This window comes from Marinobacter daepoensis DSM 16072 (genome assembly GCF_000421165.1).
GTDB classification, from domain to species: domain Bacteria; phylum Pseudomonadota; class Gammaproteobacteria; order Pseudomonadales; family Oleiphilaceae; genus Marinobacter; species Marinobacter daepoensis.
Genome location: NZ_ATWI01000008.1, coordinates 623,024 through 680,694 on the forward strand (window position 1 = coordinate 623,024; position 57,671 = coordinate 680,694).

The following is a 57,671-nucleotide window of genomic DNA, read 5'->3' on the forward strand; positions in this document are numbered from 1 at the left end:
CCATGCTGAAACACTGCGCCAATCGTCGTATTGCTCCGGGACTGGCCCAGCGTGGCGAAAAATCGCCAAATAAGCGACAATACCGCGCCGATTTTTACTCCACTAAACTATCCAGGAAGCCTGATGACTGCTGCCACATCCTCCGAAACCGTTGCGAACCAGACCCCTTGGGCGCGTTACCAAAAGGATCTCGAGCGCCCGGACTTTCATAAGGATCCGGCGCAGGAAGACGCTGTGCAACGGCTACAGGCACTGTACGACAAATTGGTTGCGGCTGAAAATGAACGTGACCGGGGGTTGACCAAACTGCGCCGCAGACTCAGAAAAGGGCGGGAAGAGCCGGTAACCGGGTTGTATTTCTGGGGCGGTGTTGGCCGGGGGAAAACCTACCTGATGGATACGTTTTTTGAATCCCTGCCTTTTGAACGAAAAATGCGAGTGCACTTTCATCGCTTCATGCAGCGAGTTCACCACGAGCTGAAAGCGTTGAAAGGCGAAAAAAATCCGCTTGAGACGGTGGCAAAAAAGTTTGCCGATGAAACCCGGGTCATCTGTTTTGATGAGTTTTTTGTCTCCGATATCGGAGATGCCATGATTCTCGCCACACTGATGGACGGCTTGTTCAGCCGGGGCGTGACTCTGGTATGTACGTCGAATATTGTTCCCGATGGTCTTTACAAAGACGGCCTGCAGCGTGCGCGCTTCCTCCCCGCGATTGAGCTGGTTAAGAAGTACACCGATGTTGTTAATGTCGATGGTGGGGTGGATTACCGGCTGCGCACCCTGGAGCAGGCTGAACTGTACCATTGTCCGCTGGACCACGAGGCGGACGTCAGTCTGCGCAATAGTTTTGATGCCCTGGCGCTGGAAGCAGCCAAACACAGCAAAACCATGGAAATCAATGGCAGAAAGATTCCTGCCCAGGCTCATGCCGATGACGTGGTCTGGTTTGATTTCAAGGATGTCTGCGACGGGCCACGCAGCCAGAATGACTACATTGAAATGGCAAGGCAGTTCCATGCCATCATCGTCAGCAATGTGCCTGTTCTGGGCGGTGACAAAGATGATCAGGCCCGGCGTTTCATCAACATGATTGATGAATTCTACGATCGCAATGTCAAAGTTATCATTTCCGCAGCGGCCCCCATCACCGAACTCTATTCCGGTGGGCGCCTGAGTTTTGAATTCGAGCGTACCGAGTCCCGACTGCTGGAAATGCAGTCCCGGGAATATCTTGAAGCACCCCACAAACCATAAGCAAAACCATAAAGAACCAACAGAGAGGTCACAGCATGAGTCAGGACAACGTAGTCATTGTAAGTGGTGTTCGCACTCCCATGGGCGGGTTCATGGGTAGTCTGGCTCCGGTTTCCGCGCCAGAACTTGGCGCGATTGCCATCGCTGAAGCGGTAAAGCGTGCAGGCTTGCAGCCAGCGGATATTCAGGAAGTGATCATGGGTAACGTACTGCCGGCTGGTCTGAAGCAGGGGCCTGCTCGTCAGGCCATGCGCAAGGCAGGTTTGCCGGACAGCACGGGCGCGACCACCATCAACAAGCTCTGTGGTTCCGGAATGAAAGCCACGATGTTTGCCCATGACCTGATCAAGGCGGGTTCCAATGATGTGATGGTTGCTGGTGGCATGGAAAGTATGTCGAACGCGCCGCATGTCCTTCTTGGTGCCCGTCAGGGGTATCGTATGGGGCCCGGTCAGGCGCCTCAGGATCATATGTTTCTGGATGGGCTCGAAGATGCCGAAACCGGTCGCCTGATGGGCTCTTTTGCTCAGGAAATGGCCGATCAGAAAGGGTATACCCGGGAAGAAATGGATGAGTATGCGATTTCCTCCCTGAATCGGGCCAAGAGGGCGATTGAGGATGGGCTCCTGAAAGAGGAAATCATCCCCGTAACAGTAAAAACCCGAAAGGGTGAGGTGGTCGTTGCCGATGATGAGCAGCCTCACAATGCCAATATTGAAAAAATTCCGACTCTGCGCCCAGCCTTCGCCAAAGACGGTACCGTGACAGCGGCTAACGCGTCCTCTATTTCCGATGGGTCTTCCGCACTGGTCCTGATGCGTGAGTCAGAAGCGGAAAAGCGTGGCCTTAAGCCGCTCGCCCGGATCGTTGCGCACAGCACCCAGTCCCAGCATCCCAGCGAGTTCACCTGTGCGCCAGTAGGGGCTATCCAGACGCTGTTCGAGAAAACCGGGTGGACGAAAGACGATGTTGACCTGTACGAGATCAACGAAGCTTTTGCCATGGTTGCCATGATGCCGATTAAAGAACTGGGCCTCGACCCGGAAAAGGTGAACATTCATGGTGGTGCCTGTGCTCAGGGGCACCCGGTTGGTTCAACGGGCTCACGACTGCTCGTAACGCTGATGCATTCACTGAAGCGCTACGGCAAGAAAAAAGGCGTTGCCGCGCTGTGTATTGGTGGTGGTGAGGCAACAGCCATGGCTATTGAAATGCTGTAATTGTCCAGGTGGTTGCACTCCTGAATCTTGTCTATAGTGAGGGAGTGCGAGCGCCGGCTGAGCGCAGAGTGACCGTAAAATCATACTTTTGACTGATCAAAGCCCGCAAAGGGCTTAGCTATAGTGCAAGCATCACGGCACTGTGCACCAAGCCGTCAGGATACCTAACTACCAGAACAACAGAGCAGCGACTCAGAACAACAACGGAGTAGCCTTCCAATGACAAGAAAAACTCAACCTTGGCAGCGTTGGACCAAGTTACCGCTTGCCGTAGCTATAGCCGCCGGCGTGTCCGGTCAGGCATCTGCATACTCGTTCTACATGGGTGACGTTGAGGCCCAGTTCAATACCACATTATCGGCCGGTGCTTCCTGGCGGGTAGAAGATGCTGACAAGCGTCTCCTGGCTCCTCACGATGGCCGTGGCACGGCATCCACCAACAACTACGATGATGGTAACCGCAACTTCGATAAAGGCGATACCATCTCGAAAATCGTCAAAGGTAACAGTGAGCTGTTCCTCGATTACGCGGTTGATAACCCCTACCTGACACGGGTAGGTGGTTTTGTCCGCGGCCGTTACTGGTATGACTTCGAACTCAAGGACGAGAGCCGCCGTTACGTTGAGCTGAACGAAGAGGCCAAGAAGAACGCATCCGGGGGTGAAATTCTTGATGCCTACGTGTTCTCAGACTGGTATTTCGGCAATGTTCCGGTGAGCATGCGCTACGGTAAGCAGGTTGTGAGCTGGGGTGAGAGTACATTTATCCAGGGCGGTATTAACACCATCAACCCGGTAGATGTGCAGGCGTTCCGGGCTCCAGGTTCGGAGTTAAAGGACGCTTTGCTGCCGGTTGAAATGTTCTACGTGTCGGCAGGCATTACGGAGAATGTGTCCGTTGAGGCCTTCGTGCAGGCCAAATGGGAGCCGGTTCGTCCGGACGATTGCGGTACCTTCTTCTCGACCATCGATTTCGTATCGGATGGTTGTGGCCCGATCTGGCCATCGGGTGAAGTCAGCGAAGCGCAAAGCCAGCTGCTGGACGCAACAGATGCGTTAGGGCTTGGTGGCTATGCGATCAATCGCCAGGCGGATGTCGAAGCAGACTCCAAAGACCAGTTTGGGGTGGCGGTACGTTGGTATGTGCCTGCTCTGAACGATTCTGAACTGGGCTTTTACTACATCAAGTACAATAGTCGCTTGCCGTACGTAAGTGGCGTGCTTAATGATGGCCCTGCCCCTGGTCCGGGGTACTTCCCCGACTACTTCATGGAGTATCCGGAGAACATCGACCTGTACGGCATCAGCATCAACACCACCACGCCCGGCGGCTGGTCTCTGGGCGCTGAATACAGCTTCCGTGAAGGGGTTCCCTTGCAGTGGAACGCCTTTGAGCTGATCTATGCCGGGTTGCAGCTTCCCGGGCCCGATGGTACCCCGGTCAGTCTGTTGCAGCAGCAGCGGCAGGAAGAGCTGGGCACTACTGATATCAACGGGTTGAGAGCGTCGGGTAACGACCGCTTCAACGTGTCCCAGTTCCAGTTCACCCTGATTAAATTCTTCGATCAGGTTATGGGCGCCAGCCGTTTGTCTCTGATCAACGAAGTGGGGATGACCTGGGTGCACGATCTGCCAGGGTACGATGAAGCCCGCTATGGCCGTTCCGGTACCTTTGGGATCGGGCCGGTTCCAACGGCGGTTGGTGATATCTGTCCCCAGCTCAACCTGAACTCCGATTATTGTGAGAATGAGGGTTTCACCACAGACTTTTCCTGGGGTTACCGTACTCGTCTGGTCTGGGAGTACCCGAACGCTTTTGCGGGTGTGAACCTTTCGCCACAACTGGCCTGGAGTCATGACGTTGAAGGATACTCACCGCAGCCCGGTGGAGCGTTCAACGAAGGAAGCAAAGCCGTTGGCCTGTCTGTTCAGGCGGTGTATCAGAACAAGATCACCGGCAACATTGGCTACACAAACTTTTTCGGTGGCAAGCCGTATAACGAGTTGACCGACCGTGATTTCGTGAGTGCGAGTGTTTCCTACTCATTCTGAACCGGACCGAATTCGTTTAACGAGGTAATTTAGATGAAACTGAACAAGAAACTACTGGCTACAGGTGTATTGGCTGCAAGTCTCTTTACCGGTCAGGCCTGGGGTGCGGTTTCTGCAGAGGAAGCGGCCAAGCTGGGAGACACCCTGACGCCAATGGGTGCGGAAAAAGCCGGTAATGGAGGCGTCATTCCTGCCTGGACCGGAGGAATGGACAGTGCGCCTGCTGGCTATAAGGGCGATGGCATTTACATTAATCCGTTCCCTGACGAGCAGCCTGAGTTCGTTATCGATCAAAACAACGTTGGCCAGTATGCCGATAACCTGTCTCCCGGGCAGGTTGCGATGATCCGCCAGTACCCGAATTACAAGATTCCGGTGTATCCGACCCATCGTACCGCGGTTTATCCAAAAGACATCATGGATGAAACGGTCAAAAATGCGACTCAGTCGGAATTGGTGCAGGGCGGAAACGGTATCGGGAATTACCAGAACGCAACCCCTTTCCCCATTCCCCAGAACGGACTGGAAGTGATCTGGAACCATATCACCCGCTATCGGGGTGGTTCGGTTCAGCGTAATGTGGGGCAGGCGACTCCGACAGCCAACGGCGCATTCTCTGTAGTCAAATTTCAGGATGAATTGAGCTGGAACTCCTATCTGGCGGACTATGAGCCGGGCAAGGATGATAACGTTCTGTTTTATTTCAAGCAGGCCATTACGGCACCGGCTCGTCTGGCGGGTAACGTTCTTCTGGTTCATGAAACTCTGGACCAGGTGAAAGAGCCTCGCCGTGCATGGATTTACAACGCGGGCCAGCGTCGTGTTCGCCGTGCCCCACAGGTGGCATACGATGGTCCCGGTACGGCGGCCGACGGTATGCGCACCTCTGACAACTTCGACATGTTTAACGGCGCGCCAGATCGTTATAACTGGGAGTTGCTGGGTAAAAAAGAGATGTATATTCCATACAACTCCTACAAACTGGTTGATCGTGACCTGAGCTACGATGAAATCATCAAGGCCGGACACATCAATCAGGACCTGACCCGCTATGAGCTGCACCGTGTCTGGCATGTCCGGGCGACTCTGAAAGATGGCGAGCGCCACGTCTACGCCCAGCGTGATTTCTATATTGATGAGGACTCCTGGCAGGCAGCGATCATTGATCATTACGATGGTCGTGGTGAGCTCTGGCGTGTGGCTGAAGCACACGGCATGCAGTTCTACGATCAGGATGTGCCCTGGTATGCGATTGAGGTTCTCTACGACCTGTTGTCCGGCCGCTATCTGGCTCTCGGGTTGACCAACGAAGAAAACAACCCGTACAGCTTTGGAGTGGAGCGCCAGTCCCGGGATTACACACCAGCGGCCTTGCGTCGTGCGGGTACCCGATAAGCGCTGATAAACGGCGATTGTAAAAAACGGCGAGCCCCTCAGGGCTCGCCGTTTTTTTATGGGTAACAAGCTGTATCGAAAGTGTTAAAAATTTGCCTCCAACCCCTTTTAACCCCGTCAAATTTTTGCAGGTAGCACCTGCTTTGGTTTAACCTCTCCCAAAAGACTCATACTAAAGGCGTACCCGATGTAGGGCGCCACGCCGTGTTCGGCCAAAGCAAGACTCTTATTTTCCGGCCCGGATTCTGATTCTGCCGGTTTCAAATGGGGCAATGCGTGAAATCCTTTAAAGACGGTTGTGCAGCCAACGACGAGTTTCAGACCGCCAACACTCCACTGCAGAGTGGAGAGCTGGTTCGGGATCTGATGGAACACCGGCTAAGAATTCCGGCGGTGCCAGAGGATCTCCTTGAAAGGCCTGAGCTGGACAGGGCCATCCTTCAGGCTCTGGAGCCCGGACATGTGCTACAGATAGAAGCGCCGGGAGGGTACGGAAAAACTCACGCTTTGGTCAGTGCTTTGGCCTCAGTCTCTGAGGCTGAGATTCGCTGGATCTCGATAAACGCGGGGGATAATGCGCCATCGCGCTTTCTCTCCATTCTGGCAATGGCTCTGGGGCTGGGCGATGTCCTGACCCCAAACGGTGGTACGTTTGAAGACCATTTGGCCATGTTGCTGGTGGCCAGAGCGCGTCAGAACCGGCAGACGAAAGATATCCTGGTGCTGGATAACGTTCATTACCTGACAAACCCGGCGGTCAGCGGGTTACTGCATCAGTTAGTGACCCATTTGCCGGACGGGCTTTCCATTGCTTTGGCGTCACGGAGTTCACTTCCCTTTGAGAGCCACACGCTGGAACTGAATGGCCATTACACCCGCCTGTGTTCGGATGTGCTGGAGTTCTCCCGTTCTGAAACCTTCGATTTTTTTGCTCAGGCACGTTCCTCCAGCCTGATTACCAGTGTGGCCATTGACCACCTTTTTGGTCTGACAGAAGGGTGGCCTACGCCGTTGGCGCTTTACCGGAGGGAGCTCGTACAAGGGGGGGAGCGTCGGGCGCTGCATGAAACGCCCTCTGTTGAGCGGTTTCTGAAGGACAGCGTCATCGCAGCCCTTTCCCCAGCGCAAGTTAAATCGCTGCGGGCGATGTCTGAGCTGGATGGCTGTTCGGACGAACTGCTGCTCGCGATCGAGCCTTCGGTATCGGAATCCGGGATGTTGCCGTCCGAAGCCGCAGATCGGGGGTTACCCCTGAAGTCGGTTCCGGGGCGTGGGCGCTGGTATCGGTTGAATCCCCTGCTCCAGGTGTGGCTTCAGACTCCGGTTGTGGGGGGCTATTTTACCCGGATGCTAATGGCCAGCCGCTGGTTTGAGCGAAGCCGCCAGTTTCCTGAAGCGTTAAAGTATGCGGTGTTGGCCGGCGACAGTGACGAGGTTGTTCGTATAGCCTCGGAAAGCACCGAAGCGCTTTTGCTGGGGCAGGATACCGCTTCTTTGCTGTCGCTTAGGAAAAATCTGCCGTCGGGCCTGCTCGAGCGTAGCGTAAGGTTAAGAATTGTCTACGGATGGGTGCACGCCATTGGCGGTCAATTTCGTCAGGCCAGGCAGCTTCTGGAAGGTTTTTCTGAACACGCGCTTCAGGAGCATGAGGCCCGTATTCATGCCCTGAAAGCTTTTATTCTGAGGGGGGAAGGGTTTGTTCAGCCCGCTTTGATGATGGCCGACAAAGCGCTTTCGTCGGGGCCCATGTCAACCCAGGCACAGCTTGTTACCCAGATTGTGCGCTCCAGCTCTTTGTGCGCTGCGGGGTGCTTTTCGGAAGCCCGCGAAGCGAACCGGGTTGCGTCCAAACTTGCCCGGGAAGCGGGGGATTCCGGCTCTGAGGCTTTGGCTGTCTATGCTCATGCCCGTATTGAGCTGGGTAAGGGGGCGCTCCGTCACGCGGAGCAGCTCCTCCGAACCGGTCTGGATACGACAATGCAGGAACTTAGCCGCCCGGCCAGAATTGGCGAGACGCGTTTGCAGCTCAACCTTGTTCTGGTGCTCTGGCATCAGGGGCGTTGGACGGAAGCAGATCGTTTGCTGGTGAGTTGCGCCCGGCATGCTGAGCAAACCCGGGATCTGGGACTTTTGCTGGCGATGGCATTGCGGGTGCTGATGTGCCGGGCTCAAGGGCGGCTGGACGATGCATTTGTCTGGGTTGGGCGGGCTGAGCGCACCATGCACTCCTGGCAAGTGGACGAAAGCTTGTATGTACCGGTGCTTGAAGCACTGAAGGCGAGTTGCTGGCTGGCGCAGGGGCAGCATGAAAGCGCCATGCAGGCGATTGCAAGGCTGGAGCCATATCGCAAGGTGGGGTGCGTGCCGGAGCTGTTTCCCATGATGCCGGGGCTGCTTGACTGTCTCCAGGTAAGGGCGGACATGGCAAATGGTGACCTGGTGCGGGCCCGGGAAAACCTTAATGCAATATCAGAAACCTTTGAAGGGACCACGCCCTGGGGATTGCAGCTGCACGCAGGTCTGCTCGACGCTGTGTTACAGGATACTGAAAAGGGCGTCTCGGCGGCTCGGAAAAAGCTGGAAACGGTGGTGGCCGAGGCGGCCCGGGAGCACTTCATCAGCCCGTTTGCAGAGCTGATGACAGAAGTGGGCCCCCTGATGGAAAAGTGTTATCGCCATCTGGATCGTAACGAATTTACCGAGGCCCTGGGAGCGCTGTTTGGTTGCGACACGGCAAGTATTGGCGGGGATTGTCTGGCTGAGCCCATCAGTGACCGGGAACACGGCGTTCTCAACCTGATTGCACAGGGGATGTCGAATCAGGAGATTGCGGACAAACTGCACATCTCTTTGCACACCGTCAAAACGCACGCCCGGCGCATTAACGCCAAACTGGACGTAAAATCCCGCACCCAGGCCATCGTTCGGGCCCGTGAGCTGGGGCTGCTCTGAACAGATCAGCCCCGGTTCTTGTCAGGAAGCCTCAGTTGTTGTTCTTGAGGATGGTCTCGATACGGGTGTCTTTCTCTGCCCAGAGTTCACTGACCCAACGTTGAAAATCGATTCTGACGTCGCGATTGTTTTCATAGTCCATGCCGAGGAATCGCTCCGGCACTTCACGGGTGCGAATATCGATAACGATTCTGCGCACCCGCCCGCATAAGTAATCCCAGATACCGGGGCGGCCACCAGGATAGACAATGGTAACGTCGAGCATGGTGTGGATCATTTCGCCCATGGCCCCAAATACAAAGGCGGTGCCACCGGCCCGGGGCTTCAGCAGGTGCTTGTAGGGTGAATTCTGGCGCTGATGCTTTTCGGGGGTGAAGCGCGTACCTTCCATAAAATTGAAAATCGTCACGGGTGTATAACGGAATTTTTCGCAGGCCGCCTGTGTCGCTGCTATATCTTTACCTTTCAGTTCCGGTCGTTTGGCGATTTGCTCTTTGGTGTGCCGGTGCATAAAAGGGAAGTCCAGAGCCCACCAGGCCACTCCCAGTAACGGCACCCAGATCAGCTGTTTCTTCAGGAAGAATTTCAGGAGTGGAATACGGCTGTTCAGCACATACTGGATGGCCGGGATGTCTGCCCAGCTCTGGTGGTTACAGGTTACGAAGTACCAGTGCTTTTTGCTGAGCGTTTCGGCCCCCCGGATGTCCCATTCGAGCCGGTGAAGGAGCTTCATCAGGGTGTTGTTGAAGCCGACCCAGTACCACGCGATGGTATTGAGCACCACGGTACAGGCTTTGCGAAAGGCCAGTACTGGAATGAGCAGTTTCAACAGGGCCACCAGGAGCAGCAATGGAAGGAACAGCAGGGTGTTCACCAGTATCAGCAGGACCGCCAGGAAGCCTTTTAGCGGCGCGGGCAAAAAATCTAACATGGAAACAATCTCGTTCTGTGAGGTTCGGGGTTTAGCCTTCAAACGGGCTGGTACGGCCGCTGGAGCCACCAGGCAGCAGCGCGGTGTCTGGTTTAGCGGAAGCGAGGCGCTCGAACTGGGCAGGGGTTCGGTCTCCTAACAATGTCCGGAATTCCTGATCATAGAAATCCAGGTTGTTGTATCGAATCATGGCCCGGATTTCTCTGATGTAGTCCTGGCCCCGCTCAGAATAACCCAGCAAGCCTTCTGCGAGCTCCCAGCCAGACAGAGGCTTATGGGCTTTCCGGTCAGCCAGCCGGATGTCCCGGACTGCCTGATAGGTTGGGTGCCGGTTCAGGTTCTGAATGTAAGAGCGAACGGAAAAGTAAGGTGACCTGAACTTTGCAACTTCGTGGTTGGCTCCCTCCAGCCGGCTTTGGGGAACCAGGCCGCAGCCTTTCGAAAAACACCACTGGCCAAACAGATTGTTGCCTTCGGTTGCGAACCGGGAGGTGCCCCAGGCGGATTCGTTGGCCGCCTGAGCAAGAATCAGTGAAGGGGGAATCACGTCCAGCCGTTTGTTGAGCAACGCAAATTGCTGCTGACTGCCGGGGCGGGCTTCAATGCGAAGTCTGTCCCCCTGACGCGCTAGCCAGTCCAGCTCGTCACTTGTCAGCTCCGCTTTGTCTGCCAGCGAGGCCAGATATTCCCGTTCGAGCAGGATACGGGAATTGGCCAGTACAATTCTGGGGTACAGGTAGGAAAAAAAAGACACTTTCTTTTCCGTTGAATCCTGATAAGCAGTGAAGTCAGGAAGCCCATTGTAGGCCCATTCGGGGAGGGGGGGGAGCGAGGACAGGGTAACTTCTCCCTGTCCCTCTCCTGGCAAATGGTTCTGACTGGCAGGCGGCGTGTACATGGCACCGGCTAAAGCAAATGCGAACAGCGGAACACACAACATGAGCGCCCGGTTAACTGCAGTCATAAACCCCTCATTTCTATCGATATGGACCTAATTATAACAGGTTATACGAGGGGGTTCGGTCTACAGGTTTGTACTCAGTCTTTTGGTAAACGCGTTGCCATCAGCAAACCGGTGCGCAATTCGGTGCCACTATCCTGTTGGATGGTCAGAAATAGCTGGTCACCGTTGTTCGAGTAAATGCCATTGATATCGGGCCCGCCGCCATCGTTGTCTTCGATCAGGCCAGAGGAAGCTGTGAAGGAGAACGAAATATTCCATAGGGTGTTTTCTGGTGTATTGACGGTGTTGTCCATAATTCGGTGTTGCACGGCAAATACCGAGCCGTCGTTCTCTGTTGGGGTACCCGCCATCAACGTTGCGGTGCCGTTTGAGATGGTGAGTGTGCCGTTGTCGATCTGATAGAGCGTATTCGCAGGGCCGGATAGCCCTGTGACCAGGCCTTGCACCCGATACCTTGCGTCCTGAGGCAGATCGTTACTGGTCTTGCGTGTGGCGATGGCGATACCGGTACCGAAAGAAGCGGTGTCTAGGTTGAATGCCAGCAGGGAGCTGTCCGGAGTTGATGCGCCAACCCCGAGATCGGGTTGGCCATACGCAGGCCCCTCATTTGACTGGAACAGGTTCAGCCGTCCGATATAGTCTGTGCCATAACTGAGGTTCGAACGCCGGTTGCTGAGCTGCCAGACGCCGGGTGCAGGGCCTGGGGTCAGGGTGGGCTGAAGGCTGTTGTCTCTGCTCAGGGCCCAGTTTTCGAGCGCGGGGGCGTTGCCGGTCGTCCAGCTTCCGAACCCGGCGCCAAACGTGGGTGCGGCGTCACTATTGAGCTTTGCAGAGAAGTACGCCAGGTTGTATTCGCCGTTTTCAATCGCAGAGGAGTCAAACGCTTTGCTGCGTTGCAGATGCAACTCAAAAGCACTCAGATAGTGATCCTCCAGCGTTTTCTGTCGCTTCAGTTTTCCTCCTTCATCCGCCAGCGCGATGGACTTGCCGGCCGTGAAATAGTTGCTCAGTACGCGGTCTGGCCCGCTTTGCTCATCAGCAGGCTCCGACGTGAATGCGTTGAGGTAATAGGGGTTCCTGGTCCAGCCATTGATCTCATTGTTGTTTCGATTGGTGATACTTTGATAAAACGCTCGTCCTGCCATCAGACGGGCTGGAGGGGCGGTTGTCAGTGTGGCGGCACCTGGAGCGCTGGAGTGACTGTTTCGCTCCCAGTGTTCTGCTCCACGGCTGTAAAAGGCCTGCTCAGGGACGCCGGAACCAGACGTGTCATGAAAGCCGTGGATGAGCGTTTCGCGATCATAGGGAATGTCTGTCGCCAAAGAGGTAATGTTGAGGCCAAAGGCGTCGAAGGAAGTCAGGGTCAGGGCAGGGTAGAGAAAGGCTGAATTGTCTGAGGTCAGTTTTTCCTCCCGGGCGATGCGTGTGCCCCATTGCCCGGCCCCGGCGATTCGGGATTCCCGGAAGGTTTGCCCCAGCTCCAGAGCAAAGAAAACGGAGTTGTAGTCTGCGGCACTGGCCCTGATCCGGTCTGACGAGGCCTGTCCCAGCAGGGCATAGTTCGCCATGTTTTCAACGTACCTGGCGAAATCCGCCCTGGTGGCAAGGGTTCCGGTTGCCTGGTCGATGCTGGCGTTCTCCGGGATGTCTATTTCGAAGTCATGAACCTGATCAGCCAGGGTTCCCCAGACATATTTGTTTATACAGGTGGGGTTATCCACGCAGGCCAAAACCGTCTGATAGTCGGTTTTGGAGTAGTAGCGCCAGAGGATTTCTGTCACCAGATAATGGGAAAACGGGTTCACCTTGATATCGCGATCCGCATCGGCGGCCAGCGCTGTCATGATATGGTTTCCGTAACGCGCTTCAATGACCACGTCCGGCCCTACAGGTATTCCGTCATCGAAAGTCAGGATGAAGTGGCCATCGGCCCCTTTTTCGGTGGAATAGCTGACATCTTCGAACTTCTGTTGGCTGGAATTGGTGTGATAAACACGGAGCTCATCCGGGATGACAATCCTCAGGTTTCGACGTGTGGCTTCGCCTTCTGGAGCCAGGAGGCCGGGAAGCTCCATGGTAAGTCGTGCCTGATTGGGTTTGAGCCCTCTGGCATTGCTGGAATCCCCGGTGCTGCCGGAGCTGAAGTCATCCAGAGCATTCTGTGTGCTTCCAAACCGATTGGGAATGTCCCTGACACTGTCGATCGCGCTATCACCACTGCCACAGGCGGTGAGGAGTAAAGAGGTGGTCAGGAGGGATGGGAGTGTCAGTCTCATGCAGCGCAGTCCGGTTGCGAGTGTTCGGACAGCCTAGCAATAAAAAACGGGGGAGGGCGTGAAGGGCAGCACGCTTCGGTTACCCGGCTTGTCGCCGGGTAACCGGGGAATGGCGATCAGAAGAAAATTTTGATACCGGCCATGACCCCTTCATCCAGATTCACATCGGGTGAACCAGCGAAGTCCAGCTCGGTGTTCAGGTAACGATAACCGGCAAAAACCTCAGCATTGCGGATAACCCGATAGCTACCACGTAATTCCAGGCTTGTCATGTCGTCTGAATCGCCGAATGACAGAATGCTGGGTGCGTAGTGGAGGCTGCCGCCAAAGGATAATCCCGGGACATCCGGAATGTTGATGGTGGCAAAGCCGCCAAGACCGATGGCGCCGCCGTCAACGTCGTCGTCTTCCCAGCCAATGCCCCGCATACCGATACCAGCGGTGGTTGGCAGGTTACCCAGTGCGGTCCGGCCCTGAGCGTGGAAGTCCGCGTTGATAATGTGCCGGCTGCCTTCGTGGTAGGTGTATCCGGCACCCAGTTGCAGCTCATCCTGGCTGCCGAAGAAGTTGACCTGTCCCTTCACCGAATCGTTGGTCAGGCTCAGATCCAGATCGCTGGCGAGGACCGGTGTGGCGGCGAGAGAGAGTGCCAGTGCAGAGATGCGGGTAATCTTCATGTGTACACCTTTATTGCTTTCGTTATGAGCGCATGACCGGCGGAACCGCCGGTATGGGCACTAGTTTAACGCCAGACGATGGTAAACATCTGTCCCGGGCTTAACAACTTAAAAGCCTGTAAGTGGTTGGTAACCAAAACATCAGTGGCGGGTCACTTCACCGCCCTGGTCGAGATCGTCGGGGGAAACGTTCTCGGCAGGAACCCGGTACTCTTCATTCGCCCAGGCACCGAGGTCTATCAGTTTGCAGCGTTCTGAGCAAAACGGCCGCCAGGAGTTGGCTTCATTCCATTCAACGGATTTTTTACAGGTTGGGCACTCTACATTCATAGATTCATTCCGGGCCAGTGTATTGCGGCATCGTCAAGACGTTGCCGATGCCTGGCAATATTGTTCCAGTACTGCCCTCAGCATTTCAAGGTTGACGGGCTTGGCGACAAAGGAATCCATGCCCGCTTCACGGCATCGCTCTTCGTCTTCTTCCATGGCACTGGCGGTAAGGGCGACAACGGGAACCGGGGCGCGACCATGGTTCGATTCCCAGGCACGGAGTTGCCGTGTTGCTTCGTAGCCGTCCATCCTTGGCATAACGCAGTCCATGAAAATGACGTCGAACTGGTGCCATTGCCAAAGGGAAGAGGCGGCCTGCCCGTCGTTGGCGGTAAGCACTTCGCAGCCCAGCTTCTCAAGCAGCCGGCGGGTGAGTGTCCGGTTGACCGGGTTATCTTCCACCAGCAGCACGCGCATACGTCCGCAGGGGATTTCTCGTTGTCTGGTGCTGGTATCGGACATGGTCTTCAGAGAGAAGCGCGTCAGGAATCGCCGCTCTTGCTGGCTGTCATCGGTGAACAACTGGTTCAGGATGGGGATCAGGTAGGACTCCCGGAGGGATTTACTCAGGAAGGCATCGGCGCCTGCCTGTCGAAAATGCTCGGCATCCCCACGTTGAGGATTTGATGAGAGGATCAGCAGGCGCATCCCGGACCATTGTGGGTTACTGCGAACCTGTCGGCAGAGCAAGTCTGCATCCATGTCGGGGACGAAACCGTCCAGAACGGTGGCGTCGTAGGGAATCCCGGCATCGAAAGCCTGCCTGAGTGCTGTCAGCGCTTCACCGGCGGAACGCACGGCATCAATGTGGACCTCGTAGCGAGACAGCATTTCCAGGGTAATCTTTCGGGATAATTCGTAGGAGTCCACCACAAGGACACGGCGCCCCTGCACCTGTCTTGAGTCCGGGCGCACCTTGGCTGAACCATCGCTGGCTTCTCGCAGGGTCAGCTCAAGCCAGAAGGTGGAACCTTCACCGGGGCGACTTTCCAGATCAAGCTCCCCACCCATCAGGTCTACCAGTTGGCGGCAGATGGTCAGCCCGAGACCGGCACCCGGTAACTGGCGCTGAAACTGCTGGCCCAGTTGAACGTAGGGTTCAAACACCAGCGGGATGTCTTCGGGATTGATCCCTACGCCGGTATCTTCTACGGCAAGACGCAGGCGCACATTCCCTTCCCGGCGGCCAAGCACCTCAATGCTGATTAGTACATGACCGGAATCGGTGAACTTGATGGCATTGGAAAGGAGGTTAAGTAATACCTGGCGAATGCGAACGGGATCACCGGTCAGTGCCCAGGGCAGGTTCTCATCGACCCGGACTTCCAGAGCAAGGCCTTTTTCTCTGGCTCGTGAGCCCAGCATGTGAATCAGGTCGTTCAGCGTCTCCCGAAGGTCAAATGGGATGGCTTCAAGCTCCAGCTTGCCGGCTTCCATGCTGGAGATGTCCAGCAAATCGTTAATGATGGATGAGAGGCCTTCCGAGGCATTCAACAAGGTATTTACATACTCACGTTGTTCCTGGTCCAGCGGCGTGTCGATCAACAGGTTGGCGTAGCCGAGTACCGATTGAAGCGGGATGCGCAGCTCGTGGGAAACATTGGCAAGAAACTGGTTCTTGGCATGGTTTGCCCGGATCGCCTCGTCTCGTTCGCCCTGAGTCTGGATGGTGGTTTGTCGCAGAGACCGTGTGTCTTCAAGAATCTGCAACCGCATTTTGTTCAGTGCCTGCTCAAGTTCAGACAATTCATCGGGGCGCGCTGGTGTGCGGCGGCGCAATTTCAGGGGCTCTACCAGAGCGTCAAGATTCAGCTTGGCGGCATAATCCGCCATGGTTTCCAGGTGGCGGGACAGTGTCAGTCGGACAATCAGCAGCAAACCAAGTGTCCCGAGCATGACCACGATGGACTGGAACAGGAGGTTCAGAAGCGCTCTTTCAAGGATATCCTGATAAACGTGTTCAATAGACGAAACGATGGTCAGTTCGCCAACTTGCTGTGGTTCGTCAAAGGTGGAGCGGTTGAATTCCAGAGGAAATCTCTGGGTGATGGCCCGGCCTTCAGGATAGATGCCGGTGCTAAACTCTTCGCCCGTGGTGGTGGTTACCCGGGCATAGCCTATAAAAGGCATTGAACGCATATCATCCAGGCTGTTGGCCACTTCACTGAAGTTCATGACCCACAAGTTGGTGCTCATTCCGCCCGCAATCAACTCAGCAGCTCGCCCCTGACTGCGTTGTAGCTCTGATTTTTGGCGCTCAAACTCGCCAATCATCTGTACGCCGGTTGCGACCAGGGAAAGTACCAGGCTGTACAGAAGCACCCATCCCAGCAACCGGAGTGCCAGGGGGCGTAGACCTAATCGCTTTAAAAACTGGGTTGAAGGCAAGGCACAAAATCCCTGTGTCGACTACAAATATGTGTGCCAGTCGGAACACCAATCTGCATGTTAGCAGACCGATATCACTTCCACACGTTTAATTGAACCTTTGTTCATAAATCGAAAACGAACATTCCGGTCGTACAAATTGGCTCCGTATATCCGCTCTTCGTCCCGTCCTCTTCGAAAGGAGGGGCGGGGATCATAGCTCACCACATCTTCAATAAGCGCACGGAAGTCCGGGTAATCTGCATCGGGGAGCGCGCGCAACTGCTCGTCAGCCTCTCTTGAGAATGCCACTGGCAATCTGTCGGTTGGTGGAGATTCAGCCCAGCCCAGTGATGCTTCCGGAACAGAGTCCGAGAAGGGGAGGTAAGGTTTAATGTCGAGAACCGGGGTCCCTTCGATCAAATCGTGATTGCTGATTCTAAGTACCAGTTCTCCGTTTTTCCTCACAAGCCCCTCATTTTTGACCACAGACAGGCCAAGGCTGTTTGGTCTGAAAGGGGAGCGACTGGCGAACACGCCGATTTTCTTGTTCCCACCCAGCCTGGGAGGGCGAACAACGGGGCGCCATTCGGCTCGCACCGCTTCATGAAACTGAAAGGTCAGCCAGATGTGGCTGGCGGACTCTAGCCCGCGGAAGGCGTCTTCACGGTCAAACGGGCTCTGGATGATCAGTTCCGCATGGGCATGGCGCGTAAGGCCGGGTTGTCGCGGTACACCAAACTTGTCCTGAAAGCAGGACCGGGTGATGGCCACCGGAGTCAGTGTGAGTGCTTCCTCGGCGGGACGGCTTTTGTGAACAGGTCTCGTCATCGGGTTTCAGTCTCTGTCTATCGTGCCGGAGAAGTACATCTCAATGCGGAAGATCACTGAAGCCTTGTCACCGAACCCGTCCTCCCGCGGAAAATCGAGGGCTGGCACCAGTTCGGCGAACAGCCAGTCTTCATACATGCGATATCGCCAGGTAATGTCGGCGAAAAAACCTGTCGTTCGCCAGGACGGTTGGCTTTCCCCGAGTACGCCAATCCTTGGGGTGATCACGGAGCGGGTGTTGAGCCGTTTCCGGAGGCTGTGAATATGCGCAGCAACAAATTTCCGATCGTGGTGAACCCATTCCAGCTCAGAAGAATTATAATAGTGCCATCCATTTTCCAGGGCTCGGTTTGAACCAAGCCGGGTCCGGGCACCCCATCCCTCCGTGTGATAATAGTACAGGCGTTGCTGGAGATTCACAGCCCAGTCTCCGCCCACACCCCAGCCTTTTCGGGCGGTCATGCGCCAGAACATCTCCGGCGGTAACCGCAGCCTTCCGCCGATATCAGTGGAAAGATTGATGGCGTCACCCACTTGAGTCAGGAAGCGCAAGGCCCCGGTTGTTTCGGTTTCGGTGCGGTCTGGTTCCGTGAGCTGTCGATCCCGTTCACGTTCAGCCAGAGGGATCAGTTCTTCGCTCTCGCTCTCCACTACAAGACGAAGCTTTTCCTCCGCCGTGGGTACGTCCAGCCGGAAACGCAGCTCGGGTTCAAACTGTGCCAGGTTGGCGTACTCAGATTCAGCGGCAAAGCCCAGCCTCAAATAGCTTTCATTGTTGGGCAGGGCGCGGGAAGAACCTGACAGCGTGCGGTCTGCCCAGGCGCCGAACGACTGGACGGTCTGCCCATGTTCGCGTTCCTGTCGGATCACCCAATCCGTGAAGCGCATCCACCAGGAATCTCTGGGTTCAGCCCAGAATTCATCGGGCTCAAAAGTATAGAAACCGATGGGTAAACGCTCTGGTGCCAGAACTTCCGGTATAGCGATGTCCCGAACCTGCAGTACTGGTTCGGTCGCCTGGGCTGAGCCCCAGGTGAGCAATACAAGAACCGTCGCCGCAGCGAGAGAGGTATGGCGAGTCAGATCATGCTCCTTGACTGAACTCCGCCAGAAAGCGTTGATGCAGCGAGCTGACCGAAGCTTCCACCTGATTGATTGGCTGGGTGTTGTCGATGATCTCGTCCGCTTTCTGACGGCGGTCGGGCCGTGATATCTGTGCAGCCAGGATGCGTTCCACTTGTTCCCGGCTGTTGCCATCCCGGGCCATTGTACGTTCAATCTGAAGTTCCTCAGGGACATCAACTACAACAACGCGGTCAACCAGTTCATGCTGATCGGTTTCCAGGAGCAGTGGAGACACCAGGATGGTGTAGGGAAAACGGTTGTTTGTCGGCGACAGTTGCCGAATCAGCTCGGTTCGAATGATCGGGTGCAGCAGTTGCTCCAGCCAGCGGCGCTCCTCTGGCGCTTCAAACACTTTTTGCCGGAGCGCCGCCCGGTCCAGAGCGCCGGTGTTCAGTAGTATGCTGTCACCGAAATGGGCGGCAATGGTTTTCAGGGCCTGGGTGCCCGGTTCGACAACCTGACGGGCGACATCATCGGCGTCAACCCAGTGGACGCCGAGCTTGCCGAACAGTCGGGCGACGGTGGACTTGCCTGATCCGATACCTCCGGTCAGGCCTACAATAGCGGTGCGAGACATTCAGACTCCGAGATAGCTGAACCAGAGTGTCTGGATTTCGGGGCCGAACCAGAGCGCTAGCAGCCCGGCGGCGGCAAGGTAGGGGCCAAACGGAATGGGAACCTCGCGTCCATGCTTGCGAAACACCATCAGACTGATGCCGACAATGGCACCGACCATTGAGGAAAGCAGAATGACCGCGGGGAGTAACTGCCACCCCAGCCAGGCGCCAAGAGCGGCCAGCAGCTTGAAATCGCCGTGTCCCATCCCTTCTTTGCCTGTCGCCAGCTTGAACAGCCAATAAACACTCCAGAGGGACAGGTAACCGGCAACGGCGCCCCAGAAAGCGCTGCCAAAGTCGGTAAAAACACCAAAGTAGTTTAGGATCAGGCCAAGCCACATCAGGGGCAGGGTGATTCCATCGGGCAGGAGCTGCGTATCAAAATCGATCATGGTCAGAGCAACAAGCGCCCAGATCAGCAGCAAAGCCCACAGAGCTGACTCCGACGGCCCAAGAAGGTAAACCGTCACGACAGAGAAAGCCGCCGTCAGTGCTTCGATCATGGGATAACGAAGGGAGATACGGGTCTTGCACGATGAACATTTGCCGCCCAGCAGCAACCAGCTCACGACCGGAATATTCTCCCAGGCCCGAATCCTGTGCCCACACGAGGGGCAGGTAGAGGCCGGTCTGGACAGGGTCATTGGCTGGGAACGATGACGATCCTCTTCCGGTACTTCCAGGAACTCCTCACACTGGCATCGCCATTCCTGTTTCATCATCTCTGGCAAGCGCAGGATAACAACGTTCAGAAAACTGCCGACGCAGAGGGAGGTAAAAATGACGACCAGATAGAGAAGCCAAGGCGTAGACAGGATGGTTTCTAGGGAGAGCATTCGATGACTCAGTCAGATCTTTGTTGTGCCCCTCTCCGGGGGGAGAGGGGCAGATTGGTGGCCGCGAGTATTTTTGATGAGGGTTAAACAACCTGACCCATTTGGAAAATAGGCAGGTACATACCTATGATCAGGCCGCCAACCAAAACCCCAAGAACCGCCATGATCATCGGCTCCATCAGCGCGGTAAGGTTATCGACCATATCGTCGACAACACCTTCATAGTGTTCGGCGACTTTTGACAGCATGTCATCTAGGTTACCAGACTCTTCACCGATGGCTGTCAGCTGGACAGCCATAACGGGAAAAACCCCTTGTTGTCGCATGGATGCCTGTAGCTGAGTCCCGCTGGAGACATCATTTTTAATGTTCATCACGGCATCACGGTATACAGCGTTGCCGGTGGCGCCGGCCACAGAATCGAGAGCGTCGACCAGAGGTACGCCAGCGGCAAATGTAGTGGAAAGTACGCGGCCAAATTTTGCTACCGCAGATTTGTCGAGAATCTCGCCAACAATAGGTAGTTTCAAAGTGTACTTATCAACAAAGTCCGAGAATTTTTGAGATCGGCGTTTGGCTTCCTTGAATAGAAAAACGGTACCGACAATTGCGAGTAGCACAACAAACCACCAAGACTGCATCCATTCCGAGATGCTTACAATGAACTGAGTGAACACAGGAAGGTCTGCCCCAAACCCTTCAAACAGGCTCTCGAATTGTGGAACCACTTTTACTAGAAGAATTGCTGTTACCACAATCGCTACCACGATTACCGCAATTGGGTACGTCATAGCCTTTTTGACTTTTTTCTTAAGGGTCTCAGTTTTCTCGAGATATGTGGCGATACGATCTAGCATTTGCTCCAGTGCCCCCGCTTTCTCGCCTGAGTCAACCAGATTACAATACAGATCGTCGAAATATTTAGGATGTTTGCGCAGGGACGAGGCGAAGCCGGTACCGGAAGAGATGTCATTTCTGATAGCCATTACCAGTTCCTGTAGCCCTTTATTCTCAAGGCCATCAGCAACAATGTCAAAGCTTTGAACAAGTGGAACGCCTGCTTTCATCATTGTAGCCAGCTGCCGGGTCAGCATCGCAATATCGAAGGGGGTGATCTTCTTACTGCCGCCGAATAATGGTTTAGGCTTTTTCTTAACTTTGTCTGGGATGATTCCTTGCTTACGTAGTTGGGCCTTGACCAGCGCCGTGTTGGAACCGGCAAGTTCCCCTTTGGCTTTGTTTCCTCTACGATCTTTGCCTTCCCAAATGTAAGATTCCAGCTTTTGCGCTTTCTCTGCCATGCTTAATCCTTCGTCACTCGGTTAGCTTCCTCCAGACTCGTCACCCCTTCAATTACCTTAAGAAGTGCCGACTCTCTGAGGTTGCGGAAGCCTTCCGCCTGAGCCTGTTTTGCAATTTTGATGGAGCTGGCTTCTTCCATAATCATGTTCGCCAGCTCGTCTGTGATTTTGACCACCTCGTAGATACCCACGCGGCCTTTGTATCCACCATTGCATTTATCACAGCCCTTGGGGCGGTACAACGAGAAGCCTGTTTCAATTTGTTCTTGTGTGAACCCTTCCTTTAAAAGCACGTCATTTGGGATGTCCGTTGGTTGCTTGCAGGCGTTGCAGAGTCTTCGCCCCAAGCGCTGGGCTATGATCAGGCTGACGGAGGTTGCGATGTTGAAGGCCGGTACGCCCATATTCATCATGCGCGTCAGTGTTTCAGCGGCGCTGTTTGTGTGCAGGGTGGAAAGAACCAAGTGCCCGGTCTGAGCGGCTTTGATGGCGATGTTGGCGGTTTCAAGGTCTCGAATTTCCCCGACCATGATGACATCCGGGTCTTGCCGAAGAAAGGCTCTCAGTGCTTCAGCAAACCCAAGCCCGACCCGATTATTTACGTTAACCTGGTTGATGCCTTCAAGGTTGATCTCTGCCGGGTCTTCAGCGGTTGAAATGTTGATGCCCGGGGTGTTCAGAATATTCAGCCCCGTATAAAGAGAGACTGTTTTACCGGAGCCTGTTGGGCCGGTTACCAGTATCATGCCTTGGGGTTGAGCCAAGGCATCCATGTAAAGCTTCTTCTGATCTTCCTCGTACCCGAGCACATCGATTCCCAGTTTCGCCTGGCTAGGATCCAGAATACGCAGAACGATCTTTTCGCCCCACAGGGTTGGTAGGGTGTTTACGCGAAAATCAATTGCCTTTGTTTTGGAAAGTTTCAATTTGATTCGGCCATCCTGGGGTACGCGACGCTCAGAAATGTCCAGTTGGGCCATGATTTTCACCCGAGCGGAGATCTTCGGGGCTAGTTTAATCGATGGTCGGGAAACTTCTTTCAGGATGCCGTCGGTGCGATAGCGAACGCGGTAGGCCTTTTCGTAAGGTTCAAAGTGGATATCTGATGCGCCACCGCGAATAGCGTCCAATAACATTTTATTTACGTATTTAACAATTGGTGCATCGTCGATATCGCTGGTTGAAACCGCCCCGTCATCCTCATCTATATCTCCACCTGCCGTCTCGACACCTTCCAGGTCGGTATCATCCAGGTCGCCCATGGTGGTGTCTTGGGACTCCAGATATTTGTCGATGGCAGTCCTGAGCTTTGAGTCGTCAACCAGGATCGCGTCAGTGCTGAGGCCCGTGTTAAATTTAATTTCGTCCAGGGCCTGGATGTTGGTAGGGTCGGATACTGCGATAAACAAGCGATTACCCCTCTTGTATAGGGGTAGGGCGTTATGCTTGCGAACCAGTTTTTCATCAACAACTTTTTCAGGCATCATCTCAGGCGAGAATGAGTCTAAGTCCAAAACGGAGACGCCAAACTCCATGGCAGCTGAAAATGCGAGCTTGGAGCTGTCGGCGAGTTCGTTTTGTGTCAGATAGGTTATTAAGGGGATTCGATTCTGGGACGCCTGAATGAAAGCGTCTTTCGCGGTATCTTCATCAAGGAGGCCGTCGTCCACGAATCGACGGGCCAGACCTGTCAGGGTTACGTTTCGGTTGCTGCTCGACATAATTACTCTGAGGAAAGGGGATAAGTGGCTGAAAGTCGTCTTTATATACCAGAGTTTAGAAGCATAGCTGGAGTTTGGGAAGCTGACCAAGTCATTGTGTTGATCTTTCTCATCGACATGTCGCCTTTGTTTGCTTGTCGATTTTTGTGTTCCGGTGACAAAAAGTGTCACGCTTGGACGTTCTTGGGCGAAGGTATTTTTGAAAAAAAACAATGTTCAGCGCGCTTTTGTTTTAAGTTGTTGATTTTTATGGTTTTGATTTTAATTTTTTATTGGCATGATACCTGCTATCTTTCTGGTGTTAACGCGGTCGCGGGGCGGGTTTTAGCCGTCTCGGAGCTGTATGATGAAGAAACGACAACTCTAGAGGTTGATAACATGCAAAAAATTAAGATGAATCATGCCCAGAAGGGTTTTACTCTGATTGAGTTGATGATCGTGGTTGCGATCATTGGTATTTTGGCCGCTGTTGCAATTCCTGCGTACCAAGACTATACAGCTCGCTCCCGGGTGTCTGAAGGGCTTAACCTGGCCGGGGAAGCTAAGCTGATCGTTGCTGATAACGCCTCCAACGTTACGCCTGCGGCCGCTGGTGGATTGGGTGCGGGTTACGCTACAAGTGGCGCTGCTGGCGCTGCAACTACTCCATGTAATACTGCAGGCACTTGCGTACAGACTGTGGGCGATAATGGTGCAACGGCCAACACATCCCAGAATGTTCTGACGATCACGATTACCACCGCAACTGGCCAGATTGACGTGGCTTATTCAACCCGTGTTGCTCCGGCTGGTAGTAATACTGTTAGCTTGGTCCCAACTGTGAATGGTGCAGCTCTTGCGGCGGGAACTCGCCCGACGGGCGCCATTATCTGGACCTGTTTTGCTGCTGCCAAGGCGAACGCTCCTGCGGCTGCAACTCTTCCTGGAAACCTTGCTCCGGCAGAGTGCCGCGCTTAATTGATCAGCTCAATGTATGAGTGATGTTTAGGAAGACTGCATCTTGTCAAAGGGGCTCGTTTTGAGCCCCTTTCATCTGTTCGGAATGCCCAGTCTATGATTGTCCAAAAGCTAAAGGCCTCGGCTCTACACGGTGTTTTTACTCTTTTCGTTAGTCTGGTTACTGGCTTTTTGGTTTTTGTCCTTTGGTTTCCTGAGCCTTTTAGCGAGATGCTCGGTGGTACAGAAATCTATACTCTGATTGTTATCGTGGAAATTGTTCTTGGGCCAGTTGTTTCTTTTGTTATTTATAGCCCGAATAAGAAACGATCTGAGTTGTTTAGGGATTATGCTTGCATTGTTATATTTCAGATTGGCATTCTGGCATATGGCCTTTATGCCGTCTTTGTGTCCAGGCCTGTATACATGGTTTTTGTAAAAGACAGGATTGAGGTGGTTTCTGCAACTGAATTGGAGGAAGTTGATCTTGCTCTGGCCTCCAGAGAGTTCCGGGAGTTGCCGGTCTGGGGGCCTGAGCTAGTCTGTGTCAGCTTTCCTGAAGACCCAAAAGAGCGTTCCGATTTGTTGATGTCTGCCGTGGCTGGCAAGGATATTCAGTTGCTTCCAAGTTATTATCGGCATTGTGAAGAGGGCGAGGTGCTATCGGGGGCTTATGACAAGGGTGAATTCTCATCGTTGACCGGGTTGTCGGTCAATGTGGTGCCTGAAAAAGTGAGGCTATTGGAATATTATTGGTTGCCTGTAGTGACAAGGTTTGGTTCGTGGATCGTGTTTTATGACGGGGGTGACAGTGACGCTGTCTATCTCAATCAAAATCCTTTTGGGGGCTAGTCATACTGACGCTGTGCCTACTAAGTTCCGCTTAAGTAACCTGTGTGTGGAGGCTGGCGGCTGAACAGCCCTTCACCGCCCAGCCAAATACCCCGCCAACGCCTCAATCTCCCCCGCCGTCAAAACCCCTGCAATTCCAATCATCGGAGTACTATGTTTCACCGGGTCCATGCCCTTGAATCGTCGTAAGGCAATCCCGAGGTACTCGGCGGGTTGTCCGGCCAAACGCGGCATGTCACGGAAGCCTTGCGCGTCTTTGCCATGGCAAGAAGCGCAGCGTTCAGCAAAGAGTTTACCACCCGCTTCGCTAAGCTCTGTGTCGTTCCCGGCTCGGGGCTTCGCGGTCTGCTGGCTGTAATAAACCGCAATATTAATCCGCTCTTCCAGAGACAGCGTTTTTGCAAGCTGGGACATCACATAGTCCTCGCGGGAGCCGTCCCGGAATTTCTCGAACTGGTTGAACAGGTACAGAGGGTGCTGGCTCGCAAGGTTCGGGATGTACTCCCGTTTGCTGTTTCCGTCTTCGCCATGGCAGTAACCGCAGAAGCGGATGCGTTCGTGTCCGGCGTCATAGCTGGCCTGGCGTTTTGTGTCATCGGCCATGATGGCGTTGAGTTGGGCCATGGCATCATGGGTTGCGCCCGCTGAGACAAATTGTGACGCACAGAGTCCAATTGTGAGCGCGAGCCTTTTGAGGTGAGAATTACCAAACATAAACCACCTGATACTTCGGAAAGTCGACAGAGTAGTCGGGTGGGTGGGCGTCGGTCTTGCTAAAGGTCAATAAATAACGAAATGGTGCGGTTCGCGGATGAAATACCGTGGAATCCGCGCCACCCACCTCCTGGTTTTGCGTTAAGCTAACCGTATCGCCAACCAAAGAAGGATGTATGTGCGTATGAAACTCCGCTTCCTCGGCGGTACAGGTACCGTCACCGGCTCCCGTTATCTGCTTTCAGATGACAACCACAGAATGCTGCTGGACTGCGGCATGTATCAGGGGGTGAAAACTCTGAGGCGCCGAAACTGGGCGAAGTTCCCGGTCGATCCCTCCACCATTGAGGCTGTGGTACTGACGCACGCGCACATTGATCATTCCGGCTATCTGCCTGCTTTGGTGAAAAATGGTTTCAGGGGCAAGATCTACTGCACCAAGGCCACTCATGAGCTTTGCAAGGTCCTGTTGCCAGACGCCGGCTTTCTCCAGGAGGAGGATGCCAAATACGCCTTTCGGAAGAAATTCTCCAGGCATGAAAAACCAGAGCCTCTGTTTACGGAGAAGGACGCCTGGGAAGCGCTGAAGCATTTTGAATCCTTGCACTATCACGAGGCCTTTGAGCCGGTTAAGGGGTTTGAGGTCAGGTTTACGCCCGCCGGACATATTCTGGGCTCTGCCTGTGTTCACGTCACCCACAAAGGGTCTGCCCGGACCGTGGTGTTCAGTGGCGACCTGGGGCGCCAGGACGACATTATCATGAGGCCGCCCGAGCCCATCGCCCATGCCGATGTATTGGTGTGCGAGTCCACCTATGGGGACCGGCTTCATGGCGAATCGGATCCGGAAAAGGAACTGGAGCAGATTATTACCAAAACCGCTGGCAGGGGAGGCATCGTGCTTGTGCCCGCCTTTGCCGTGGGGCGTGCCCAGATGATGTTGTACGTCGTTCACAAGCTGATGGGGCAGGGGCGCATTCCCAGGTTGCCGGTGTATCTCAACAGCCCGATGGCGATCAAGGCAACCGAGATCTTCTGTCGTCATCACAAGGAGCACCGGCTCGATGGAGCACAGTGTGAGCTGATTGACGGGAAAACGGAGTTTGTGCGCACCGTTGAAGAGTCCATTAAGCTGGACTCGGCCAGGTATCCCTGCATCATCATTTCGGCGAGTGGCATGGCTTCTGGTGGTCGGGTGCTGCACCACCTGAAAACCTTGTTGCCAAACCCCAGAAACAGCGTGGTCTTCGCGGGTTTTCAGGCCCCGGGTACGCGAGGGGATGCCCTGGTTAACGGCGCAGAGTCGGTTAAGATTCACGGTGAATACTGGCCCGTAAAGGCCGATATTCACAACCTGACGTCCATGAGTGCCCATGGTGATTATCGGGAGATTCTCCAGTGGCTTGAGCAAGGTGCTTTAAGCCCGGAAAAGGTGTATGTCACCCACGGAGAGATGGTTGCCAGTGACACCATGCGTAAACGGATTTCAGAGGCGTTCGGCTGGGATGCGGAAGTCCCCGATTTGTTTGAAGAGGTTGAGATCTGAGATGCAATACAGTTCGATACTCCCGGATGTTATCAATATTGCGGATGAAGCCAGCGAGAAAGTGCTTCACATCTATCAGTCCGATTTCAAGGTGAGTTACAAAGAGGACCGCTCGCCCATCACAGCCGCGGACCTTGCCAGCCATGAAATCATCGTGAAAGGGCTGAGAAATCTCAGTCGGGATATCCCGATTTTATCTGAGGAAGGGGCCGATGTTCCGTGGGAGGAACGCAAGAAGTGGCGCCGCTTCTGGTTGATCGACCCCATCGATGGCACCCGGGATTTTACTCAGCGTACGGGCGAATTCACGGTGAATATCGCCATGATCGAAGATGGTGAGCCCGTTATGGGTGTCGTCACCGCGCCTGCATTGAAAGAAGCTTTTTGGGGAGTAAAAGGCGAAGGGGCGTATAGTCGTGATCGGACCGGCCGGGTGCGACGCATCCGAACGGCGGAACCAAAAGAGACCCTGCGGGTAGTGGCCAGCAAGAATCATCTGAATGATGAAACCCGGGCTTTTATTGAATCGCTCGGAGCGCATGAGACCGTGCAGGCCGGGAGTTCGCTCAAGTTCTGTCGAATTGCTGAAGGGCACGCGGATATCTATCCCCGAATGGGGCCAACCAGTGAATGGGATACCGCGGCGGCTCATGCGATTTTGCTGGCCGCAGGAGGGAAGGTTCAGACGCCGGAAGGAGAGTCACTTACGTACGGCAAAGAGAATATTCTGAACCCTTACTTTATCGCAGCTGGCAATTGGTACTTCTGAATAATGACCTGGTATGTACTGCAACATAAGCCCGCCCAGGGCGACAGGGCTGTTCTGCATCTGCAGAATCAGAGCATTGAGTGCTTTTATCCCAAGATTGAGATTGAAAAAATCCAGGCTGGCAAGCGCACCCAAAAGCTGGAGCCCCTGTTTCCGGGGTATATCTTCGTCAACCTTGAGCAAACCGATCCCATGTGGGCCAAGCTTCGATCAACCCGCGGAGTCTTGCGCATCGTCAGCTTCGCCAACCGTCCGGCGGCTATTGAGGATGAAGTGATTGTTCACATCAGAGGCCGCCTGGACCAGGTGTCGGAGCTGGGAGGCATCAAGTCTGGACAGGCAGTTGAGCTGGACAACGGGCCGTTCAAGGGTCTTGAGGCTGTTTTTCTGTCATACGATGGTGAGGAGAGAGCGGTGGTGCTGATCCAGTTTATGCAGACCGCTCAAGAGGTTCGGGTGTCACTCTCCAATATCCGGAAATAGATTGGGCCTCCTCGTTTGATTAAGTGTCATTTTCTGTAACAGGTCACGCTTTGGCTTTGATTGACTGAAAACTTTTATATTATAGTAGGTCATCATTCATGCTGAATAAGAGCTTGTTGTGGTGAACGCCGTTTCGCAAAAAGAAAAACTGTCTGACTTGGAGCTTTTAAATCTCCCGGTAAAAGAAATTCAACGCAGGCTTGTAAGTGCGAATATGCCATCCTCTGCTCAGGAATGGACAAGACAACTTCACTGCTTTCAGAAGGCGTATCGGCGAGCCTGTTTTTCAGGTGATCTCAAGCGTGTTCGTTTTTTTCTTCAGGGTCTTCCTATATCTTTTATATCCATCCGGGACCAGCTTCTGGATGATAAAGCCGCGCTCTCGTGGGCAGCCTATGGTGGGCAAGCAGACGTCATTGCTTTTATTTGCTCCCAGCAAGATGACGAAAGCTTTATAGGCTTTGATTACGGGGCGGGGTTAGAAGTTCTCGTTGGCCTGGAGTCCGATGAGTTTGCCAGGACTAGCGAAGGTAACCCGCTGGAAGGTCGAATGTCTTCAGCGTTGGCTGTTGTCAGCGACGTTGCATCAGAGATCAACGCCCCGGAAATCCTCAGGGCACTGGAAGAAAGGCTGACTCAAGCGCTTGATCAGCAGATAGAGCTCCAGATGACTAGCCGTCTGGAAGGCGGGGCAGGCATGGGGCCCGCTGTTGCGGAGAGGTCATTTTGGGCGAAATGATTGAAGTAGTCGCGTTTTCGGCAGTTGTTCTCTTCATGATTCTGATTGGGTACTTCATGGCTCACCTGGGGCGGAAGAAGACCAGGCTGGAACGGTTGCAGTCGGAACTGGCGAAGCGTATGGCGTCGATTAATGTCGAGGCCCGGACGTACCTTCAGGGGCTGAAAAAAACCTTTACCTCGGTCCCGTTGCCGGTCGCTATTCTGGAGTTGCGTGAACAACGAGTTCTGGAAGAATCGGAACTGTTGTCCAATCTGGTTCAGGCGATCGCCCCCGATCGAATCTCCAGCCCGCCTTTCACATATTGTTTTTCTCGCGCGGACCAGTATCCCTTTTTCATGCCGAAGTTACGGCGTGCATTGGCTGGAGGGAGCGTTGACTCGGGTATTTTCTCAGACGTTTTTTCTTTGGCTCAGACGGAGATAAATAACGAACCGACGGCACGGGTTCTTGTCAGTGTTTCCGTCTCTGACCAGTTGGCCTACGTTGAGTTTGAATTTCCGGACAATGAGAAGGTCCTTGAAAAGCAGGCCAGCGTTGACAACAAAATTATACGGTCAATGCTGACTGAAACCGATCTTCCCCGGGCGTTTGATCGGGCGGCCTCTCTGATTCACGAACCGTTGGGTGGGGAGTTGGTATGTGGCATATCTGTTTTCAACTCCTCCAGAAACCTGCTTGAGCTATGTTGGCAGCAGGGCTTTTCTCGTCAGCTGGAGGATTGGGTTTCCAGATTGCCAATGGTGTTCGGAGAAAGCCCGGGCGCTACGGCAACGTACCTGGAAAAGTCGATTACGGTGCCTGCAGGCCAGAGCGTGAACAGGGATGGGGTGTCGTTTAGCCTTCCCAGTGGTGTGCATGCCTGGCATTCACATCCGATAAAGTCAGCCCGGGGTAAGGTGCTGGGGACTCTGGATCTCATCGCTCTGGCGCCGGGCGTCAAGTTTCCCCGGGACGAGTGCCTGGCAAATTTCCTGTTCGTAGCTTCCGTTATTCTGGAGCGTCGCAATGCGATGGAAGCCAGCGTTTCTCAGGCGCGTTTGGATCAGACCCTCAATGAAATCAGCCAGCGCCTTCTGCACCCGGGGCAAGAGACAGGTTCAGATGTTCTTTCCCAATGTCTGACATTTCTGAATGCTTCAGCGGAGTTGTCGGGAGGGAAGCTTGGGGTGCTGTCGGATTTTGGTGGAGATCAGATAGAGTATGCGGGCGAATTGTTCGGCAATAATCCGGCCACGGTGACCGACGAACATGATTCGATGATTCTAGCGGATTACGCCGAACTGTTTGGTGGCTTTCATGCGGGTGGGGGCGGCGCAATGCGGCCGGAATCCGGGATGACCATGCTGAACAAGGGAAGCCCCAAGGCGGAAAAGCTTGGTCAGGCGCTGCCATTGGTGCCCGAAATGAAGCAGGTGAATTTCCTTGTCTGCCCGATGGCATTGCCTAATGCAAAGGTCAGTGCCCTGATTTATGCCACGGAGAGTGATTTCAGCCCAGCCCAGCAGACGCTTCTGTCAACGGTGGTTCCGGTTCTTACCAACTTCCTGATCCGGGAGCACTTGCTTGAGAAGCTTCAGAGTCGTGCAAACTATGATCGGCTCACCGGTGCACTGAGCCGGGGGCACACCGAAGAGAAGCTGGGGTCAGAGATTGAGCGTTCGACCCGGTACAAAAACGAATTGTCGGTTGTGCTGTTCGATATTGATCACTTCAAATCTATAAACGATTCATTTGGCCACGATGTCGGTGATGCGGTATTGAAGCGTGTTGCCTCAAAGGTTCAGGCTTCGCTCCGGAGTGTTGATGTTCTGGGGCGCTGGGGTGGAGAAGAATTCCTGATGATTCTTGCTGAAACCGATCTCAAGAATGCGCAGCACGTGGCCGAGAATGTTCGGCGGTTGATTGAGCTGGAAGGTTTTGGCATTCCTCGTCCTGTCACGATCAGCGCCGGCGTGTCCTCTTTTCAGCAGGGGGATGATTCTGTCTCGCTGATTAAGCGGGCGGACATCGCGGTGTACGAAGCCAAACGTGAAGGGCGGAACCGGGTCAAGGCTGCGCCAGCTCCCACTTCTTTCCCGACATCTTAATACTCGTCGTCAGGCCGCTCTCTTCAGGTATCTCTCTTGATCTATAAAGGTTAGGTTGGGTTATTTGATCCGTTTTAAGGGGCGAGACTGGCGCAGGTTTTAGGAATTTGAAATCCCTTGGGCACCCTCAGTCACGCCTTTCTATTGCCTTGGTTATCCATGATAAATGGTTGTAAATACATTGCAGACTGTTAGTTTTTGACAGGTTGTATTATTTTTTTCTTTTAAAACAGTATCTTGGTATTCATTGTAGAGTTTAATTGCTTTCCTTTTAAGTGAGTTTTTTCAATTTAATATTGTTTGAGTTTTGTAATTAATTGTAATCACCCCGTAATTTTTAAAAGGTTTACTGCTTTACCTTCAGGAGGTGTGGTTATGAGAAAATTACCAATCATAGATTTTATAAAACCGATACTTTTAATGGCGCCATTATTGCTGGCGGCATGTGGAGGAGATGGAAGTGGTGGGGGAGAGGGCGTAGGTCAAAATGATGACACTGTTGTTCAGCCAAAGCCTCCCGAAGATTTTGTGGCCGAGGTCAGAATCGAGGGTGAAGGGCATGTGACAAGCCTCTCTGCACCTTTTGACTGCTTTAGCGATGTATGTTCGGCAAACTTTGACGCGCCGCAGGACGTTCTGGCTGTGCCAGCGTCGGGATCTCGCTTTGTTGGCTGGTCCGCCCCCGAGTGTGGGTCCACTGAGATCTGTTCGCTGGAGGCAACGCCTTTGATCGCGACCTTTGAGCAGTTACCGCCGGAAGTTCCGGAAGGCAGCTGGATGGGGGGCGACCTGCACGTCCATACAGATCACTCATCGGATGGCAGTCTATTGCGCCAGACATTTGGGGACGCAGCCCGAGGAAATGTGTCAGTGGCTGATCAGTTAGGGGAAGCCGCCCGCATGGGGTTGGATTTCCTCTCACTGACCGATCACCGGACCCATGATCAGCATTATGACCCCTTGTGGGACTCCGCCAGCCTTCTGATTATTCCGGGTGAAGAGGCGAATGGCAGGCCGCATTCAACGGTTCATGGCGCTGTGGACATGCTGACGCAGGCTGCGGTGCAGAGTGACAAGGGAGAGCTGGCTCGCCTCCAGCAATCCATCTGGGATGCCCATAGTCAGAATGCGGTTTGGGTTTCCGCCCATCCGGAAAAAGATCTTATGCACGATGATGGAACCTTAAAAGTACTGGCCGATGCTGTTGGCGTGGATCTGGTTGAGGGCTGGAATAATGCGAAGAAGCCGGATGTCGCCATTGATTACAGTGAAAACCGATGGAATGCGGGGTACAGGTTTGGTGTGGCTGGGGCGAGCGATAACCATTTTCGTGAGGTGTGGCTGACCCATGGGCCCGGAAAACCAACTACCCGTACCCTTGCAGAGAAGCCATCCCAGCGGGGGCTCCTTCATGCGCTGAAGCAGGGACGAACCCATGTGGGGCATCGGGCTGACGGGCCGTTTGTGACTTTAGAGGCGGATTTCGAGCGTCAGGGATATACGGCGACAGCCGGGGATGAGGTTCTTGTTCCTGCAGGGTCGAAGGGAACGCTCAGGCTTCGGCTTGAAGGTGCCCAGGGCCACAAGGTGCTGGTTTATAGAAGCCCCGGGCGCAGTGTTGGGCCCATTGCCGAACTACGTCCGAAAGACGCGTTTGAAGTACACACCATCCCGGTTGAGAGTCGTGGCGAACCGGAATGGTTTCGGGTTGAAATTCGAACGTTGCTCGGGCTGTTGCGAGGCCTGAGCTCTCCTGTTTTTGTGGGCGAAACGCCGGCACAGCCCCCGGTTGATTGGTTGCCTGCAGAGTCCAAGGGTACCGATGATGCCCGCTGGGTGTATGGCGCCAGGGGCACGTACAGCGGTTTTGCCGATGCCGCGCGCAGTGGTGATCGGTTGCACCTTGTGGCGGAAGCTCACGGGAGTACCGGCAGCAAAATCGTGTACAGGCACTTCACGGCGGCCAGAGCTATTCAGTCAGAAGTTGTATCTGGCTCAGATGAGAACGCCAGGTTTGCCAAGGTTGCGGCCCAGGGCGAGCGAGTGGTTGTTGTCTGGCAGGATAGTTATAGCCAGATACCATTACGGACGCGTATTCGCATGAATCTCTCCGAAGATGGCGGTGAAACCTGGGGGGAGCCGGTCACGGTTCGTCAGGTGGAGGGGCGATCAGAGCGTCCGGCACTGGTATTAGGGGCTGGCGGTGAGCCGCTGATCGCCTGGCAGGAGATTCAGGCCGACAGTGCCTATGATGTCTGGTTTCTGGACCTTTCGGTTTCGAGTGAGCCCGAAAACATGAGTGGAACAGGGAAAACGATAGTGCATCCTCACGACCGTGATAGCCGTTCAGCTCGTTATCCGGCCTCATTGTGGCCGTCCCTGGCGGTTTCAGGTTCCGGAGGTGTCGCTATTGCCTGGCAGGATAACCGCACGGACCCAGACCCTCTTTGGACCGGAGCTACCGGGGTAGGTGAGGGAACGGCACCGGATAACTGGCAGATTATGGTCAAGCGTCGTGATGCGAATGGTAAAACGTGGGGCGAACCGTTTTCGGCTGGAATGGATGAGGAAGCCGATCAGCATCCCAGCCTGGCTTTTGATAACCAGCAGCATCTGATGCTGGCCTGGAACAGAAAGCCATTAAAATCATCCGGAGCCTCCTGGTCTCTTGGTACCGCGCGTATTGACGGTGATAACAACATTGCCTTGCTGTCCGCGGGTCATGATCATGGCGGCCATCAGCAGCGGCCACGCCTTGCGCGCGCGGATGGAGGGGTGGTGCAGATGGTGTGGTACGAAGGCGGGAGTGATGACTGGCGCTGGAAAGTAAGCCGAAGCCTCTTTGAGGCTGGGGAGTGGACGGCTGCTCAGCGTTTGAATGCTCCAGGCAATAACAGTTGGCCGGTGACAACGGGTGATGACATTGTTTTCACCTCGTCCCGTCATGCCACTGCACTTCAGCGCGACCCTACGCACATGATTTTTAGCGTCCGGTGAAGCAGTAGAGCTAGCCTCCCTTCACTTGACCGAGAGTCGGTGGGGGAGGTTCAGCTGTCCTGAGGAAGGGCAAGCGTTAGCTTGGTTTGCGGGGGGATGACGCTGATTTCGTCGTACAGAATGGCGTCCAGATTGAAGACCGTCACAAATTTTGCCAGTCCAAACCGGGTGTTGGCATCGTAGGCAATAGCATTCAGATGCTTGTAGGGTTCAAGGTCAATCAGTCGGTCAAGCAAATCCATCCGGTTTGACGGTTTGCGAGGAAAGTCCTCTCGCGGCTGAAATTCTTCATCCAGCCACTTGTTCCAGTGCTGATTTACATCATCAAGAATTTCTTTATTGGCTCTGAGTGGCAAGTTCAGAAAGCGGCAACTTTCAAAGGTTGCCAGTTTTTGTTTGTTGTTGTGCCATTCGCCAATTTCAACTTTTACATCTGCGAAACAGACTCCCTGGCCCGAGGCGGCGCTTTCACGGACCGCTGCACCAATCAGGCTGCCTGGGCCTTTGTTGCCATATAACAACGTGATGCCCCGTTTGGGTAAGCGGAGATCCGGATGTTGAAAATAATCTGGATGTTCGAGCGTATAGTGATGTGGCTGCTGGTCTCCTGAAAAGAAGAAAAATGTTTTGGTTCCAATTGCAGACACGGTCGCTCTCACCTTTGAATGGATACCGAAGCGTAAGAAAGATTGGGGCTATTCGCAAATTACGAATTTATTGCTCTATGGTAGCATATGAAAAATAAAGTTCAGAATTCTGGCATTTTATAATGTGAACTAATGCCCCGGATAAAAAACCAGGCACCACCGTTGAGACTGATCGAATGCCCATAAACGAGTTGACTCATCCCTCAGACCCCATCAGTGGCCGGACACTGATGAACCTCAAAGCCGTACTGGAAAGCTATCTCGGAGGCGGTGAAGTCCGGGATCTTGATCTGGCGCTGCTGATGAATGTACCGTTGAACCGGTTGAGCCAGTTGAAGCGGGCTAAATCCTCAGTATTCACGGTTGGACGGTCGCTCCAGGTTGAAGAAGATACTGACGGCGACCCGGAAAGCAGTCATGCTTCGGAACTGCCGGGTATCCGGCCTAGCCAGGCGATTCTGCTCCGGTTGCTACTTAAGCGCCCGGATCTGGTTCCCATCCCTCTGCGCCCCTCGAGCAACGAAGTCTTCGAACTGTTGCAGCCCTTTATTGCTGAACTGCATTCCAGTCATCCAGGCAAGGCCGTTGGCAAATCCGGTTTCGCGCCGTTGTTCGGGCGCTCGTATATCTCGTCGTACAAGATGCTTGGCGATGACGGAGCTGGCGTCCAGAACGCTGGTTTGCCTGTTGCGCGGCTTCAGTTGCTGGTTGTGGGCAAATACGCACAGTTTTTCCGGAAAACGCTGACTCAGTTTGTGATGGGGAATGACGGCGCGCCAGAGTATGTGTCTGGGGCGCTGGAATCCAAATCTGGCTGGGCTTTACTGAGGGAGCAAGATTCTCTTACGGACTGGATGAGCGATGAGGCATACACGAGCTTCCAATCCCTTGTATACGAAGAGTTTGGCCAGTGGTTCCGGGAACATTATCTGGCGGTGCTGCGTGATGAAGCGGTTTCCAGAGATCTGGACCCATCAGTCACCATGATCAAAGGCAAATGGAGTAAAACCGCTGCCGTGAGTGACGACGAGCTCCTCAAGTACAATCGCTTTTGCCGCCCGATCCTGGGGCGAAGTGATAGCCAGTTCGCGCTGTTTCGAGAGAGTTTTGGTCTGACGAGCGCGGAATCCTACTGGGTCCTCGGCTTACAGGTAAAAGCGTTTTATCGGTTTCGCCAGCGTGCGAATCAGCGGGTGGATGCACCTACTGCAATCCTTCTGCGCTACCTGTTCCGGTACCCAGACGATATCAACCTTTTTATGCCGGAGCCTCTCTCCGGGCATGAAATCTTTGAAGCCATCAGTCGTGAAGATCCTGCCTTTAAGTTGGGGCAGCTTGCGCCACTGTTTGGTGCCTCTCGAGTGATGAGTTACGAGTTCGCCAACCCGGAATCGGCGTGTCCGTTTTTTGCCCGGCGTTTGGCCATGGTCTTTCGTAGCGCCATGCAGGCCGGTGTGTCGATCTATCAGTTGATAAGAGCCAGTGTCGAAGACGAAGTTGTTGCCAGAGGGCTGGATCTGGAGCAATTCTGGCGTGACGGACGCTGGCATCGATAGCTGGCCCCCTCCCCATTTTTAGCGGTTCCTCTCTCAGGAAGTTTTTTGTCATGTTTTGTATGGCATAAAAATGGTTATAATATAAAAATCGTCAAACGTTGATGTAGTTAAGGGAGAAGTAAGTATGTCGAGCAGGTATATGTCGTTAACCTTTCGCATATCTGCAGTATCGCTCGCGATAGCAGGTTTGGCCGGTTGTGGCGGGGGTGGTGGCAGTTCCCGGATAGGCGGGGATGAGTCGCCCACGGTATCGATCACGGCGAATGCCGACAGTGTGGTTGCCGGCCAGTTCGTAACCCTGGCCTGGGACTCGTCTTCTGTTACGTCCTGTGCCGCAGGCGGCAACTGGAGTGGCAGTAAGGGGGCTCAAGGTAAAGAAGTGGTTCAGGTGAATGCCACAGGTGACGCCCGGTTTGCACTGCAGTGCCAGACGGAATCTGGTGGTTCGGTCACCGATGAAGCGGTGGTTAAGGTTTTGGGGCGGGTGCCTGCCTCCATCGACTTTGATGCGGTGACGTTTGACGTTGTAAAAGCCAACGATGACGTGGTCTTTACCTGGAAAGCGGACAACGCTGAACGGTGTGTGGCCAGTACTGGGTCAGACATCAATTCTTCCTGGACCGGGGAGCGCGATGCCGTTGGTTTTGAAACGGTCACGATGCCGGGAAGCCCGGGTGCCTACCTTTACTCACTGACCTGCAGTGGCGAGAACATCAGTGAGACAACCGAGCAGGTTGTTATCAACGTTGTGCCTGAGACCGCGCCGGTCGAGGGGCCTGAGATCACCTTTAGCCAGCGCCCCGCGGGTGTTATCGAAAGCGGTGTGCCGGTTACCATTGCCTGGACAGCGGCAGGGGCAGCACAATGCACCGGCGCCAGCGAGCCCGCAGATGCTGGCTGGAACCAGGTTCTGGGCGCGACCGATTCCTATACGCGGGTTTTTGAAGAGCCCGGAAATTATGTCTATAGCCTGTCCTGTGCCAATGAGCAGGGCGGCACCACCATCGAGAATCTGCTTTTCACCGTTCGTCCGGCCGGTCCGGTGGTCGAGATGGCCTTTGAGAATGGACTGCAGTCCGCGGTCATGCCTGCGGATGGCTCGATCAGCTTCTCCTGGGAGGTGGACACCTCTGCGGAATCCTGTGTTGCCACCTCCGGGGATTCTCGCTGGGCGTCTGCCTTTGCAGCGGATTTCACCAATGGATTCACCGGGGCGTATACCGCTAAAGGACTGGCTCCGGGTGTCTATAATTACAATCTGAGCTGCAAGGATACTTCTGGCAAGCAGGGCGTTTCTGAGTCCCTTCAACTGACGGTGGGTAATGTGGCCCCGCCCGTGGGTGAGTTTACCCTGCCCGTTTCAATTGAGGATGGCTGGGTAACCGTGGATTGGGTGACCGACGGAGCTAATTCTTGCGTGCCATACAGCCAGAACTGGCCTGAGTGGCGTGATCTTGAGCTTGAGAATCAAGGATTGTCTGGCCCCGTTAAGGTTCAGTTGCCGCCTAAGGCTGACGGTACGCACCTGCTGGATGCGACACTTGTCTGTTCCGGCCCTGGCAATACTCAGACAAACATCACCACAGCTTTCAGCGTTGATTATGTCACCATCACCGAAACGGATACTGACGGCAATCCGGTAAGCCGGGTTGAGCAGACCCTGTCTGAGCCGGCGATTAACTTGAGTGCGGTTCCCTCACGCGTTGGTGCGGGTGAGAATTTCGCTATTGTTTGGGACTCCGTGGGCGCTGATTCGTGCCAGATCACTGAGACGGTAGGTTCCGGCTGGGTTGCCGGTGAAGTCGCTACTCGTGGGCAGCAGGATGTTACCGCGCCGACCGAGCCTGGTGTGTACACTTATTCTCTGTCCTGTGCGGCCCCTGCCACTCAAGAACCGACCACGGCTAACGTTTATGTCGTTGTTGGCAATGCCAGCCCGGTCATTGAGCGTTTCGAAACACCTCGTACTGATGTCGCCGGGGGAGAAGAAATCACGTTCGAATGGCGGGCGCGGAACGTTCTGTTCTGTGAAGGCGGGAACAGTGGCGTGGAAGGCTGGACTGGCTTCTTTGAGCAGTCGGCGGCCGGCTCACGCAGTGTGACATTGCCGCGTCGTGTGGATGATAGCCAATACGACTTCGCGTTGACGTGTGGTTTGCCAGGTGGCCCCAAAACATCTGACATTCTGACGGTAAAAGCCAGCAGCGTCGGTAATGAGTGTGGCGTGCTGGATAACAACCGTTTGTCCCGTCTTCTGACGAACGATGTGGTGGATGTTCGCGTTGGTAGCATCTATTCCGGCACCGGCGCTCCGGTCATTATCGGAGACGGCGAATCCGTTGACGAAAATGCGATCTACAACATCACGGATGGCAGCATGGACACATACGCCCGTCTGACCCTGCCTCTGGGGCTGCTGGGGCTGTTCCATTCCTACATAGACGTGTATGCGCGGCCGCCGCTGCAGGATCTGGGAGTTCTGACGGATGAGATGGGAGGCAATAAAGATATTGGTTTCCTGATCGGCAATCCAAATCAGGCGCTTCAGTTGTCTCTGCTGGGGTTGGATAGCCTGTCACAGGTTACAGGTGTGATGCCGCTTGCGGATGGTGGTGTGGATATTGAAACGGGTGATCGTAACTACGACAACACCAATGGACTGGAGCTCAATGCTCTGTATCTGATCAATGACCGGCAAGTGAAGTTCTTGTCTATGCCGGTGGATGAAACCCAGAAGTTGATGGGAGTTCGTTACGCCCTTCAGGGTGGCTTGCTGGCCATTGCGAAGATGAGGGATGTATACGGAGTATGTGTAAGTAGCGATCTGAACTGATCAGGTTGTCCGCCTTGCCTCGCTCATGAGTGAGGCAAGGCGGTTATGCTTCCGGGGTTACGTGGCCGTCAGGCCAGCGCTGGCTCCAGAGCTCCGGTGGTTACCGGCTTAGTGATTTCCCTGCTGAACCCAACGGTATGGTCTCCGGTATCCGGGTCAACAACATAGAATTCCACCTTCATGGTGGAGGTTGTCAGTTCAACCCAGACAAACCCCAGCATTTCTTCCCTTTGATAAAACGTAGGATTCCGTTCAGGTTCTTTCAGTGCGTCGGTTTTACCGCCGGCTCCTGAGACAATGATGTGCGCGGGTCCGAACTCCGGAACAGGCTTAATCCACTGCATTGAATGGTCGTGGCCTGTAAACAACATGTCGATCTTGTGAGCAAAGGCATCTTCCAGAAAAGCCTTGTATCTCAGCCCGTCGGCATCGGGGTTGTTGAACAGGATTCTCAAGCCTTCGTCGAGATTTCCGGCGTTGCCGTGCTTGCCATTGGATTTGTAGGGAACGTGAGACATGGCGATCTTCCAGTGGGCCTGTGATGCGTCCACCGTCTCTTTCATCCACATCTGTTGAGGGTAGCCATAGTTCTGCCAGTTAAAGTCTTCATCCCTGTCGATATAAAAGCTCGTCAGGGGGTTGGAGTCTACAACAAACAGTTCCAGGAACGGGGCTCCGTCGCTTTGCTTGCCAAATATCTCGTTGTAGAAGCGAGCCGGCATTTTCCACTTGTTGGAGTACCGGTTGGTGCTGTAGTGATAGTCAACCTGATAATCGCCGCGCTTGTTGTTACTGCCGCCGCCGAAGATTGTGCTGGCACAGTCATGATTGCCCAGGCACATGTAAAACGGCAGGTCCAGATTCTGATAGGGGTATTCAAAACTATCCAGGAAGCGGGGGTCATCAACCGATGTCACCCCTTCCTCATAGATGTTGTCGCCTGCGCCCAGAATAAACTCGGCGCCCTGAGCCTTGGCAACCTTTTCCATTGCGGCCGCCACATGGTATTGCCCTTGGGTACCTGTGCCTGTGTCACCCACAACCATAAACCGAAGTTTTTCGGTCGGTGTGATTTCCTGGCCGCCCGGTAGCTCGGGGGATATATCGCCCCCGCCATTCCCATTGTCGCTATCACTGCCACTGCCGCCGCCACAGGCGCTCAGTGTTGGGACCGTTGCCGCTCCAACCAGGAAGTTTTTCAGAAACTTTCTGCGATTCACGCTCATCAGAGGATCTCCGTGGTTTGAGAAGCGGCCGGAGCAAGGGCCGGGGCATTCAGTTTGGGGGCGCTGGGAGCATTTGCCCGTTCTACATGGTTGCCGCCATCTTTTGTGAGATAGGAGCGGGCAAAGTGTTCCTGGTTGCTGGGTTCGGACACCGTTTCAAGGTGGAACCAGTCGGCTTTGCAGCGCTCAGGCGTTATGTCCAGGACCATATAGCCACGGTGGTAAAGGTCGACCCATTTCAGGTGTCGGTTCAGGGGGATCAGGGCGGCTGCAGCGAGGTCAGAGAGCCCTTTGGTGGGGGCGGCCGGGGAGGTAACGGCAGGCGTGACAAACTCTACCGCCAGCGAGCCCTCTCCGGTAAAGCGGTTGTATGACAACAGGTTGCCTGGGTCCATCGCAACATCCATGGCCCAGGAGCTGTGAATGTCGCCGGTCAGCATCACGGCGTTATTCAGCCCCATGGCTTCCAGGCGCCCGAGAAGGTTTCGTCGGCTGACCTCATACCCATCCCATTGATCGAAGTTGAGCTGAGCGCCGCCGCCAAGATGCCAGTTCGGGTTGTCCGGAAGCGTGCCGAGTGTCAGGGGGGAAACCATGATCTGTTGCCCGATCACGTGCCATTGGGCGCCCCGGCTGCTGGATTTCTCCAGCTGATTGAAGAGCCAGCGCTCCTGTTCGTGCCCAAGAAGCTGGCGAGACGGGTCGCGGGCGTCCCAGGAGGTCGAAACCTGCTCGTCACGGCCAACAAGCCGTGTGTCCAGCATCATCAGCGAGAGCAATTGCCCGAATTCGAAGTGACGATAGATGCGGATTTCATTGTCGGGGTCCACGCGGCGAATGGGCATCCACTCGAAATACGCTTTGACGGCTGCACGTTTCCGGTCCGGATAGTCGCCTTCACCAGCTTCAGGATTGTGGTTTTCGGCGCCGTCTTTCCATGCGTTGTTGGTGATCTCATGGTCGTCCCAGACGCAGATAAACGGGTGTTGTCGATGACATTCCTGCAGATCGCCATCGGTGCGATAACACGCGTAGCGTCTTCGATAGTCCTCAAGCGAGACAATCTCGTGGGGTGGATCGATGGGGCGTTCTTCCGCGAGATTTTTGTCGGCGTACTCGCCCTGAGCATACTCATAGATGTAATCACCCAGATGGATCACCGCATCCAGGTCTGAGCGGTAAGCCACTCTCCGGTAGGCGTTAAAGTATCCGTAGGGGTAGTTGGAGCAGGAAACGACCGCAAGGCGAAGATGATCTGTTGGTTCGCTGGGGGCCGGTGTGGTTCGGGTACGGCCCACAGTCGATCGATGCCCAAGCGACTCAAAACGATAGTAGTAAGTGGTTCCCGGTTGGGGCAGGTGGGCGTCAATTTTCACAGTGTAATCTGAGCCAGATCGGGCGTAGCCGATACCGTCATAAACAATGGTGCTGAAGTCGGGCGTTTCCGACACTTCCACGATAACGGGAATCTCATCCAGTCCCTCGGCAGTAATTCGTGTCCAGAGAATGACCTGGTACGCCAGAGGGTCTCCACTGGCAATGCCGTGAACAAATGGGTTTGGGCCGTTGTAATCCGGCATCTGATCACGGATGTTGTCCAGAGTATTGCCGGGTGGTTGGGCGGTATTGTCGCCCGAGCTGTTTGAGTTACTTGAGCTGCCGCCACATGCAGACAGCAGTCCGAGCGAGAGCCCGGCCGCGCTTGCATGAGTGATAAAATCTCTTCGTTTCATGGAGTGCGTCCTATGGGGATCAAAGCGGTGAACCTACCTTCACCTTGTTACACTTTTATTTATTTTTTATTAAATCTATCGGATAGATTAATTTATGCTGAATATTTTGGTGCGGTTACAGTAATTGAAGGGCAGATGCCAGGCTGGCGCCTGGCATCTGCTGTTTCAGTCTCAGGGCGTTGCGCTCTGATCTTTCTTTACAATTTCCGAGTATTCGCCAGAGACAATGGCTTCTACCCGGCGGTTCTGCGCGCGGCCATTTTCTGTCTCGTTTGTCGCAACGGGCTGAGACTCTCCCATGCCGGTTGTGCGGATGCGGTCTGCACTGATTCCGAATTCATCGATCAGCACTTTCATGACTGCACCGGCACGGCTTTTGGAAAGCTTCTGGTTGTAGGATGAAGGGCCGGTGCTATCGGTATGTCCTTCCAGGAGGATGCGTGACGTTGGGTACTCGCGCAGTGTTTTGGCCAACGTTTTAATCTGTGGATAGAAAGAGGGGAGGACTTCTGTCTTATCGTGTTCGAATTCGACGTACAGGGTCTCCTTGATTTCTCGGGTCAGTTCCTTGGCGCAGCCGTCCTTTTCTACCAGAGCACCTTCAGGAGTATCCGGGCACTTGTCACGGTTGTCAGGGATGCCATCGCCATCCGAGTCGACCGGTGGTGCCGACAGCTTGCTGAGGTCCAGAGGCTCACGACTCTTTGGTGCCGCAGGATACTGGCGACCGAACACGTAGTTCAGGCTGGCGAATACCTGGCCATCGGTGTAGGTGTCTTCCAGTTCAACCCGGCCTCGGATACCGGCTTCGGCCAGAATGCGTGGAGCGAGCATCGACTGAAGGCCTGCTTCAGCGTACAGCATGTGCTCGTTTTCTGAGTCAAAGCCGTCAGCATCAATATAGGTATGGCTGTATCCGGCACCGGCAAATGGGCGCCAGCCTCCCAGGCGGTAGAGGCTTGGGTGAATCCTGCCACCGACTGAGCCCCGGTAGAGGTCTGCGTCCCGGTCTGTATTGCGGGTTTCGGGCTGTGCCATGGAGCCCTGAATAAACAGGCTGGTGGTTGGGTTGAACTGATGGGTGTAATTCGCGCCTACTTCACCGTAATTGTGCAGGTCGTCTTTGGCGTCCGACTTGTCTTCGGAGTTGCCCGAGTCGACATAGCTTACCTCAATCCCCAGGCTGTCATAGCTTGAGGGGAATTTCTGAGAGGCAAGAGAGGGGGCCGACACGGCAGCGATCAAGGCGGCTATCAGGGCTTTCTGAGAGGGTTTCGGCATGTGAACTCCTATTGATGGTTTTCTCTTTCAGTAAGGATAAAATTAATTATACTATAACGGAAGTTTAAGTTTTCTGATCTGTAGCTTTTGTGTGTACGTGTTCTTTGGTTTTCTTTATTTGGCTCGAAATGTGAGCAGTTTTCTGTGTGTCATTAAGTTGTAACACTTTGGTATTGGTTTATTTTTCAGCATTTTTCAGTGTTTCTCAGTTCTTTTACAAAATTTTTCAATATCTTTGCTGACTAACAGGAGGGAAGGGAATAAAGTATTTTCGCTACTTTTTGTTGCAGTATTTCTCTATAGTATAGGCTAATTAAAACTGAATAGACTCAGTTTTAGGAACTAAGTAAAAATTTGGGGGTTTGTGGTATGAGGAAGTGTGCAATGTTGGCGTCCGGAAATAGCTTGAAGAAGCAGAAGGGCGCGTCGTCGCTCGAGTATGTCATGTTGGCGGCAGTTATCGTTGCGATTCTGATTGTGGTCTCCAACACCGGGCTGGGTGACACCATGGCCGATTTCTTTACAGACCTGTTTGATACCGCTTCCGGCACCGTCAGTGGTGAAAGTAGCGGCGGTTGAGGCTGGCACCGTAATGGTGTCTTCGTTAAGTGAGCGAATGAGGTAGCCATGCTGAGCCTGAGCAGGCATTCCGGAGTCGTGTCTCTGGAGTTTGTGTTTGTTTTTCCTTTGCTGGTTGCATTGCTGTACGGCGGTGCGGTCTACGGCATGCTCTTCTTTCACAAGGCGGAGATGCAGGAGGCGGTGGATAAAGCCGTCGCCTCCGTGTTCTACCTGGATCGCCGTCAGTTCAGTAATTTTGGCGACGAAGTGCTGTTTCACAGCGAGGCTGCGTTGGAGCAGCTGAGCGAGCGCTTACCGCAACGGGTGCGTTCCCGGATTTCTGAGCAGCAATGTCGTGAGGTTTCCGACAGTGGGGTGGCGATTCTGGAATGCTCGCTGATGATTTCTGGCAAGGAGCCTATGTTGCCCCAGCTGAATCTTGGGGCGTTGGGGCGCTTCCCTCCCCAGCCAGAGAGTATGACGGTGAGCGCCAGCGTGGCGTTTTAATGGCGAAATAGCGCAGATAGACAAAACAAGGACAGGAAGGTGAATCATGAGGACGAGGTTTGTAACTACCTTGCCCGCTTTGGTGCTGGCGGTGTTGGCCATTGTGTTGGCGATTGTCGGGCTGATGCGTTATGAGCAGAAGCCAGTCGAAGCCGCGGTTGTAGAAAAGAACGACGTGACATCGGAGCCTGAGCCGGCCGCTGTATTCACCTACGTCTTTGCGGTCGAGAATATTGAAGCAGGGCAGAAGTTGGTGCCGGAGCTGTTTCAGAGTGTTGAAACGGCTGCAGAGCTTGACGGTGCCTTGCTGAAGGAGGATGTCCCTTTTGGTGAAACCCTCAAGGTGCCTGTCAACGCTGGTATGCCGCTGACCCGCAGCGCGCTTGAAGATGTCAGCGACCTTGCCCGGGTGTTGTCGGTGGAGGAGCGGGCCATGGCGTTTGATCTGAACCCGTTGTCCGGTATTGGTGGCCTGCTGGTGCCAGGGGATCGGGTGGATGTGATCGCCACGTTCCGCAGTGATTCAAAAGATATGGCATCCAGCTCCGTTATTCTGAGTGACCTGGAAGTTCTGGCGATTCGTGGCCTGTTGGATCCCCGGGCAGAGCCAGAAGACGACGACCGGAACAAGCGCAACGCAACCATGGTGCTTGCGGTGCCCCGGGAAGATGTTGGCAGGCTCGCCCTGGCATCGGCTGAAAGCCATCTGCGATTTGTGGCTTCTTCCAGAGAGATTGTGGTGGACGCCTTGTCCGAGCCGAACGATCAGGCAGCCACAGCGTCGCCTGAAGAGATGAGGAAAGCAAACGTCGCGTTCCTGTCTGAGATTCGCCCCCGGTCCCCTGAGGCGATAGCCAAAGAAGAGGCGAAGAAGCAGCAGGAGGAGAAGAAAAAGAAAGAGGATCCCGGGCACAAAGTGCACGTTTTTGAAGGTTCAGGTACAAGGACAGTTTATGTTCGCTAACATCAGGCATCGTTTGATTCAACGTGTTCTAACCCCTCTCCTGGTTTTGTTCGCAGCGACGCAGGCAGCATTGGCTGCGGGCGATGAGCCCATCTTGCTGGCGCCAGGGCAGCAACACGTTCTTCTGTTTACTAAATCGCTTGAGAAGGTTGCGGTAAGCGCTCCCGAAGTGGCTGCAGTGCAGGTCTCTGATGTCAACGAAGTGCTTGTGACGGCCCATGACATTGGTGAGGCAACGGTCCGGGTGTGGCTCAAAGGTGTCGATCAGCCGAGAGAAACCCGTTACCTGATCACGTCTACGGCTGGTGTGCGGCATCAGGCTCCCATGCAGGTGCAGACGGATATCCGGGTGGTGGAAGTAAACCGCAAGGAACTCAACACCCTGGGTGTCTACTACGCCAAATTGTTCAATAACGGAAGCAACAGCTTTGGCATGGCTCCTCCTGGCAGCGGGTTCCGGGGCTTTGGCGGCGTCACTCAGGCGGCGGAAGGCATCGGTTCGGAGGGCTTCAACTTGTTTGGGTTCGGTTCCAGTTCCATGAGTATTGTCAACGCACTTGAATCCGGCGGTTTTGCCTACACCCTTGCCGAGCCGTCCCTCGTCAGTCTCAGTGGGCAGAGAGCAACCTTCCTGTCCGGTGGCGAATTCCCCGTTCCCGTCTCCAGTGACAACGGCGATGTACAGATCGATTACCGGGAGTTTGGTGTGAGTCTGTCTCTGACCCCGACCGTTGTCGATGAAAACCAGATCATCCTGAAAGTGGCTCCGGAAGTGAGTGAGCTGGATTTCTCCTCAGGCGTGACCACGTCCGGCGTCTCAGTTCCCGGGCTCAGTATCCGCCGCACGGAGACGACCGTCTCCATGGCGCCGGGGGAGAGTTTTATCATCAGTGGCCTGGTCAGCCGGTCGACGTTCAATAACAGTGACCGCCTGCCGGGCTTGGGTAATATCCCGATTCTGGGGGCTTTTTTCAGGTCTGACCGCGTCGCCAATGATGAAAAAGAGCTGATTATGGTGGTGACGCCTCACTTCGTTAGCGCCCAGAAAGAGCTGCCGGAGGAAGCCGCGAATTTTGGTAAGCGGTACGAATACGGAAGCACCGAATGGGGCGATATGTTCATGAACTCCAGGGACGGCACAGAGCCGCTCGAAAGTGGCCTGAGCTGGTAAGGAGACAATCAAAATGAACGAAACTCTGATTTGTGTTTCTGATGATATCGGAGTCCGTGTCTGGCTGGACCGGGTACTCGACAACGAGTGGGCATTGGAATGTGTCTCTTCTTCCGATCTTTCAAGAGTCAGTCGGCTGGTTCAGGCCACCCACGCTTCCGTGGTGATGGTTGCCGTTGCAGATGATGAACCAGAGAAATCGGTAAAGCTGTTCTCCGCGATTCAGAAGGCCAACCCGGATACCCATCTGGTGGCTGTTGCTTCCCATGTATCTCAGGACTTGCTGTTGAGGGTGATGAGGGCTGGTGCCCGTGATTGCCTGATCATGGCAGCGGATTCCGAAGTTGCGAAAGAGCGTCTTCAGGCTCTTTCTGGTAGTGGCCCGCGCAATCACTCGGCGAAAATCCGGTATCACGATCAGAGCATCACGATGATTGTGGGGGCCTCTCCGGTCGTCGATACCCGGTTTTTTGCGCAAAACCTGGCGAATGAAGTCAACCGGCTACCGTCAACCGGAACGGTGCTGGCTATTGATGCGTTCGCGCCCGACGGTCGCACCTTCTACCTGGATAGCCTGAATCGTATCTCTCTGAACGAACTCGTCAGTCGCACAGATGTGGTTGACCACTCGTTTGTCAGTACCGCTCTCGAAGAATACGCGACGGGGTTTCGTCTGTTGTCTGGCGACATCGGGCGGGAGGCGCTTACCGGCGACGCGTCAGCAGATTTGTTTATCGCGTTGTCTCAGCTGGCGGAACTCTTTGATCACGTAATCCTGCATGTCGGAACTCCGGAGGCCCAGGCCTGGATGAGAATTATGGGTGCCGATATCTCACGCTTGATCGTTGTGTCCCACCCGGTTGTTAATCAGGTGCAACAGGCAGAAAACCTGGTTAAGGGCTGCCATGATGTTCTCAACCCGCAATGTGACATTCACTTTGTGATTGATGGCCATGAGAAGCGCGCCAGCCTGAGCGTCAGCGAAATCGAGAAACGGCTGGATCTCACCTGCGACCTGACCTTACCGATGGAATGGCAGAGTCGTCTGGACTCGATCAATGCGGGCATTCCTCTGACATCCTTGCCGAGACGCTCCGGGTACCAGAAACAGCTTCAGCGATTTGTGGGTAATCATTACTCCGCCACTGGCAAGCCAGCGGGAAAACGGCGGCTGTTCAAATAGCAACTGGGATGACGGAGAGACCACGTGGCAACGCGAATCGATGAAGAGTACCAACAGTTAAAAAGGCAGGTGCACGCCTATCTGGTGGAAAGGCTGGACGAAGAAGGGGTCGAGGTTGAGCGCACGGAAAAGTCGAAGCTGGATGCCTTTGTTCAGGTAAACGTTGCGCAATACATCAATACCCACCGCATTCCGTTAGCGGCGTCTGATCAGTCGATGCTGGCCCGTGAAACCATGGACGAGATCGTTGGGTACGGGCCGCTGGAGCCTTTGTTGGCCGATGGCCAGATCAACGACATTCTGGTGAATGGCCCCAGAAGTGTCTTTGTCGAAGTGGCTGGCGTTCTCCAGAAAGCGCACACCCGTTTTATCGACGACGAGCACGTTATGCGGATCATCCGGAGGGTACTGGCGCCTCTCGGACGGCGGCTGGATGAAAGCAGCCCGATGGTCGACGCGCGCCTTCCTGATGGATCCCGGGTGAATGCGATTATCCCGCCTATCGCGCTGGATGGTCCTTCCATCTCCATTCGGAAGTTCACAAACAAGCACCTTACCGCATCCGATCTGGTGAACCGTGGCTCCATGACCCGGGAATGCCTCGACTTGCTGATATCCATTGTTCAGGGTCGTCGAAACCTTCTGGTCAGTGGCGGTACCGGCACCGGTAAAACCACCATCCTGAACATGCTCAGCCAGTACCTTCCCAAAGATGAGCGGATCGTGACCATTGAAGACTCTGCGGAGCTTCAGCTGGAACACCCCCACATTGTCCGCCTGGAAACCCGGCCGGCCAATGCGGAAGGCTCGGGGCGAATCAGTGCCCGGGAGCTGGTGATCAACGCGCTCCGGATGCGCCCGGATCGCGTCATTGTGGGTGAGGTTCGGTCTGGTGAAATCATCGAGTTGCTGCAGGCCATGAATACCGGGCATGAGGGGTCGATGAGTACCATCCACGCGAATACCTCGAAGGATGCGCTGATCCGTATAGAAACTCTGCTGGCGGTGAATGGCTACGATGCTGGCGAAAGAGCCATAGGGCGACTGATCAGTTCTTCCCTGGATGTGATTGTTCAGCTGGCCCGCCTGCCCAGTGGCCGTCGCCTGGTGAGTGAGATCGTTGCCCTGACACCAACCAAGGACGATCCGTACCTGTCCAGAACGCTCTACCGCGCAAAAGAGCTTTCAGAAGTCGAGGCCTAGTATGAGTGAGCAGCTTTTCTGGCTGATGAGCCTGTTGGTCGGGTTTCTTGCAATTCTGTATCTGTTGCTCCAACTGGTTTGGGAGCAGCTCAGTGCAGCGGTCAGACTCCGGAAGCAGATTCGCCAACGGCTTAATCCGCCGGTGGTGAAGAGCGAAAACGCTCAGGTGGCAATCGATCTCGGGCCACTGGATCACCTGCTGGTTCGGGCTGGCATCCATTGGTCTACGTCAAAGGTGTCTGGCGTGCTGGCCATCATGATCGGATTTGTCGTTGCCATTGTGGTGTTCCGTGGCTGGGTCGAGGCGCTGGTGGCGGTTTTTTTCCTGGCGACCGGGGTCGTTACGCTCTGGCGCCTGATGTACGAGAAACAGCGTCGTCAGATATTCGCTGAACTTCCTGTCATTGTGGATTCGGTGATTCGTTCACTGTCGGCCGGGCGCTCGGTGGAGCAGAGCCTGGCGATTGCCTTTGGTGATGCCTCGCCAGTGTTTAACCCGCTGGTCTTCCGGCTGAAAAGTGCCATTGCCCAGGGGAGGGACTATACGCCCATTCTGGACGGATTTGCCGGCCTCTATAACATTCCCTCCATTACCCAGGTTGCCCTGGCCCTGAGAACCTCGGCGCGTTTTGGTTCCTCGGTGCGTCCCGTCCTGCTGGAGGTGTCAAAAGCTATCCGGGCCAGGCAGGAGTTGCGACAGGAGTTTATGGCAGCCACGGCTGAAACCCGGTTTACCGCCATGGTCTTTGCACTGATGCCGCCGGCGATGGCGGTCTACATCGTACTCATGAACGAGGACTTCGCAGAAACCCTGCTGAACACCGGTACCGGGCATACCATGCTGATCATCGCCGGGGTTCTTCAGCTACTGGGCTCTGCGCTGATCTGGAACCTGATCCGGGGAGTTGGTCGTGGATAATTTCTGGTTTGCCGCCGCACTCATCTGTGCGCTTGTTTCCCTGGTTTCCGTCTACGCCTGGAGCCCCGCCCGGGCGCTCAAGGCGAGGGCCACCTCTCGGTTACAGCACCATCAGATGGTAAACGATGAAAATGCGGAAGGGGCGATTCTTAACGAGTTTGTGTTTGCCCTGGTGGAGAAGAAATTCCTGGCAGGGGATTTCAAAGAACTGGAAGAAGCCTTGGATGCAACGGGTAAAACACCTTTACGGGCCCGACAGGTGTACCTCGTGTTCTGCTGGCTTCTTCCGATGGTCGCCGCCGTCCTTTTGTCGGTGTTTGCCGATGTATTGATTGCGATGATTGGGTTCATGCTCTGTTTTTACCTTCCCCGGCGCTCTATACGTAGTGCGGGGAAAACTGCAGAAAAGCAGCAGAATCGTGAGGCTATTGAGCTATGCCACCTCACCAGAATGATGATGGAAGCGGGGCTGACACCAGAAAGGGCCCTGAAGCTCATTGCGCTCCAGGGGCGGGAGCTGATGCCTCTGCTGATCAAACGCATTGAGCGCTTCAATCGGGTTATGGAGAGTGGTGCAGACCGAAGTCATGCCCTTGAGGACATGGGCCGGAACAAGAATCTGAATGTATTGCGAAGCTACGTCACGATTATGAAGCAGGCGGGTTCTCTTGGCTCTGCGGTCTCAGGTGGTCTGGAGCAGATTATTGCTGATGCCCATCACGACGAACGGAGCAAACTGAAAGAGGAAACCAACCGGATAGGCGCAAGAATGACCATCATCATGATGGTTTTCATGCTCCCCGCCCTCTTTATTCTGATCGGCGGGCCTGCTGTGCTCTCGATCATGGATGCGTTACAGCGGTGATCACCTCGTTACCGAAATTCTGGTGTTTTATTAGGAGTCATATATGAAAGCCAAGGCGTCGTTCCGGCTACCGATTCTGGCAGTATCAATGGCAGCGTTTATCTCCGGTTGTGCCACAACGTCTGAGCGTGACTCTCAGGGCCCCAGGGAGAGTCTGGAGAGTGGGCAACAGTTTACGGTTAGTTGTTCAACCACTCTTAGCCCGGAGCACCGGGTAGAGCTGGATGCGATTGATGCGATGATGGCATCTTCCGATAACTACGCTGCGCTGGCTCGTCTCGAAGCCATGCCGTTTGAAACTCAGCACCACTGGCTTCGCTGGGCCCAGCTTCTGGGTAAGGTGGAGCAGCTGGAATATTCCGAAGAGGCCTATTTGCAGGTTGCACAAACGTGTGACAGCTCCGAGGCGTATCACGGTCTTGGCGTGGTGTACGTCAAAGCCGGAAAACTCGCCGAGGGCATTCAGGCGCTGGCTGATGCGAAATCCAGAGCTCCGGCCTCAGCCGACATACGCAATGACTTTGGCATTGTGCTTATGCAGGGAGGCTTCTACGGACAGGCCGCCTTCGAACTGCGTACCGCGTATGAGTTATCGGGCCGGAAAGACGGCATTGGCCGCAACATGGTGGCAGCGTATTTTCTCCATGGTGGCGAATCGGCTTTGAAGCGGATTCAGCGGGAGCTGAGGCTCGACGCGGAGGTGGTTGAGCGCGGTGTTGCGTTCTCGGAGCGGTTTGAAGGGGGTGCAGTATGATCATTCGCGTGTCGCTGATTGGTTTGATGCTGGCTTTGCCCATGGCTGCCGTTGCCAATGATGTGCTTGAAGATGCCCTGAGCGGCCCCGGTTTTGAGCGGGACGAGCGGGCTCATGCCCGTAAAGCGCTGGATGCTCAGGTTAAACAGCCGGTCAGAGGTAAGGAGCTCAGCGCTCAGATCTACCTGAGAACGCAGAAGCGATTGGCCGAGAGTTTTGATCACAAGATCCCTGAAACGCTGGCGGAGCCAACCCGTGATTAGGCATAAGCCACAGCGCGGTGTTCTGATCTTCATCACGCCGTTCCTGTTCGTGGCGATTGCCGTGGTCATCACGCTGGCGATGGATGCATCTCGGTTGCGGGCCGCAAAATCAGAGATGCAGCGTATCGTAAATGCTGCGGCAACGGCCGCGGCGGACGAGGCTCAGGCCTGTGGTGTTGGCGACTTCGCCGAAATGCGCTCGCGAGCCCTCGTTGCTGCACGCCAGGCAGGTTTTGATGGTGACGCCAGCGAGTTAGAGGTTTTCGCCGGGGTGCTTGACCCCAGCACGGATGATACCCGGGTTCTAGAATTTACGCCGAAAGCGCAGGCCCAGATTCGCCAGACGAATGCCGCTGTCGTTCGGTATACCCGGTCTGAACCCATCTCGTCCCTCTTGCCGAGCTCTCTGGTTCCGCCGATGGATATCAGTGTAAATGCGGCGGCTCGAAAAGAACTCTATGCCGTGATGAGTGCCAATGCCTCAACCCTGAAGGTGCAGAACGGCCTGCTTGGAAACCTGCTGGGGCTGGTGCTTGGACAAAGCAATTACAGTCTGGACCCGACGGATCTGGCGAGCCTGCAGAATACGTTGGTGGGCGTTGGGGATTTGCTGTCTGTACTGGGCATCAAAGACGTTGTTTCGCTTTTGGATACGCCGTTGGTTCAGGTTCTTGAGGGAGTCACGACTCTGGTTGGGGGAGTGACAACGCCTGTAGGGGAGCTTGTCGACGGATTGACCGGAGCGCTTGGTATAAGTGGGCTGGATACCTCCGCGGTACTGAAAGTAGTGGGCGAGAGCTCGGCTGCCACCAATGCGGAGTTCCCGCTTTACGATTTCCTGATCAGCGTGGTGTTGAACAGTGTCAGTGCCTTGAATCAGACCGGTGACGGGTTGGTCTCCTTGGAGTTGGATACCAACGAGTCGCCGGTTCTCTCCACGCTGCTGAGTGGTCTGGAGTTTCTGGCAGACCTCGATCTTACCCTGAAACTGGGGGTGGCGAACCCGGCGCAGGTCGTCATCGGGCCTGCTCGTCAGGGAGAAGATGGGCAATGGCTGACTCAGATGCGGGCCTCCGACATTTCATTGGAAGTCGCGGCAGATCTGCAGCTGGTCACGGGTGAGATTGGTAAAATCATTAAGGGGTTGTCGCTCGGGTTGCTGGACCTTCAGATTCTGGATGATATTCGCGTGCCTCTGGTGGTTCAGGTTGGTGGCGGCACCGCGGAGCTGGTCGGTGCGAACTGTGCCAGAGGCCGGGACAATGAAGTGGACCTCGACGTGATTGTTGCCGGAAGCATTGCGAATGTTGAAACCGGGACAATCAACCCGTTTAACGGTCTTGTTGACCGGGAGCCTCTTAAAGCAACCATACTCAAACTCCATCTGCTGGATTACCCCGTGCTGGGCCTCTGCCTGAATGCCGACCTTGGCGTGTCGCTTCCAACCAGTGAGAAACCCCAGGCGGTCTACGACTATGGGCTGCATTGTGATGGCGGTCAGTGCCGGGTGGCTTTCGAAGGTGGTGGCCCAACCTGGATTGAGGGGTTGAATGTGCAGTTCGATAACCTGTCACTTAGCTGTGGTGATGGCGGGCTGGCCGATGTTATTTCCGGGGTGGTTGATCTGATTCTGAGTGTGCTGACGCCAATCATTCAATCGCTGCTGGATATTGTGACAACCGTGCTGCTTAAAGGCATTGTCTCGCCGCTCCTGATGTTGCTGGGGGTCGATCTGGCCGGCCTTGAAGTAACGGTCGTGGGAGCGGACCAATTGAGTACACAGCTGATTGAAAATGTGGAGTTTCGTGGTAACTGATCGAATTGCCTTTTAGAATCGCCTTGCTCTTCAGCATTCGGGTCGTTATAGGGAGTCAGGTTGTTGCCGGGGATTATTGAAGAATCAGAAACAATTATGCTGTTTGCTCTGATCGTTTTCTTGGTACTTATGTACCTTGTGGCCCTGAGAGACCGTTCCAGAACCGCCGGGCGCTTTCGTGCATTGACCAAAGCCCTGGAGGAGGCCCAGCGTCGTCTTCGCTCGTCTGTTTCTGACACACGATCCATGTTGAACCAAGGGGCCGCGATCGTGCTGGTTTTCGACCGGCACAGCCTGAAGCTCCTGTTTGCAAACCAGCAAGCACTGGAACTGTTCGGTTGTGACAGCACAGAGGCCTTGTCTGATCAGATAATGATGAGGCCCGATGCCTGGCAGCCAGAACCCTTTTCCCTTCTGGATTTCGAACGCTGGATGGACCAGCTGAAAACCAGCGGGTCACAGCGGAAAGACTGGTTGTTCTGCGGTCCGGACCGGCAAGGGGTCTGGACCGATTGTTTTGTTGGCAATACGGTTTTTGAGGGCAAGGCTGCCCGAATGCTCAGTGCGGGCAATATCCACCAATACCGGATGGATCGGTTGGCGGACAGCATGAGAAACCGGGTGCTGACCGACATCACGGCGGGCAATGGGCTGGAGGGCATCTTCGACAGCCTCTGCAAGCTGACCGAAATAAGACTTAAAGACACTCGTTGCCAGATCTCGTTATTTGATCAGCAAAGAGACCACCTGATCCCCATGGGAACGTCGCGCTTCGCCAAAGAGCTGCGGGCGCACCTTCCTGTCATTTCTGCGAGTTACGCGGCCACATCCATTGGCACGGCGGCCTACACGCGAAAACGTATTATCTGCGAATCCATTCGAGCCGATCATCGTTGGCAGGGTGGCGCGGCCGTGGCGGAGGCGCTGGGTGTGAACTCCGTCTGGTCTGAGCCTATCCTGAATCATCAAGGCGAATTGCTTGGCGTATTCTCGGCGTTCAGCCCTGTGCCCGGAAAGTCCGATGACGGGGCGCTGGAAGACATGGCCTCTGTTGTGTCGCTGGCCGGGCTTGCCATTGAGCGGCTGGGATGGAGGCAGAATCTGGAAGCCGCCGCCTCCAGTGAGCGTTTTATCCGACAGCTGGGCGTTGATCTTGTGAACCTGCCACCGGGGCCTGAGTTTGAAACGCGCTTGCGGTCTGTGCTCCACAATGTCGTCGCTCAGTACGAACTGGGTTCCGTCGGAGTCTGGGAGCAACGTGTGGAGCAGGAAGGTTTTTCGCTTCTGGTTGCAACCAGTAAAGCGGTGGGGGGATCGGAAGAGGCGGATGAGCGTGAACCGGTCAGTGGAACCTTCCTAGTGGATGAACGTCTGGTTCGTGATGCCTTCCGGGGATCTCAGCCAGAATACTTTAATGTTCAGGATGGCCTCTATGCCTCCCTCGTTCTGAATGATGAAGGGAAGCCGGTTCTGGTTATTCCTGTTGACGATATAGAGCAGAGCGGAAGAAGGCTCGGCCTGATTACTGTGCAATCCCAGTTCGTTTTTATTGCTCAGGAGGTGATCGAACACCTTCAGGTGATAGCGACGATGGTTCGTACGGTATTGCTCAACCGTCGTCTGGTCCAGTCGCTGTCGCGCGCGATGGAAGCTGAGCAGAGCGAACGCCGTAAACTTGAAGGAGAGTTGTCCGTCGCGCGCTCTATTCAGATGTCGATGGTACCGGGGGCCGGGCATTTCAAAGAGACGTACCGGAACTGGACGATTGATGCCTGGCTTAAGCCGGCGAAGGCAGTGGGGGGCGACCTGTACGAGTTCATCCGGCTGCCCACCGGAAAAGCGGTGGTCGCGGTAGGCGATGTATCGGATAAGGGGGCTCCGGCCGCGTTGTTTATGGCGAAGACCGTCAGCCTGCTCAACCTGTTGGTAAGGATGCACGATGGTGATCTGAAAGCGATTGCGGAAGCTCTCAATGCAGAGCTCTGTCGTGCGAATGACAGCTGCATGTTTGTGACCATGATCCTCTGCACGATCGATCTGACCACCGGACAGGTGAGCTGGCTCAACGCGGGCCATGATGCGCCGTTGAGCATAAAAGGCATTGCCGCGCCGGAATTTATGCATGTTGAATCCGGCCCGCCCCTGGGGCTCTACGAGAACACTGGTTACCCGGTCAGTCAGTCCCGGATTGTGCCGGGGCAAAAAGTGGCGTTATACAGTGATGGTGTGACCGAGGCGTTCAATGTTAACCGCGAGGCATTTGGGAGCGACAGGCTTCTGAGTCTTGGCTTCCGGGCACCGCTTCAATCTGATGGGTTGCTTGAGTTGTTGCGGCAACAGATCCTCGGGTTTATCGGGCCGTCGCCGCAATCTGATGACATTACGATTCTGACTGTTCACCATCATGGCGCTGGATCATGACACTGACAATAACAACCGAAGACCGTGTTGCCTCAATCATTGAGGCTGTGAAAAATCGTTTGCCTTCCGACTGTCACGATAGCGATGTGATGTACGATTGTTGTACAATCATCGACGAGTTTCATTCGAACATGCGTGAGCATGTGGCGCCGGATAAGCATAGCGTGAGTTGGCGGCTGACGGTCGCCTATCGAAGCGGTGTGATCTGTCTCTGTTTTCAATATAAAGGTGAGCGTTTTGATCCGACGGGGGCTGATGAAGTAGAGCCTCTGCCGATTGAGGACCGTTCCATCGGAGGGCTTGGTTTAAGCCTGATATCCGAGTTGAGTGACAAAATCGATTACACCTACCGTAACGGAATGAACACATTAAACGTTGAAGTCGGTACCATCGGAATTCCCAAGGAAGATGACCCATGTCTCTGAATATCGTCGAAAAAATCAATGCAAATGAAGCTGTCAGCCTCGCGTTGCAGGGTTCGTTGGACAGCGATACGGCGCCTCAGTTGGATGAGCGGCTGAACCGCATCATCGGGCCGTCTACCAAGGTTGTGGCCTTCAATATGGCAGGTGTTACGTTTATCAGTTCCGCAGGGCTACGGGTGATTTTCAAAACCTTAAAGTTAATGAAATCCCGTGGCGGTCAGGTCAGTGTTACGCAGATGAGTAAAGGGGTCAGGAAGGTTTTTGAAATCGTCAAGGTAATGCCGGATCTGACAGTGTTTGCCAGCCAGACTGAAATGGATGACTACCTCGAAGCAATACAACGTCGGGCGGAAGGCGCCTTCGGGGAGGGAGCATGTCTGTAGTACTGGATGGCACGGTTGGTATCCAGAGGGACCGGAACGGTGACGTTGCCAACGTTGTCTGGTTTCTCTATGGCCTTCCCTGTGATGGAGGCGAACCCGAAAACGTGGTGTTCCTGAACGAATCCTTCGGGGCCAACTCGCCGCAAATGGTCGCCTTTGATCTGGATGATGAAGAGTATGTGATTTACGCAGACTGGGACTCTTCATTGGAGGATCGACAGGCTCGGGAACTCAGGCATTTTTACCAGACGTACGGGTATATTCTGATTTCCTGCCTTCGCGAAAAAGCCAGGATGGAAGATGGCCTTGTCAGGCGCGAATGGATTACGCCGGTCAAGTACTACGAGAATTATATGGCCATGGTTAACGATATGGCCGATGCCGGATAAAGGTATCACTACGGTTTTATGCATACCGGAGTTCATTATGCGCCAAGATTATCAAACGCAGTACCGGGGGGAAGTTGAAGCCCTGGCCGAGAAAGGATTTGAGGTGTACCTTCTTGATGGTGCGGCGTTAAGGTCCAGAGGCAATGTTGGAGACGTGGCCATGCCTTCTGGCTTGAAGGCTGCGCTGGCAGACTTTTGCCGGGGCTCATTAGCGCTTTCGGAATTCAGTGCCGACATGCTGGTTGAGAGAGATGGAAAGCAGCGGCAGGAAGAAGGCGTTCAGCGAAAGCGCCTGAAGCTTTCCACCAAAATCAGCTGAGCGGCCTCAGCGCTCACTCGCCTGTTCCTTTCTTCAGGGCCACGCTCAGTGGCCGCTATTCTGCATCAGTTCTGGAAAGTCCTCCCCAAGGCCTGCATTTTTCAGCATCGATTTCAGGCCGGATCTATGTCTCAAGTAATCGGTTGTGGCCAGCGCGTCGGGAGCTTTCAGGCACCGAAGAGATTCGTCCCAGGTTAACAGGCTCCGAAGTTCCCCGATCGGAAGGGCCGTGTGCTTGAGTACGATAATTCCGTGTTGTCTGGACTTGAGTACG

49 protein-coding genes (1 of these 49 cut by a window edge) are annotated in these 57,671 nt (G+C 54.6%); 31 read left to right on the forward strand and 18 right to left on the reverse strand.

The window, feature by feature from the left end; genetic code table 11:
* Positions 1 to 123: 123 nt before the first annotated feature.
* From zapE to K325_RS0103515, 5 genes are all read left to right on the forward strand, one after another.
* Positions 124 to 1,257 carry a cell division protein ZapE gene (gene zapE, locus K325_RS0103495; RefSeq protein WP_029652870.1) on the forward strand — a complete coding sequence of 378 codons (1,134 nt, stop codon included), beginning with the start codon at positions 124 to 126 and terminating at the stop codon, positions 1,255 to 1,257.
* Positions 1,258 to 1,292: 35 nt separating this feature from the next.
* Positions 1,293 to 2,477, forward strand: a complete 1,185-nt coding sequence (locus K325_RS0103500; protein WP_029652871.1) for a thiolase family protein — start codon at positions 1,293 to 1,295, stop codon at positions 2,475 to 2,477.
* A 219-nt stretch (positions 2,478 to 2,696) separates the two neighbouring features.
* A complete protein-coding gene (locus K325_RS0103505) occupies positions 2,697 to 4,529 on the forward strand; it encodes a DUF1302 domain-containing protein (protein ID WP_029652872.1) in 1,833 nt (610 codons plus the stop codon).
* Between the two features lie 33 nt (positions 4,530 to 4,562).
* Positions 4,563 to 5,924, forward strand: a complete 1,362-nt coding sequence (locus K325_RS0103510) for a DUF1329 domain-containing protein (protein WP_029652873.1) — start codon at positions 4,563 to 4,565, stop codon at positions 5,922 to 5,924.
* A gap of 276 nt (positions 5,925 to 6,200) precedes the next feature.
* Positions 6,201 to 8,876 carry a LuxR C-terminal-related transcriptional regulator gene (locus tag K325_RS0103515; protein WP_029652874.1) on the forward strand — a complete coding sequence of 892 codons (2,676 nt, stop codon included), beginning with the start codon at positions 6,201 to 6,203 and terminating at the stop codon, positions 8,874 to 8,876.
* A gap of 31 nt (positions 8,877 to 8,907) precedes the next feature.
* Here the strand turns inward: K325_RS0103515 and K325_RS0103520 are convergent, their stop codons facing one another.
* From K325_RS0103520 to pilB, 12 genes are all read right to left on the reverse strand, one after another.
* Positions 8,908 to 9,807 carry an acyltransferase gene (locus tag K325_RS0103520; protein WP_029652875.1) on the reverse strand — a complete coding sequence of 300 codons (900 nt, stop codon included), beginning with the start codon at positions 9,805 to 9,807 and terminating at the stop codon, positions 8,908 to 8,910.
* A gap of 31 nt (positions 9,808 to 9,838) precedes the next feature.
* Positions 9,839 to 10,771 carry a glucosaminidase domain-containing protein gene (locus K325_RS0103525; protein ID WP_029652876.1) on the reverse strand — a complete coding sequence of 311 codons (933 nt, stop codon included), beginning with the start codon at positions 10,769 to 10,771 and terminating at the stop codon, positions 9,839 to 9,841.
* Positions 10,772 to 10,845: 74 nt separating this feature from the next.
* A complete protein-coding gene (locus tag K325_RS0103530) occupies positions 10,846 to 13,047 on the reverse strand; it encodes a hypothetical protein (RefSeq protein ID WP_029652878.1) in 2,202 nt (733 codons plus the stop codon).
* Between the two features lie 116 nt (positions 13,048 to 13,163).
* Positions 13,164 to 13,724, reverse strand: a complete 561-nt coding sequence (locus tag K325_RS0103535) for a YfaZ family outer membrane protein (RefSeq protein WP_029652879.1) — start codon at positions 13,722 to 13,724, stop codon at positions 13,164 to 13,166.
* 141 nt (positions 13,725 to 13,865) lie between these two features.
* Entirely contained in the window at positions 13,866 to 14,054 is a 189-nt protein-coding gene (yacG, locus tag K325_RS0103540; protein ID WP_029652880.1) for a DNA gyrase inhibitor YacG, read from the reverse strand.
* 33 nt (positions 14,055 to 14,087) lie between these two features.
* Complete coding sequence (locus tag K325_RS0103545; RefSeq protein ID WP_029652881.1) at positions 14,088 to 16,442, reverse strand: response regulator; 2,355 nt, start codon at positions 16,440 to 16,442, stop codon at positions 14,088 to 14,090.
* 60 nt (positions 16,443 to 16,502) lie between these two features.
* Entirely contained in the window at positions 16,503 to 17,252 is a 750-nt protein-coding gene (tsaA, locus tag K325_RS0103550) for a tRNA (N6-threonylcarbamoyladenosine(37)-N6)-methyltransferase TrmO (RefSeq protein WP_036192907.1), read from the reverse strand.
* Positions 17,253 to 17,258: 6 nt separating this feature from the next.
* Positions 17,259 to 18,293 carry a hypothetical protein gene (locus K325_RS0103555; protein ID WP_228128379.1) on the reverse strand — a complete coding sequence of 345 codons (1,035 nt, stop codon included), beginning with the start codon at positions 18,291 to 18,293 and terminating at the stop codon, positions 17,259 to 17,261.
* A 43-nt stretch (positions 18,294 to 18,336) separates the two neighbouring features.
* A complete protein-coding gene (coaE, locus tag K325_RS0103560) occupies positions 18,337 to 18,954 on the reverse strand; it encodes a dephospho-CoA kinase (protein ID WP_029652884.1) in 618 nt (205 codons plus the stop codon).
* On the reverse strand, positions 18,955 to 19,830 hold the full coding sequence (locus tag K325_RS0103565) for a prepilin peptidase (RefSeq protein ID WP_029652885.1): 876 nt from the start codon (positions 19,828 to 19,830) through the stop codon (positions 18,955 to 18,957). It lies immediately after the preceding gene.
* 83 nt (positions 19,831 to 19,913) lie between these two features.
* A complete protein-coding gene (locus tag K325_RS0103570) occupies positions 19,914 to 21,131 on the reverse strand; it encodes a type II secretion system F family protein (RefSeq protein ID WP_029652886.1) in 1,218 nt (405 codons plus the stop codon).
* 2 nt (positions 21,132 to 21,133) lie between these two features.
* Positions 21,134 to 22,852, reverse strand: coding sequence for a type IV-A pilus assembly ATPase PilB (gene pilB, locus K325_RS0103575; protein WP_029652887.1), 1,719 nt, complete (start codon positions 22,850 to 22,852; stop codon positions 21,134 to 21,136).
* 393 nt (positions 22,853 to 23,245) lie between these two features.
* On the opposite strand from pilB, the gene K325_RS0103580 reads away from it, so the two are divergent.
* Entirely contained in the window at positions 23,246 to 23,809 is a 564-nt protein-coding gene (locus tag K325_RS0103580) for a prepilin-type N-terminal cleavage/methylation domain-containing protein (RefSeq protein WP_029652888.1), read from the forward strand.
* Between the two features lie 96 nt (positions 23,810 to 23,905).
* Positions 23,906 to 24,640, forward strand: coding sequence for a hypothetical protein (locus tag K325_RS0103585; protein ID WP_156836557.1), 735 nt, complete (start codon positions 23,906 to 23,908; stop codon positions 24,638 to 24,640).
* A gap of 72 nt (positions 24,641 to 24,712) precedes the next feature.
* On the opposite strand, the gene K325_RS0103590 is transcribed toward K325_RS0103585, so the two are convergent.
* Complete coding sequence (locus K325_RS0103590) at positions 24,713 to 25,264, reverse strand: c-type cytochrome (protein WP_228128380.1); 552 nt, start codon at positions 25,262 to 25,264, stop codon at positions 24,713 to 24,715.
* 274 nt (positions 25,265 to 25,538) lie between these two features.
* On the opposite strand from K325_RS0103590, the gene K325_RS0103595 reads away from it, so the two are divergent.
* The 6 genes from K325_RS0103595 (at position 25,539) to K325_RS0103620 (ending at position 33,978) form a co-directional block, all read left to right on the forward strand.
* Complete coding sequence (locus K325_RS0103595) at positions 25,539 to 26,900, forward strand: MBL fold metallo-hydrolase RNA specificity domain-containing protein (protein WP_029652891.1); 1,362 nt, start codon at positions 25,539 to 25,541, stop codon at positions 26,898 to 26,900.
* Position 26,901: 1 nt separating this feature from the next.
* Positions 26,902 to 27,669: a 3'(2'),5'-bisphosphate nucleotidase CysQ gene (cysQ, locus tag K325_RS0103600; RefSeq protein ID WP_029652892.1), complete on the forward strand. Its 768-nt coding sequence runs from the start codon at positions 26,902 to 26,904 to the stop codon at positions 27,667 to 27,669.
* Positions 27,670 to 27,672: 3 nt separating this feature from the next.
* On the forward strand, positions 27,673 to 28,152 hold the full coding sequence (rfaH, locus tag K325_RS0103605; RefSeq protein WP_029652893.1) for a transcription/translation regulatory transformer protein RfaH: 480 nt from the start codon (positions 27,673 to 27,675) through the stop codon (positions 28,150 to 28,152).
* 118 nt (positions 28,153 to 28,270) lie between these two features.
* Entirely contained in the window at positions 28,271 to 28,891 is a 621-nt protein-coding gene (locus K325_RS0103610; RefSeq protein WP_029652894.1) for a hypothetical protein, read from the forward strand.
* A complete protein-coding gene (locus K325_RS18195; protein ID WP_051146544.1) occupies positions 28,888 to 30,981 on the forward strand; it encodes a GGDEF domain-containing protein in 2,094 nt (697 codons plus the stop codon). Before K325_RS0103610 ends, K325_RS18195 begins: the two co-directional genes overlap by 4 nt.
* A 726-nt stretch (positions 30,982 to 31,707) precedes the next feature.
* Positions 31,708 to 33,978, forward strand: a complete 2,271-nt coding sequence (locus tag K325_RS0103620) for a CehA/McbA family metallohydrolase (RefSeq protein ID WP_029652896.1) — start codon at positions 31,708 to 31,710, stop codon at positions 33,976 to 33,978.
* Between the two features lie 50 nt (positions 33,979 to 34,028).
* Here K325_RS0103620 and K325_RS0103625 read toward each other — a convergent pair whose 3' ends face one another.
* On the reverse strand, positions 34,029 to 34,625 hold the full coding sequence (locus K325_RS0103625; protein WP_029652897.1) for a hypothetical protein: 597 nt from the start codon (positions 34,623 to 34,625) through the stop codon (positions 34,029 to 34,031).
* Between the two features lie 176 nt (positions 34,626 to 34,801).
* Here K325_RS0103625 and K325_RS0103630 point away from each other — a divergent pair, with 176 nt between their 5' ends.
* Entirely contained in the window at positions 34,802 to 36,181 is a 1,380-nt protein-coding gene (locus K325_RS0103630) for a hypothetical protein (protein WP_029652898.1), read from the forward strand.
* Positions 36,182 to 36,305: 124 nt separating this feature from the next.
* Positions 36,306 to 39,014, forward strand: coding sequence for a hypothetical protein (locus K325_RS0103635; protein WP_156836559.1), 2,709 nt, complete (start codon positions 36,306 to 36,308; stop codon positions 39,012 to 39,014).
* A 68-nt stretch (positions 39,015 to 39,082) separates the two neighbouring features.
* Here the strand turns inward: K325_RS0103635 and K325_RS0103640 are convergent, their stop codons facing one another.
* The 3 genes from K325_RS0103640 to K325_RS18200 all read right to left on the reverse strand — a co-directional run bounded on the left by K325_RS0103640 (position 39,083) and on the right by K325_RS18200 (position 43,254).
* The gene (locus tag K325_RS0103640; protein ID WP_051146545.1) at positions 39,083 to 40,240 is read right to left on the reverse strand and encodes a metallophosphoesterase; all 1,158 of its coding nucleotides are present in this window, start codon (positions 40,238 to 40,240) and stop codon (positions 39,083 to 39,085) included.
* On the reverse strand, positions 40,240 to 41,973 hold the full coding sequence (locus K325_RS0103645; RefSeq protein ID WP_029652901.1) for an alkaline phosphatase D family protein: 1,734 nt from the start codon (positions 41,971 to 41,973) through the stop codon (positions 40,240 to 40,242). The genes K325_RS0103640 and K325_RS0103645 overlap by 1 nt, the downstream gene beginning before the upstream one ends.
* A gap of 171 nt (positions 41,974 to 42,144) precedes the next feature.
* The gene (locus tag K325_RS18200) at positions 42,145 to 43,254 is read right to left on the reverse strand and encodes an OmpA family protein (RefSeq protein ID WP_051146546.1); all 1,110 of its coding nucleotides are present in this window, start codon (positions 43,252 to 43,254) and stop codon (positions 42,145 to 42,147) included.
* Between the two features lie 405 nt (positions 43,255 to 43,659).
* On the opposite strand from K325_RS18200, the gene K325_RS0103655 reads away from it, so the two are divergent.
* The 16 genes from K325_RS0103655 to K325_RS0103730 all read left to right on the forward strand — a co-directional run bounded on the left by K325_RS0103655 (position 43,660) and on the right by K325_RS0103730 (position 57,397).
* A complete protein-coding gene (locus K325_RS0103655; protein WP_156836560.1) occupies positions 43,660 to 43,833 on the forward strand; it encodes a Flp family type IVb pilin in 174 nt (57 codons plus the stop codon).
* Between the two features lie 48 nt (positions 43,834 to 43,881).
* Positions 43,882 to 44,322 carry a TadE/TadG family type IV pilus assembly protein gene (locus tag K325_RS0103660; RefSeq protein WP_029652904.1) on the forward strand — a complete coding sequence of 147 codons (441 nt, stop codon included), beginning with the start codon at positions 43,882 to 43,884 and terminating at the stop codon, positions 44,320 to 44,322.
* A gap of 46 nt (positions 44,323 to 44,368) precedes the next feature.
* On the forward strand, positions 44,369 to 45,286 hold the full coding sequence (cpaB, locus tag K325_RS18205) for a Flp pilus assembly protein CpaB (RefSeq protein ID WP_029652905.1): 918 nt from the start codon (positions 44,369 to 44,371) through the stop codon (positions 45,284 to 45,286).
* Positions 45,276 to 46,457 carry a type II and III secretion system protein family protein gene (locus K325_RS0103670; protein ID WP_029652906.1) on the forward strand — a complete coding sequence of 394 codons (1,182 nt, stop codon included), beginning with the start codon at positions 45,276 to 45,278 and terminating at the stop codon, positions 46,455 to 46,457. The genes cpaB and K325_RS0103670 overlap by 11 nt, the downstream gene beginning before the upstream one ends.
* A 13-nt stretch (positions 46,458 to 46,470) precedes the next feature.
* Entirely contained in the window at positions 46,471 to 47,640 is a 1,170-nt protein-coding gene (locus K325_RS0103675; protein WP_029652907.1) for a CpaE/TadZ family protein, read from the forward strand.
* A gap of 24 nt (positions 47,641 to 47,664) precedes the next feature.
* Positions 47,665 to 48,843: a TadA family conjugal transfer-associated ATPase gene (locus K325_RS0103680; RefSeq protein ID WP_029652908.1), complete on the forward strand. Its 1,179-nt coding sequence runs from the start codon at positions 47,665 to 47,667 to the stop codon at positions 48,841 to 48,843.
* A gap of 1 nt (position 48,844) precedes the next feature.
* A complete protein-coding gene (locus K325_RS0103685) occupies positions 48,845 to 49,762 on the forward strand; it encodes a type II secretion system F family protein (protein ID WP_029652909.1) in 918 nt (305 codons plus the stop codon).
* Complete coding sequence (locus tag K325_RS0103690; protein ID WP_029652910.1) at positions 49,755 to 50,627, forward strand: type II secretion system F family protein; 873 nt, start codon at positions 49,755 to 49,757, stop codon at positions 50,625 to 50,627. The genes K325_RS0103685 and K325_RS0103690 overlap by 8 nt, the downstream gene beginning before the upstream one ends.
* Before the next feature lie 43 nt (positions 50,628 to 50,670).
* Positions 50,671 to 51,381 (forward strand): tetratricopeptide repeat protein, encoded by a 711-nt coding sequence (locus K325_RS0103695; protein WP_051146547.1) that lies wholly within the window; start codon positions 50,671 to 50,673, stop codon positions 51,379 to 51,381.
* Positions 51,378 to 51,644 carry a hypothetical protein gene (locus tag K325_RS0103700; RefSeq protein ID WP_029652912.1) on the forward strand — a complete coding sequence of 89 codons (267 nt, stop codon included), beginning with the start codon at positions 51,378 to 51,380 and terminating at the stop codon, positions 51,642 to 51,644. The genes K325_RS0103695 and K325_RS0103700 overlap by 4 nt, the downstream gene beginning before the upstream one ends.
* Positions 51,637 to 53,460 carry a pilus assembly protein TadG-related protein gene (locus K325_RS0103705; protein ID WP_029652913.1) on the forward strand — a complete coding sequence of 608 codons (1,824 nt, stop codon included), beginning with the start codon at positions 51,637 to 51,639 and terminating at the stop codon, positions 53,458 to 53,460. Before K325_RS0103700 ends, K325_RS0103705 begins: the two co-directional genes overlap by 8 nt.
* A 96-nt stretch (positions 53,461 to 53,556) precedes the next feature.
* A complete protein-coding gene (locus K325_RS0103710) occupies positions 53,557 to 55,881 on the forward strand; it encodes a GAF domain-containing SpoIIE family protein phosphatase (RefSeq protein WP_156836561.1) in 2,325 nt (774 codons plus the stop codon).
* Entirely contained in the window at positions 55,878 to 56,306 is a 429-nt protein-coding gene (locus K325_RS18210) for an ATP-binding protein (RefSeq protein ID WP_029652915.1), read from the forward strand. Before K325_RS0103710 ends, K325_RS18210 begins: the two co-directional genes overlap by 4 nt.
* Positions 56,297 to 56,689, forward strand: a complete 393-nt coding sequence (locus tag K325_RS0103720) for an STAS domain-containing protein (RefSeq protein ID WP_029652916.1) — start codon at positions 56,297 to 56,299, stop codon at positions 56,687 to 56,689. Before K325_RS18210 ends, K325_RS0103720 begins: the two co-directional genes overlap by 10 nt.
* Entirely contained in the window at positions 56,680 to 57,078 is a 399-nt protein-coding gene (locus tag K325_RS0103725; protein WP_029652917.1) for a hypothetical protein, read from the forward strand. Before K325_RS0103720 ends, K325_RS0103725 begins: the two co-directional genes overlap by 10 nt.
* Before the next feature lie 37 nt (positions 57,079 to 57,115).
* Complete coding sequence (locus tag K325_RS0103730) at positions 57,116 to 57,397, forward strand: hypothetical protein (protein WP_029652918.1); 282 nt, start codon at positions 57,116 to 57,118, stop codon at positions 57,395 to 57,397.
* 45 nt (positions 57,398 to 57,442) lie between these two features.
* Here K325_RS0103730 and K325_RS0103735 read toward each other — a convergent pair whose 3' ends face one another.
* Positions 57,443 to 57,671 carry the final stretch of a hypothetical protein gene (locus K325_RS0103735; protein ID WP_029652919.1) on the reverse strand. The gene runs 485 nt beyond the window's last position, so only the last 229 of its 714 coding nucleotides appear in the window; the start codon falls outside the window, past its right edge; it ends in the stop codon at positions 57,443 to 57,445.

Coding starts and splice junctions, on each gene's coding strand:
- zapE (WP_029652870.1), top strand. CDS start 124: ATGACTGCTGCCACATCCTCCGAAACCGTTGCGAACCAGACCCCTTGG.
- K325_RS0103500 (WP_029652871.1), top strand. CDS start 1,293: ATGAGTCAGGACAACGTAGTCATTGTAAGTGGTGTTCGCACTCCCATG.
- K325_RS0103505 (WP_029652872.1), top strand. CDS start 2,697: ATGACAAGAAAAACTCAACCTTGGCAGCGTTGGACCAAGTTACCGCTT.
- K325_RS0103510 (WP_029652873.1), top strand. CDS start 4,563: ATGAAACTGAACAAGAAACTACTGGCTACAGGTGTATTGGCTGCAAGT.
- K325_RS0103520 (WP_029652875.1), bottom strand. CDS start 9,807: ATGTTAGATTTTTTGCCCGCGCCGCTAAAAGGCTTCCTGGCGGTCCTG.
- K325_RS0103525 (WP_029652876.1), bottom strand. CDS start 10,771: ATGACTGCAGTTAACCGGGCGCTCATGTTGTGTGTTCCGCTGTTCGCA.
- K325_RS0103530 (WP_029652878.1), bottom strand. CDS start 13,047: ATGAGACTGACACTCCCATCCCTCCTGACCACCTCTTTACTCCTCACC.
- K325_RS0103535 (WP_029652879.1), bottom strand. CDS start 13,724: ATGAAGATTACCCGCATCTCTGCACTGGCACTCTCTCTCGCCGCCACA.
- yacG (WP_029652880.1), bottom strand. CDS start 14,054: ATGAATGTAGAGTGCCCAACCTGTAAAAAATCCGTTGAATGGAATGAA.
- tsaA (WP_036192907.1), bottom strand. CDS start 17,252: ATGACGAGACCTGTTCACAAAAGCCGTCCCGCCGAGGAAGCACTCACA.
- coaE (WP_029652884.1), bottom strand. CDS start 18,954: ATGTCTCGCACCGCTATTGTAGGCCTGACCGGAGGTATCGGATCAGGC.
- K325_RS0103565 (WP_029652885.1), bottom strand. CDS start 19,830: ATGCTCTCCCTAGAAACCATCCTGTCTACGCCTTGGCTTCTCTATCTG.
- K325_RS0103570 (WP_029652886.1), bottom strand. CDS start 21,131: ATGGCAGAGAAAGCGCAAAAGCTGGAATCTTACATTTGGGAAGGCAAA.
- pilB (WP_029652887.1), bottom strand. CDS start 22,852: ATGTCGAGCAGCAACCGAAACGTAACCCTGACAGGTCTGGCCCGTCGA.
- K325_RS0103580 (WP_029652888.1), top strand. CDS start 23,246: ATGAATCATGCCCAGAAGGGTTTTACTCTGATTGAGTTGATGATCGTG.
- K325_RS0103585 (WP_156836557.1), top strand. CDS start 23,906: ATGATTGTCCAAAAGCTAAAGGCCTCGGCTCTACACGGTGTTTTTACT.
- K325_RS0103590 (WP_228128380.1), bottom strand. CDS start 25,264: ATGGCCCAACTCAACGCCATCATGGCCGATGACACAAAACGCCAGGCC.
- K325_RS0103595 (WP_029652891.1), top strand. CDS start 25,539: ATGAAACTCCGCTTCCTCGGCGGTACAGGTACCGTCACCGGCTCCCGT.
- cysQ (WP_029652892.1), top strand. CDS start 26,902: ATGCAATACAGTTCGATACTCCCGGATGTTATCAATATTGCGGATGAA.
- rfaH (WP_029652893.1), top strand. CDS start 27,673: ATGACCTGGTATGTACTGCAACATAAGCCCGCCCAGGGCGACAGGGCT.
- K325_RS18195 (WP_051146544.1), top strand. CDS start 28,888: ATGATTGAAGTAGTCGCGTTTTCGGCAGTTGTTCTCTTCATGATTCTG.
- K325_RS0103630 (WP_029652898.1), top strand. CDS start 34,802: ATGCCCATAAACGAGTTGACTCATCCCTCAGACCCCATCAGTGGCCGG.
- K325_RS0103635 (WP_156836559.1), top strand. CDS start 36,306: ATGTCGAGCAGGTATATGTCGTTAACCTTTCGCATATCTGCAGTATCG.
- K325_RS0103640 (WP_051146545.1), bottom strand. CDS start 40,240: ATGAGCGTGAATCGCAGAAAGTTTCTGAAAAACTTCCTGGTTGGAGCG.
- K325_RS0103645 (WP_029652901.1), bottom strand. CDS start 41,973: ATGAAACGAAGAGATTTTATCACTCATGCAAGCGCGGCCGGGCTCTCG.
- K325_RS18200 (WP_051146546.1), bottom strand. CDS start 43,254: ATGCCGAAACCCTCTCAGAAAGCCCTGATAGCCGCCTTGATCGCTGCC.
- K325_RS0103660 (WP_029652904.1), top strand. CDS start 43,882: ATGCTGAGCCTGAGCAGGCATTCCGGAGTCGTGTCTCTGGAGTTTGTG.
- cpaB (WP_029652905.1), top strand. CDS start 44,369: ATGAGGACGAGGTTTGTAACTACCTTGCCCGCTTTGGTGCTGGCGGTG.
- K325_RS0103670 (WP_029652906.1), top strand. CDS start 45,276: ATGTTCGCTAACATCAGGCATCGTTTGATTCAACGTGTTCTAACCCCT.
- K325_RS0103675 (WP_029652907.1), top strand. CDS start 46,471: ATGAACGAAACTCTGATTTGTGTTTCTGATGATATCGGAGTCCGTGTC.
- K325_RS0103685 (WP_029652909.1), top strand. CDS start 48,845: ATGAGTGAGCAGCTTTTCTGGCTGATGAGCCTGTTGGTCGGGTTTCTT.
- K325_RS0103695 (WP_051146547.1), top strand. CDS start 50,671: ATGAAAGCCAAGGCGTCGTTCCGGCTACCGATTCTGGCAGTATCAATG.
- K325_RS0103700 (WP_029652912.1), top strand. CDS start 51,378: ATGATCATTCGCGTGTCGCTGATTGGTTTGATGCTGGCTTTGCCCATG.
- K325_RS0103710 (WP_156836561.1), top strand. CDS start 53,557: ATGCTGTTTGCTCTGATCGTTTTCTTGGTACTTATGTACCTTGTGGCC.
- K325_RS18210 (WP_029652915.1), top strand. CDS start 55,878: ATGACACTGACAATAACAACCGAAGACCGTGTTGCCTCAATCATTGAG.
- K325_RS0103720 (WP_029652916.1), top strand. CDS start 56,297: ATGTCTCTGAATATCGTCGAAAAAATCAATGCAAATGAAGCTGTCAGC.
- K325_RS0103725 (WP_029652917.1), top strand. CDS start 56,680: ATGTCTGTAGTACTGGATGGCACGGTTGGTATCCAGAGGGACCGGAAC.
- K325_RS0103730 (WP_029652918.1), top strand. CDS start 57,116: ATGCGCCAAGATTATCAAACGCAGTACCGGGGGGAAGTTGAAGCCCTG.